The organism is Amycolatopsis endophytica, from assembly GCF_013410405.1.
GTDB lineage: Bacteria > Actinomycetota > Actinomycetes > Mycobacteriales > Pseudonocardiaceae > Amycolatopsis_E > Amycolatopsis_E endophytica.
In genome coordinates, this window is sequence record NZ_JACCFK010000001.1 from 4,462,711 (window position 1) to 4,519,173 (window position 56,463).

The window sequence follows — 56,463 nt, forward strand, 5'->3', positions numbered from 1 at the left end:
GCGATCCTGCACGTGCCACCCTGAGCCGCCGCCGGACCGCGGTGATGGCGATTCGCGCTTGGGCGGAGCGACGACTGTCCGCGAGCTCGCGGTGGACCGGCGGCCGGGTCGGGTGGCGCTCCTGAGGTCGGGAGCGCCTTTCGCAGTCGGCAGGCATCCGCCGGTAGCCGTGCGTCCTCCGGCACCCGGGCTGCTCCGGTGACCGGGCTGCTCCGGTAACCGGGGTGATGCGGAACCGGGTTGGTGCGGCAACCGGGTGCTCCGGTGGCCGGGCATCCTCTGGCAGTCGCGGCCATCGCCCGGCCGCGACTGCCGCTCGACGGTGACTGCCGCCTCGCGGCGACCATCGCCATCGCCATCGCCACCGGTCGCCCACCGGCCACCGCTTATGCAGACCGGCCGTGCGGAAGCACCAATGAGCACGGTTTCCGCGTCCCGGCCCACACCGGCCGGAGCCGCGTGAAGCGGGCTTGTCCTGCCATGACAGGATCGGTGGGTGGTATTGCGCTGGATAACCGCTGGTGAATCGCATGGGCCGGCCCTCGCGGCCGTCCTCGAAGGGATGGTGGCCGGGGTCGAGGTCACCACCGCCGAGGTGGGCGAGCAGCTCGCCCGCAGGCGGCTCGGGTTCGGCCGGAGTCCCCGCATGGGCTTCGAGACCGACCACATCGAGTTCCTCGGCGGCATCCGCCACGGCGTCACGCAGGGCGGTCCGGTCGCGGTGCAGATCGAGAACGCCGAGTGGCCCAAGTGGGAGAAGGTGATGGCCGCCGACCCGGTCGACCCGGCCGAGCTCGAGGGCCTGGCCCGCAACGAGCCGCTCACCCGCCCCCGTCCCGGCCACGCGGACCTGCCGGGCATGCAGAAGTACGGCTTCGCCGAGGCGCGGCCGGTCCTGGAGCGCGCCAGCGCCCGCGAGACCGCCTCGCGCACGGCACTGGGCACCGTCGCCCGCGCGTTCCTGCGCCAGCTGCTGGGCGCGGAGATCGTCAGCCACGTCGTCTCCATTGGCGGGGCCGTCGCGCCGGACGGGCCGTTGCCCGGACCCGCGGACCTCGCGGCCGTCGACGAAAGCCCGGTGCGCGCGTTCGGGCAGGAGGCCACCGACGCGATGGTCGCCGAGGTCGACGCGGTCCGCCAGGCCGGTGACACGGTCGGCGGCGTCATCGAGGTCATCGCCTACGGGCTGCCGCCCGGGCTCGGCTCCCACGTGCACTGGGACCGCCGCCTCGACGCGCGGCTGGCCGGTGCGCTGATGGGCGTCCAGGCGATGAAGGGAGTCGAGGTCGGCGACGGCTTCACCACCGCGCGGCGATGGGGCAGCCAGGCCCACGACGAGATCGACCGCGGCACCGGACCGGCCGGCGTCACCCGCCGCTCCAACCGGGCAGGCGGCCTGGAAGGAGGCATCACCAACGGCGAGCCCGTCCGCGTGCGCGTCGCGATGAAACCGATCTCCACCGTCCCGCGTGCCCTGTCCACTGTGGACGTCGTCACCGGTGAGCCCGCCGTCGCGATCCACCAGCGCTCCGACGTGTGCGCCGTCCCGCGCGCCGGGGTCGTCCTGGAGTCCGTCGTGGCGCTCGTCCTCGCCGACGCGGCGCTCGAGAAGTTCGGCGGTGACTCGCTCGCCGAGAGCAAGCGCAACGCCGAGTCCTACCTCGCGGCACTGGAGGAACGGTGGGCCAACCTCCCTGCATCGTGATCGCCGGGCCACCCGGATCCGGCAAGAGCACGGTCGGGCCGCTGCTCGCCGAACACCTGGGCGTGCCGTTCCGCGACAGCGACGACGACATCGTCGCCCGCGCCGGACGCGTCATCGCCGACATCTTCGCCGAGGACGGCGAGCCCGCCTTCCGCGCGCTCGAAGAAGAAGTCATCGCCGAGGCGCTGGCCGAACACCACGGCGTGCTTTCCGTCGGCGGCGGCGCGGTCCTCACCGAGGGCACCCAGAAGCGCCTCGACGGCCACCCGGTCGTCTTCCTCAACGTCGGCTTCGCCGCTGGCGTCCACCGCGTCGGCCTGTCGACCGCGCGCCCGCTGCTCGCCGGAGTCAACCCGCGCGCCACCTACCGTGCGCTGCTCGAAGCACGGCTCCCGGTGTACCGGTCGATCGCCACCATCGAGGTCACCACCGACCACCGTGCCCCGGCCGAGATCGTCGAAGCCATCGCCCGCGAACTAGCACTGGAGGAAACGCAGTGACCGATCCGGCCCGGATCGAGGTCCGCACCGCCCGGCCGTACCAGGTCGTCGTCGGTCGCGGCCTGCTCGGCGAACTCACCGAGGCGGTCAAGGGCGCCTCCGGCGTGGCGATCATCCACCAGCCCACCCTCACCGCCACCGCCGAAGCCGTCCGCGACGAACTGACCGCCGCCGGCCTCGACACCCACCGCGTCGAGATCCCCGACGCCGAGGACGGCAAAGCCCTGTCGGTCGCCGGGTTCTGCTGGGAAGTGCTCGGCCGCATCGGACTGGACCGCCAGGGCGTGGTCGTCGGACTCGGCGGGGGAGCGGTCACCGACCTCGCCGGCTTCGTCGCCGCCACCTGGATGCGCGGCGTCCGCCTCGTCAACGTGCCCAGCACCCTGCTGGGCATGGTCGACGCCGCCGTCGGCGGCAAGACCGGCATCAACACCGACGCGGGCAAGAACCTCGTCGGCGTCTTCCACGAACCCAGCGCCGTCCTGGTCGACCTCGCGACCCTGGAAACCCTGCCGCGCAACGAACTCGTCGCGGGCATGGCCGAAGTCGTCAAAACCGGGTTCATCGCCGACCCGCGCATCCTCGAACTCATCGAGGCCGACCCCGGGGCGGCGACCGACCCCGAGGGCGAGGTCATCGGCGAACTGGTCCGTCGCTCCATCCAGGTCAAGGCCGACGTCGTGGCCGCCGACCTGCGCGAATCCGACCTGCGCGAGATCCTCAACTACGGCCACACCCTCGGCCACGCCATCGAACGCCGCGAGCGCTACCGCTGGCGCCACGGCGCCGCCGTCAGCGTCGGCCTGGTGTTCGCCGCCGAACTGGCCCGCCTGGCCGGACGGCTCGACGACGCCACCGCCGAACGCCACACCCGCATTCTCCAGATGCTGGGCCTGCCCACCCAGTACGACCCGGACGCGCTGCCGCAGCTGATCGAGTCCATGCGCAAGGACAAGAAAACCCGCTCCGGCGTGCTGCGGTTCGTCGTGCTCGACGGCCTCGCCAAACCGGGCCGTCTGGAAGGCCCCGACCCGGCCCTGCTCGCCGCGGCATACTCGGCGGTGGCCGGGCCGCGCCAGACCGACGGCGGGAGCGTGCTGCTGTGAAGGTGTTCGTGCTCAACGGCCCCAACCTCGGCCGCCTCGGCAAGCGCGAGCCCGCGGTCTACGGCTCCACCACCCACGCCGACCTCGCGCAGCTGTGCGTCCGGACCGGCGGCGAGCTGGGCATCGAGGTCGAAGTGCGGCAAACCGACCACGAAGGCGACATGGTCGGCTGGCTGCACGAAGCCGCCGACGCCGGGCTCGCGGTCGTGCTCAACGCGGGCGCGTGGACGCACTACTCGATCGCGGTGCGCGACGCCGCCGCCCAGCTCACCGCGCCACTCATCGAGCTGCACATCTCCAACGTGCACAAACGCGAGGCGTTCCGGCACCACAGCGTGCTCTCCGACATCGCCACAGCCGTGATCGCCGGGCTCGGCGTCGACGGCTACCCGCTGGCCCTGCGCTGGCTGGCCACCAACGCGGGATGACCGTCCCGGACCTCGGAACCGACCGCCTGCGCCTGCGTGGCCTGCACGCCGCCGACACCGAAGCGGTCGTCCGGGTCTTCGCCGACCCCGCGATGAGCCGGTACTTCGAAGCCGATTTCAGCGACCCGGACCAGTGCCGCGCTTCGATCGCACGGCGTCTCACCTACACCGGGCCCGACGGCACCGGCCACTGGGTGATCGAACGCGACGGCACGGTCATCGGGCTCGCGCACCTGCGGCCCTCCGCCGAGCTTCCCGGTGATCTCATGGAAATCGGGTACTTCCTCGACCGGGCTCACGGCGGGCAGGGACTGGCCACCGAGGCGGCCGCCGCGCTGCTGCGCCACGGATTCACCGCACTGGGCCTGCCCGCGGTGTGGGCGCTCATCCACGAGTCCAATGTGGCCAGTCAGAACCTGGCCCGCCGACTCGGTTTCACCGACGTCGGCGGCGGCGAGCACTACGGCGCGCCCCATCGCGTGTTCGTCGCACTGCCCGGGACCGCGGGCCAGTGGCACCACGTCGAGGTGTGGGTGCCGGACCTGGCCCGCGCGGAGGCGAGCTTCGGCTGGCTGCTGGGCGAACTCGGCTGGCGCGAACACCAGCGCTGGCCCGGCGGCGTCAGCTGGAAACTCGGCACGGGCTACCTCGTGGTCGAGCAGTCCCCGGCGCTCACCGGCGACCACCACGACCGCTGCGCGCCCGGGCTCAACCACCTGGCACTGCACGCCGGCCCAGCGGATCGCCTCGACGCGCTCGTCACGGCGGCGCGCGACCACGGGTGGCGGGCCCTGTTCGAAGACCGCTACCCGCACGCCGGCGGCGCTGATCATTACGCCGCGTATCTGGAGAACGCCGACGGCTTCGAGGTCGAACTCGTCGCCGAATCACCGCGGGTCACTCGACCGGGTTAGTCACTCTCTACACTGGGCTGGCTGTTGCTGAGGGAAGGACCGACGGTGGCGATGCGTGAGGTGCTCGGCGGGATGCTGGCCGCGGTGCTGGCCGTCACCGCGCTGGCCGGGTGCACCGGCAGCGTCCCGCCCCAGGCCGAGGGCTCCCAGGGCGGCGTGATCGGTGGCGCCCCGCCGGAAACCACCACGACCTCGCCCGGCGCGGTCCAGTTGCAGACCGGCTCGCCGCGGGAAAGCCCCGGCGTCGTCGCGGCGGGCGGCCCCGGCGCGCCCTACAACTACGGCCCGACGCTGATGTCCGACGGCGCCACGACCCGGATGTGGTGGTGCAGCCAGGACCCGGCCGCGCTGCCACCGGGCGACGACATCCTCTACGCCCAGGCCGGCTCCCCGGACGGCCCGTTCACCGGTCCCGGCGGTGGGGTGCCGCCCGCGGCACTGTCCGGCAACCCCGGACAGTTCGACGGGGTGCACGCGTGCGACCCGTCGGTGATCCGCGTCGACGGGACCTACTACCTGTACTACACGGGTGCCGCGGGCGATCACGCGCTCGGCAACTCGATCGGCCTCGCGACCAGCACCGACGGCATCACCTGGCAGCGCGTCAACGGCGGCAGGCCGATCGTCGACCCGGCACACGACACCCACCGCGACAACCTCTACGGCGCCGGGCAGCCCGCCGTCGTGTACCTCGACGGCTGGTTCTACCTGATGTTCACCGACACCACCGGCCTCGGCGCGGGCTGGAACGGTGCCGGGCAGTTCGTGCTCCGCTCGACCGACCCCACCTTCGCGAGCGGCGTGGAAGCGCTGGGAGAGGCCGGATTCGCGGCGGTCGCAAGCACCGTCACCCCGCGCACGAAGTCGCTGGTCGACGCGTTCAGCGCCGACCTGATGTGGATCGACGCCCTCGACGCGTGGGCCATCGCGCACGAGACCGCGGACGGCACCACGGTCACCTTCTGGGACCGCGACTTCGTCCGCTCCCCGTACCGGCCGCTGCTGATCCCGGGGGCGTGGCGGGAGGGGCCGGGCCTGGTCCGGCAGCCGGACGGGCACGCCCCGGTGTCGGCGACCGATCCGTGCGGGCGCGTGCCGCTGGACGTCGTGCGCGCGACCGTGACCGGTGAAGCCAACGCGCCGACCGACCTGCGGCGGTTCGGACTGGACATCGTCGGCGTCGACGCCTGCGCCGATCCGCAGCGGGCGCTGACCATCCTCGACGGGTTCGCGGTGCCCTCGCCGGTGCGGACGATGGACCTGGTCGTCTCCGGGCAGGTGGTGCGCGTCGACCGCCGCTCGGTGGCGCGGGAACTCGCCGACCACGTGCTCGACCGCCGCCCGGACGTGATGGACCGGTTCCCGGTCGCGGCGCGGCTGGAGTCCGGGACGCGTGCGCTCGCGGCCGACGGCCTTGGCCTCGGTTTCCTGCTGGACGACGGCCGGCTCTACCCGGTGCGCGAGCCCGGCGCGGTCACCGCCAACGGCTCCTCGACGGAGGACGTGACACCGGCGCGGTGGCGTGGCTTCCCGGCGGGTCCGGCGCTGGGCTGAGATTCCTCAGTCCCCGGCGGCGCGGTGACGGGGCGTGGGCCGCGGGCGCGCGCTGGGACGCGGACGCCGGGGCGCCGTCCGGTCGTCCTCGGGCTCTTCGGGTCCGCCGGGGCGCTTGAGCCGCCCGCCGACGAACAGGCCGAGCCCGGCCGGGACCAGAACCAGCAGCGCGGTGAACGCGGCGCCACCGGACACCGCGGGCCACAGCTCGGTCGCGCCGGTCCGGTCGACGAACAGGGCGCGCCCGATCACGTACAGCACCCCCGACACCGGCCCGGCGACCAGCGCCGCGATGAACCACGTGCGGCCCGCCTCCTCGCGGCGCGTCCACGCGTCCAGCGCGCTCCACAGCGCCGCGGCGCCCACCAGCAGCGCGATCACCGCGATCCGGGTCGTCGTCAGGCCCGTCGGGTCATAGACCGTCGCCTTGGCGAGCGCGATCTCCGCGATCGCGTGCAGCACCGCCATGCCGAGCCCGCGAACCAGCCAGGACCGAAACACCATTCACCCATCCTCACACCGCACTAAGCTGCCACTGTGCCCGACCTCCACGCCGCCCGGCGCGACGCCCTGCGCTCCCTGCTCAACGAGTCCGGCGTCGACGCGTTGCTCGTCACCGACCTGCTCAACGTCCGCTACCTGACCGGTTTCACCGGGTCCAACGCCGCGCTGCTGGTCCACGGCGGGGGAGAGGACCGCACGCTCTTCTGCACCGACGGCCGCTACACCACCCAGGCCGGGGCCGAGGTGCCCGACCTGGAGCGCGTGATCGACCGCGAATCCGCCCCCGCGCTACTGGACCGGGCGAGCACGCAGGCCGCCGCGCACCGGCGCACCGGCTTCGAGAGCCAGCACGTCAGCGTGGAGGCCCACGATCTGCTCGCCCGCCACGCCGGGGGCGTCGAGCTGATCCGCGCGCCCGGTCTGGTCGAACAGCTGCGGCTGGTCAAGGACGAAAGCGAGATCGAGGCACTGCGCATGGCCTGCGCGGCCGCCGACCGCGCGCTGGCGGGCCTGCTGGAGCACGGCGGCATCCGGCCGGGCCGCACCGAGCTCGACGTCGCCCGTGATCTGGAGAACCGGATGCTCGACCACGGCTCGTCGGGGCCGTCGTTCGAGTCGATCGTCGCGTCCGGGCCGAACTCGGCGATCCCGCACCACCGTCCCACCGGTCGCGTCCTGCGGGCCGGTGACCTCGTCAAGCTCGACTTCGGCGCGACCGTCGACGGCTACCACTCCGATATGACCCGCACCGTCGTGCTCGGCCGTCCCGCGGACTGGCAGGAGGACCTGTACGAGCTGGTCCGGCGCTCGCAGCAGGGCGGGCTGGACGCCGCGCTGGACGGGCGGGAACTGGCCGAGGTGGACCGGGCCGCGCGGAGCGTGATCGAGGACGGCGGGCACGGCGAGGAGTTCTCGCACGGCCTCGGCCACGGCGTCGGGCTGGAGGTCCACGAGGCACCGAGGCTCGCGGGAAACGTCGCCGGTACACTGTCCGCTGGCATGACGGTCACCGTGGAACCTGGCGTCTACCTCGCCGGCCGCGGTGGCGTGCGCATCGAGGACACGCTGGTCGTGCGGGACGCCGCTCCCGAACTCCTCACCCTGAGCAGCAAGGAACTCGTGGTCGTCTGACGCGGCCCGATCGGAAACAGGAGAACTGGACAACCCGTGGCCACCACCAACGACCTCAAGAACGGCCTGGTGCTGAACCTCGACGGACAGCTCTGGTCCGTCGTGAACTTCCAGCACGTCAAGCCGGGCAAGGGTGGCGCCTTCGTGCGCACCACGCTCAAGCACGTGCTGACCGGCAAGGTGGTGGACAAGACCTTCAACGCGGGCACCAAGGTCGACACCGCGACGGTGGACCGCCGCACCATGACCTACCTGTACAACGACGGGTCGGACTTCGTCTTCATGGACGGCGAGACCTACGACCAGATCACGGTGCCGCGGGAGATCGTCGGCGACGGCGCGAACTACCTGCTGGAGAACACCGAGGTCCAGGTCGCGATCCACGAGGAGGTGCCGCTCTACGTCGAGCTGCCCACCTCGGTCGAGCTGGTCGTCCAGCACACCGACCCGGGCCTGCAGGGTGACCGCTCCACCGGCGGCACCAAGCCGGCCACGCTGGAGACCGGCGCCGAGATCCAGGTGCCGCTGTTCCTGAGCACCGGTGCCAAGGTCAAGGTCGACACCCGCGACGGCCGTTACCTGGGCAGGGCCTAGGTTGTCCGACTCCCCAGCTCCCCGGCGCGGCGGTCAGCCCGGCCGTCGTGCTCTCCGCAGGCGCGCCGTCGAGATCCTGTACGAGGCCGCCCAGCGTTCACTCGATCCGGTGACGTTGCTGGCGGACCGGGTGGGCTCGACCGACGCCGACCCGGTCGGCGACTACACGATCTCGCTCGTCGAGGGCGTGACGGCGAACCGCGAGCGCATCGACGAGCTGCTGGCCGAGCACGCGCACGGCTGGTCCGTGGACCGCATGCCGCCGGTCGACCTGTCCGTGCTGCGGGTGGGTGTCTACGAGCTGCTGTGGGCGGCCGACGTGCCGGACCCGGTGGCGATCGACGAGGCGGTCGGCCTGGCCCGCGAGCTGTCCACCGATGATTCGCCGCGGTTCGTCAACGGCGTGCTGGGCCGGATCGGCACGATCGCGGACCGCATCCGCGCGGTTCTCTAGAGCACAGCAGAAAGGCCCGGCGCGCGGAGACCGCGCCGGGCTTTTCGCTGCTCAGAGGTCTTTAGTCCTCCTTGGCGGGACGCGCTTCGGGAGGCAGAACGCCCCAGTCGATGAGCTGCTCGGTCAGCTCGCCGGGGGTCATGTCGTAGATGATGGCCAGCGACCGCAGGTCCTCGGTGCGGATGGAGAGCACCTTGCCGTTGTAGTCGCCGCGCTGGCTCTGGATGGTGGCGGCGTAGCGGGCGAGCGGGCCGACCTTCTCGGCGGGCAGCTGCTGGAGCCGCTCCAGGTTGATGACGATCTTGGTGGCGGGTTCGGCGCCGGACGGTACCCGGCCCTCGGGCAGCAGTTCGACCACCGGCACGCCGTAGAAGTCGGCCAGCTCGGCCAGCTTCTGCACGGTCACGGCACGGTCGCCACGTTCGTAGGAACCGACCACGACGGCCTTCCACCGTCCCCCGGACTTCTGCTCGACCCCGTGCAGGGACAGGCCCTGCTGCTGGCGGATCCCGCGGAGCTTCGCCCCGAGCGCCTTGGCGTAATCGCCCATCTGGTGGTTCTCCGTTTCCTCGCCCAGTCGGTCTCATGGGCCGCCGGGGAACTGCCGAGTTGAACACTCAGAGTAATGGTTACGCATTGTCGTCACCAGGTCAAGAACATGATGCCTCTCGCACCACCCGGACGGCTGAACGGCATCGCCTGTTAGCATCGGGGAGGTTTCCTCGGCAAGCAGGAGATCGACGTCCTTTAAGGACCCGTCCGGTGAGGCGGGGAAGGAGTCCGCTGTGGCGTCACGCCCTCGTGACGCGGCAGCACCAGGTGGCGAGCGTGAGCTGCTCTCCGCCGGTGATGTCGCGCGCACCATCGCCCGGATGGCCCACCAGGTCATCGAGAAGACCGCCCTCGGCGGCGGCCCGGGCGCACCACCCGTTCTCCTGGGCATCCCGACCCGGGGCACCTCGCTGGCCACGCGGCTGGCCGAGCGCGTCGCCGAGTTCTCCGGCGTCGAACCGCCCACCGGGGCCCTGGACATCACCCTCTACCGCGACGACCTGCGCCGCCGTCCCACGCGGCCGCTCGCGGACACCTCCCTGCCCGACACCGGTATCGACGACCGTGTCGTCATCCTGGTCGACGACGTGCTGTTCTCCGGCCGGACCGTGCGCGCGGCGCTGGACGCCCTGCGCGACCACGGCCGTCCGCGCGCCGTGCAGCTGGCCGTCCTGGTCGACCGCGGGCACCGCGAGTTCCCGATCCGGGCCGATTACGTGGGCAAGAACATCCCGACCGCCCGCGCCGAGGACGTCGCCGTCCTGCTGTCCGAAGTGGATGGGCGCGACGCGGTGCTGCTGCGCGAGGGGGAAGCGAAGGCATGAAGCACCTGCTGGCCACCGAAGGCCTCGACCCCGACCTGGCGACCGCGGTGCTGGACACCGCCGACGGTCTCAAGCGCACGCTGCTCGGCCGCGAGGTCCGCAAGCTGCCGACGTTGCGCGGCCGCACCGTCATCACCATGTTCTACGAGAACTCCACCCGGACCAGGGTCTCCTTCGAGATCGCCGGGAAGTGGATGAGCGCCGACGTGGTGAACGTCTCCGCCGGCGGCAGCTCGGTCGGCAAGGGGGAGTCGCTGCGGGACACCGCGCTGACCCTGTCCGCCGCGGGCGCCGACTGCGTCATCGTCCGCCACCCGGCCTCGGGCGCGGCGCAGCGCCTGGCCGGCTGGCTGGAGGGCACCGGCACCTCGGTCGTCAACGCGGGCGACGGTATGCACGAGCACCCCACGCAGGCGCTGCTCGACGCGGCCACCCTGCGGGAACGGCTCGGCGGCATCAAGGACCGGCGGGTCGCCATCGTCGGCGACGTGCTGCACAGCCGGGTCGCTCGCTCCAACATCCACCTGCTGTCCGCGCTCGGCGCCGAAGTGGTGCTGATCGCCCCGCCGACGCTGCTGCCCGCCGGGGCCGGTGCGCTGCCGGTGACCGTGTCGCACGACCTGGACGCCGAACTGCCCGCCCTGGACGCCGTGATGATGTTGCGGGTGCAGGCCGAGCGGATGCACGGCGGGTTCTTCCCGTCGGCCCGCGAGTACTCGATCGCCTACGGCCTGAACGAGGCGCGGACGCGGCTGCTGCCCGAACACGCGGTGGTGCTGCACCCCGGCCCGATGCTGCGCGGCATGGAGATCTCCTCCGCGGTCGCCGACGCGCCGTCCGCGGCGATCACCGAACAGGTCCGCAACGGGGTGCACGTGCGGATGGCCGTCCTGTACCACCTGCTGGCCGGAGAGGAAGACGCGAAGTGAACCAGGTACTGATCAAGGGCGCCCGGCTCTACGGCGAGGGCGACCCGGTGGACGTCCTGGTCACCGGCGGCACCATCGCCGAGGTCGGCGAGGTCGACGTGCCCGAGGGCGCCGAAGTCATCGAGGCGGCGGGCCAGGTGCTGCTGCCCGGCTTCGTCGACCTGCACACCCACCTGCGTGAACCGGGCCGCGAGGACACCGAGACGATCGAGACCGGCTCGGCCGCCGCCGCGGTCGGCGGGTACACCGCCGTCTTCGCGATGGCCAACACCGACCCGGTCGCCGACAACTCGGTGATCGTCGAGCACGTGTGGCGCCGGGGCCGCGAGACCGGCCTGGTCGACGTGCACCCGGTCGGCGCCGTGACCGTCGGCCTCAAGGGCGAGCGGCTGGCCGAGCTGGGCACCATGGCGAAGTCGGCGGCGGGCGTGCGGGTGTTCTCCGACGACGGCCACTGCGTGCACGATCCGCTCATCATGCGCCGCGCGCTGGAGTACTCGACCGCGCTGGACGTGGTGATCGCGCAGCACGCCGAGGAGCCGCGGCTGACCGTCGGCGCGCAGGCCCACGAGGGCGAGCAGGCATCGCGGCTGGGCTACGCGGGATGGCCCGCCTCGGCCGAGGAGTCGATCGTCGCGCGCGACTGCATCCTCGCCCGGCACGCCGGTGCGCGCCTGCACGTGTGCCACGTCTCGACCGCCGGGACCGCCGATGTGCTGCGCTGGGCGAAGGATCGAGGCACCCGCGTCTCCGCCGAGGTCACCCCGCACCACCTGCTGCTCACCGACGAGCGCCTGGACACCTACGACCCGGTGAACAAGGTCAACCCGCCGCTGCGGGGAGGCACCGACGTGGAGAAGCTGCGCGCCGCGCTGGCCGAGGGCGTCATCGACTGCGTCGCCACCGACCACGCCCCGCACGCGCCGCAGGACAAGGACTGCGAGTGGGCGGCGGCCCGGCCCGGCATGCTCGGCCTGCAGACCGCGCTGTCCGTCGTCGCCGCGACCATGGTCGAAACCGGACTCCTGGACTGGCGCGGCGTGGCGAAGGTCATGAGCGAGCGCCCCGCCGAGATCGCCGGGCTGCCCGACCAGGGACGGCCGCTCGCCGTGGGCGAACCCGCCAACCTCGCGCTGGTCGACCCGGGCGCACAATGGACCGTGCGGGGGGCGGAGCTGGCCAGCCTCGCCGCCAACACCCCGTACGAGGGAATGCGGTTGCCCGCCGTGGTGACCGCGACGCTGCTGCGCGGGCGCGTGACGGCCCGCGAAGGGAAGATCTGCTGATGGACCGGTTGCTGCTCACCCTGCTGGTGTTCGCCTGCTTCCTGCTCGGCCTGTGGGCCATGCGACGAAGCTGGCGGCGGCGCGCCCGGTCGCAGAGCGCCGTGCTGCCGCCGTTCCCGCGGACCCCGGAAGAGCCCGGCGCCGAGGTGCTGCCGGAGACCAAGGGCCTGTACGTGAGCACCACCACGGCAGGCGACTGGCAGGACCGGATCGTCACGCGCGGGGTCGGCCTGCGCGGACGGGCGGTGCTGCGGCTCTACCCGTCCGGCGTCGAGATCGACCGGGCGGGCGCGCCCGGGTTCTTCATCCCCCGTGAGTCCATTGTGGAGGTCAAACGCGCGAGCGGGATCGCCGGGAAGGTGATGGGTACCGACAGCCTCATCGTCATCACCTGGCGTCTCGGCGAGAAGGAGCTGGACACCGGCTTCCGCGGCGACGACCTCGACGTCTATCCACAGTGGATCAAAAGCTTGTCGGAACGAGAGATCAAGGGAGGAGCCCAGTGACCGTGGGCACCAGGACACCGGCCGCATTGGTGCTGGAGGACGGGCGGGTGTTCCGCGGATCGGCCTACGGCGCCCAGGGTCGCACGCTGGGCGAGGCCGTGTTCTGTACCGGCATGACCGGCTACCAGGAGACGCTGACCGATCCGTCCTACCACCGTCAGATCGTGGTGCAGACCGCGCCGCAGATCGGCAACACCGGCTGGAACGACGAGGACGACGAGTCCGCCCGCATCTGGGTGTCCGGCTACGTCGTGCGCGACCCGGCCCGTACCCCGTCGAACTGGCGGTCCCGCCGCACCCTGGACGACGAGCTGGCACGCCAGGGCGTCGTCGGCATCAGCGGCGTCGACACCCGCACCCTGACCCGCCACCTGCGTGAGCAGGGCGCGATGCGCGCCGGGGTGTTCTCCGGCGACGCGCTGGACACCGACGAGGCGATGGTCGGGCAGGTGCTCGCGAGCCCGCCGATGAAGGGTGCCGACCTGGCGGGCGAGGTCACCACGGCCAAGCCGTACGTCGTGGCGCCCGAGGGTGAGCGCCGCTTCCGCGTCGCCGCGCTGGACCTGGGCATCAAATCCAACACCCCGCGCCAGATGAGCCGCCGCGGCATCGAGCTGCACGTGCTGCCCTCGACGAGCTCGGTGGAGGAGCTGCTGGCGGTCGAACCGGACGGGGTGTTCCTGTCCAACGGCCCCGGTGACCCGGCCACGCAGGACCACGCGGTCGCGCTGACCGAGGAGGCGCTGCGCCGCGAGATCCCGCTGTTCGGCATCTGCTTCGGCAACCAGGTCCTCGGCCGCGCGCTGGGGCTGGGCACCTACAAGATGCGCTACGGCCACCGGGGCATCAACATCCCGGTGATCGACGTGGAGACCCGGCGGGTGGCGATCACCGCGCAGAACCACGGCTTCGCCCTCGAAGGCGAGCCCGGTCAGCGGTTCGAGTCGCCCTTCGGGGCCGCCCGGATCAGCCACTACTGCCCGAACGACGACACCGTCGAGGGCGTGCGCTGCGCCGACGTGCCCGCGTTTTCGGTGCAGTACCACCCCGAGGCGGCCGCCGGACCGCACGATGCGGCGCCGCTGTTCGACGAGTTCGTGACCCTGATGGAGAAGAAGAGCCGCTGATGCCGAAACGTACAGACATCGAGCACGTGCTCGTCATCGGTTCCGGCCCGATCGTGATCGGCCAGGCCGCCGAGTTCGACTACTCGGGTACCCAGGCCTGCCGGGTGCTGCGCGCGGAGGGCCTGCGGGTCAGCCTCGTGAACTCCAACCCGGCCACGATCATGACCGATCCGGAGTTCGCCGACTCGACCTACATCGAGCCGGTCACGCCGGACTTCGTCGAGAAGGTCATCGCGCACGAACAAGCACAGGGCCGCCCGGTCGACACGCTTCTGGCCACGCTCGGCGGGCAGACCGCGTTGAACACGGCCGTCGCCCTGCACGAGCGCGGCGTGCTGGAGAAGTACGGCGTCGAGCTGATCGGCGCCGACATCGACGCGATCCAGCGCGGCGAGGACCGGCAGAAGTTCAAGGACATCGTCCGCACCATCGGCGGCGAGGTGCCGCGCAGCAAGGTGTGCCACTCGATGGACGAGGTCCGCGAGACGGTCGCCGACCTGGGCCTGCCGGTCGTCATCCGGCCCTCGTTCACGATGGGCGGTCTCGGCTCGGGCATGGCGCACACCGACGAGGAGCTGGAGCGGCTGGCCTCGATCGGGCTGTCCGAGTCGCCGGTCACCGAGGTGCTCATCGAGGAGAGCGTGCTCGGGTGGAAGGAGTACGAGCTCGAGCTGATGCGCGACCGCCACGACAACGTGGTGGTCATCTGCTCCATCGAGAACGTCGACGCGATGGGCGTGCACACCGGTGACTCGGTGACCGTCGCCCCCGCGATGACCCTGACCGACCGCGAGTACCAGCACATGCGCGACGTCGGCATCGCGGTGCTGCGCGAGGTCGGCGTCGACACCGGCGGCTGCAACATCCAGTTCGCGATCAACCCGCGGGACGGCCGCATGGTCGTCATCGAGATGAACCCGCGCGTGTCCCGTTCCAGTGCGCTCGCGTCGAAGGCCACCGGCTTCCCGATCGCCAAGATCGCCGCGAAGCTGGCCATCGGGTACTCGCTCGACGAGATCCGCAACGACATCACCGGTGAGACGCCGGCCTCGTTCGAGCCGACGCTGGACTACGTCGTGGTCAAGGTGCCGCGCTTCGCGTTCGAGAAGTTCCCCGGCGCCGACCCGATGCTGACCACCACGATGAAGAGCGTCGGCGAGGCGATGGCACTGGGCCGCAGCTTCCCGGAGGCGCTGGGCAAGGCGCTGCGCTCGATCGACACCAAGGCGTCCGGGTTCTGGACCACCCCGGATCCCGAGGGCGCCACGCTGGAGAACACCCTGGAAGCGCTGCGCACCCCGCACGACGGCCGCCTCTACGCGGTCGAGCGGGCCCTGCGCCTGGGCGCGACCGTCCAGCAGGTGCACGAGGCCAGCGGCATCGACCCGTGGTTCATCGACCAGATCGCGCTGATCGGCGAGGTCGGGGCCGAGGTGCGCGACGCCGCCGTGCTGGACGCGCCGCTGCTGCGCGAGGCCAAGCGCGTCGGCCTGTCCGACCAGCAGATCGCCGCGCTGCGGCCGGAGCTGGCCGGTGAGGACGGTGTGCGGGCCCTGCGCCACCGCCTGTCGGTGCGCCCGGTGTTCAAGACGGTGGACACCTGCGCCGCCGAGTTCGCCGCGAAGACGCCGTACCACTACTCGGCCTACGAGTCCGACCCCGCGGCGGAATCCGAGGTCACGCCGCAGCCGGACAAGCCCAAGGTGCTGATCCTGGGCTCCGGCCCGAACCGCATCGGCCAGGGCATCGAGTTCGACTACTCGTGCGTGCACGCCGCCCTGGCGCTGCGTGAAGCCGGGTTCGAGGCCGTCATGGTCAACTGCAACCCGGAGACGGTGTCGACCGACTACGACACCTCCGACCGCCTCTACTTCGAGCCGTTGACGTTCGAGGACGTGCTGGAGGTCGTCTACTCCGAGCAGGGCTCGGGCACCGTGGCCGGCGTGATCGTGCAGCTCGGCGGTCAGACCCCGCTCAAGCTGGCGCAGCGCCTGGCCGACGCGGGCGTGCCGATCGTGGGCACCTCGCCGGAGGCGATCAACCTGGCCGAGGACCGCGGCGCGTTCGGTGACGTGCTGATGGGCGCGAACCTGCCCGCCCCGAAGTACGGCACCGCCACCTCGTTCGAGGGCGCCAAGCGGATCGCCGACGAGATCGGCTACCCGGTGCTGGTGCGGCCCTCCTACGTGCTCGGCGGGCGCGGTATGGAGATCGTCTACGACGAGGACTCGCTGGGCGGCTACATCCAGCGCGCCACCGAGGTCACGCCCGAGCACCCGGTGCTGGTCGACCGCTTCCTCGACGACGCGATCGAGATCGACGTGGACGCCCTGTTCGACGGCGAGGAGCTCTACCTCGGCGGCGTCATGGAGCACATCGAGGAGGCCGGTATCCACTCCGGCGACTCCTCGTGCGCGTTGCCGCCGATCACGCTCGGCCGCCAGGACGTCGAGGCGGTGCGCGCCTCGACCGAGGCGATCGCCCGTGGCGTCGGCGTGCGTGGCCTGCTCAACGTGCAGTACGCGCTCAAGGACGACGTGCTCTACGTCCTGGAGGCCAACCCGCGCGCCAGCCGCACCGTGCCGTTCGTGTCGAAGGCGACCGGTGTGCAGCTGGCCAAGGCGGCGTCGCTGGTCATGACCGGATCCACGATCAAGGACCTGCGCGGCCGCGGTGTCCTGCCCGCCGAGGGCGACGGCGGCCACCTGCCCGCCGACGCGCCGGTCGCGGTCAAGGAGGCGGTTCTGCCCTTCCACCGCTTCCGCACGCCGGAGGGCAAGGGCGTCGACTCGCTGCTCGGGCCGGAGATGAAGTCCACCGGCGAGGTGATGGGCGTGGACACCTCGTTCGGTGAGGCGTTCGCGAAGTCCCAGGCCGGGGCCTACGGGTCGCTGCCGACCTCGGGCAAGGTGTTCGTCTCGGTCGCCAACCGCGACAAGCGGGCGCTGGTGTTCCCGGTCAAGCGGCTGGCCGACCTCGGGTTCGAGATCCTCGCGACCTCCGGTACCGCCGAGGTGCTGCGCCGCAACGGCATCGCCAGCACGGTCGTGCGCAAGTACTCCGAGGGGAGCGCGCCGGACGAGCCGAACGTGGTCGAGGTGATCGCCGCCGGGGGAGTGGACATGGTGATCAACACCCCGTACGGCAACAGCGGGCCGCGCGTCGACGGCTACGAGATCCGCACCGCGGCGGTGTCGCGGGACATCCCGTGCATCACCACGGTGCAGGGCGCCGCGGCGGCCGTGCACGGCATCGAAGCGCTCATCCGGGGCGACATCGGCGTCCGGTCGCTGCAGGACCTGCAGGCGGCGCTGCGGGCCCGGTCGTGACCGGCTTCGGCGCCCGTCTGGTGGAGGCGATCGCCGCGCGCGGGAATCTGTGCGCGGGGATCGACCCCCACCCCGGGCTGCTCGACGCGTGGGGCCTGGACCGCGACCCCGGCGGGCTGGAGAAGTTCGCCCTCGCGGCGGTTGACGTGCTGGCCCAGGAGGTGTCCGTCGTCAAGCCCCAGTCGGCCTTCTTCGAGGCTTTCGGGGCCCCCGGCGTGGCCGTGCTGGGCCGGGTGATCGAGCAGGCCCGCGACCGCGGCGCGCTCGTCCTGCTGGACGTCAAACGGGGCGACATCGGGTCGACGATGGCTGCCTACGCGGCCGCCTACCTCGGTGACCAGGCGCCGCTGCGGGCCGACGCGGTCACCGTCTCGCCCTACCTCGGGTTCGGCTCGCTGGCGCCCGCGCTGGGCGCTGGTGAGGGCCTGTTCGTGCTCGCCCGCACCTCCAATCCGGAGGCGGCTGGACTGCAGAACGCGTTGCTGGACAACGGAAAGACCGTCGCCCAGTCGATTGTGGACGAAGCGGCGCGGTGCAACGCCGGTGCCGCCTCGCTCGGCGACGTCGGCGTGGTCGTGGGGGCCACCGTTCAGCCCGGCGAGCTCGACCTCGCCGGGCTGAACGGTCCCGTCCTGGCCCCCGGTTTCGGGGCGCAGGGAGCGACCGTGGACGATCTCCGCCGCTTGTTCGGGCCGGACCTGCCCGGGGTGCTGCCCGCGTCGTCCAGGGACCTTCTCAGGCACGGTCCGGACCCGGTGGCGCTGCGTGACGCGGTGCGCCGGACCCAGGCGATCCTGACCGGATGACGCCAATATCAGGTCCCTGTCCCGGAACCGAGCGACCACCCCCCGCATTGTGGCCGGTGGCAAGGGGTGGGTACCGTCGCGTCACCCACCCAGAATTTTGAGTACTACGGAGGAAAACGTGGCACTTCCCCAGCTGACCGAGGAACAGCGCAAGGCGGCGCTGGAGAAGGCCGCTGCCGCTCGTCGTGCCCGCGCGGAGCTGAAGGAGCGCCTCAAGCGAGGCGGCACCACGCTCACCGACGTGCTGAAGCAGGCCGACGAGGACGAGGTTCTCGGCAAGATGAAGGTCTCCGCCCTGCTCGAAGCCCTCCCCGGCGTCGGCAAGGTGCGCGCCCAGCAGACCATGGAGCGCCTGGAGATCGCACCGAGCCGGCGGCTGCGCGGCCTTGGTGACCGGCAGCGCAAGGCGCTGCTGGCCGAGTTCAGCGGCGAGTGAGCGACACCGGCAGCGACCGCGTCACCGGGGCCGGCGGGCATGCCGGCCCGGCGTCGCACCGTGAGCCGGCTCAGGGTCAGGCGCGAAGTGGGGCCCGGAGCCGGCTCACGGTCGTCTCCGGCCCGTCCGGCGTCGGCAAGTCCAGCGTGGTCGGCGCGCTGCGCGGGATGGACCCGGACGTCTTCTACAGCGTCTCGGTGACCACCCGCCACCCCCGCCCCGGCGAGGTCGACGGCGTGCATTACCACTTCATCGACCGCGCGGTGTTCGACAAGATGGTCGCCGCGGGCGAACTGCTCGAACACGCCGAGTTCACCGGCAACTGCTACGGCACCCCGCGGGAACCGGTCGAGCGGGCGCTGGCCGAGGGCAGGCCCGCCGTGCTGGAGATCGAGCTGCAGGGGGCGCGGCAGGTCCGCGCCGCCATGCCGGAGGCCCGGCTGGTCATGCTCATGCCCCCGTCCTGGGACGAGCTGGTCGGCAGGCTCACCGGGCGCGGCACCGAGGAGGAGGCCGCGGTGAGCGCCCGCCTCGCGGAGGCGGAGCGCGAACTCGCGGCGGCGGGTGAATTCGACGTGCGGCTGGTGAACGCCGACGTCGGGGAAGCCGCGCGGCAGTTGTTAGACTTGCTGCGGGGAGACCACCGACTTCACGAACAGAACTCAGGAGCTTGAGCGCGTGACCGCATCGACCGGGATTTACGGCGAGGAACTCGAAGGCATCACCAACCCGCCGATCGACGACCTGCTGGCCAAGGTCAGCTCGAAGTACGCGCTGGTGATCTACGCCGCGAAGCGTGCTCGTCAGATCAACGACTACTACGCCCAGCTCGGCGAGGGCCTGCTCGAGTACGTCGGCCCGCTCGTGGAGCCGGGTCCGCGTGAGAAGCCGCTGTCGATCTCGCTGCGCGAGATCCACGCCGGCCTGCTCGAGCACACCGAGGGTGAGTAAACCTCGCGTCGTCCTCGGGGTAGGCGGCGGCATCGCCGCCTACAAGGCCTGTGAGGTGCTGCGCGGGCTGACCGAGTCCGGTCACGACGTCCGCGTGGTGCCCACCGAGGCCGCGCTGAACTTCGTCGGCGCGGCCACCTTCGAGGCGTTGTCCGGTCACCCGGTGCACACGGGCGTGTTCACCGAGGTCGACCAGGTGCAGCACGTCCGCATCGGCAAGGAAGCGGACCTCGTGCTGGTCGTCCCGGCGACCGCGGACCTGCTGGCCCGTGCGGCCCAGGGCCGCGCCGACGACCTGCTCACCGGCACGCTGCTCACCGCGCGCTGCCCGGTCGCGTTCTTCCCGGCGATGCACACCGAGATGTGGGAACACCCGGCGACCCGGGACAACGTGGCGCTGCTGCGGTCCAGGGGCGCCGTGGTCACCGAACCCGCCGCGGGACGGCTGACCGGCGCCGACACCGGCAAGGGACGGCTCACCGACCCGGCCGAGATCGTCGACCTGGCCAGGCTGCTGCTCGCCGCGCCGCGCGCGCTGCCCCGCGACCTCGAAGGCAAACGCGTCGTCGTCTCCGCCGGTGGCACGCGCGAACCGCTGGACCCGGTGCGTTACCTGGGCAACCGCTCGTCCGGCAAGCAGGGGTACGCCCTGGCCCGGGTCGCCGCGCAGCGCGGCGCCGAGGTCACGCTCGTGGCCGGGCACACCGTCGAGCTTCCCGATCCGGCGGGCGCCGAACTGCGCCGCGTGTCGACCGCCGGGGAGATGCGGGAGGCGGTCCGCGAGGCCGCCAAGGAGGCGGACATCGTCGTGATGGCCGCCGCTGTCGCTGATTTTCGCCCCGCGAGCCGGTCCGGTCACAAAATCAAAAAAACCGATGACACCCCCGATCCCGTCATCACACTGTCCCGGAATCCGGACATTCTCGCGGAACTGGTCACGAATCGATCGCCGGGACAGGTCATCATCGGTTTTGCCGCGGAAACCGGGGACGAGCACGGTAGCGTACTCGATCACGGCCGTGCGAAACTGCGGCGCAAAGGCTGTGACCTGCTGGTTCTCAACGCCGTCGGGGATGGCCGGGCGTTCGAGGTCGAGGACAACGCGGGCTGGTTGCTGGCCGCCGACGGCAGCGAGCGGCCTATCCCGCTGGGGTCGAAATCGCAACTGGCGGCCGCGGTGTGGGACGCCGTCGGGGAATTCATCGGGCACTGACCGGTGCGCCTGGGCCGGCGCTCCGGAGGGACAGAAGAGTTGATGGGATGTGAGCGTGGTGACCGCGTCTAATCGCAGGTTGTTCACTTCGGAGTCGGTGACCGAAGGGCACCCGGACAAGATCTGTGACGCCATCAGCGACTCGATCCTGGACGCCCTGCTGGCGAAGGACCCGCGTTCGCGCGTCGCGGTCGAGACGATGATCACGACCGGCCAGGTGCACGTGGCCGGTGAGGTGACCACCGAGGCCTACGCCGACATCCCGACGATCGTGCGCGAGCGGATCCTCGAGATCGGCTACGACTCCTCCGCCAAGGGGTTCGACGGCAACTCCTGCGGCGTCAACGTCGCGATCGGCGCGCAGTCCCCGGACATCGCGCAGGGCGTGGACACCGCCTACGAGTCGCGCGTGGAGAACGCGATCGACGAGATCGACCGGCAGGGCGCGGGCGACCAGGGCCTGATGTTCGGGTACGCGTGCTCGGACACGCCGGAGCTGATGCCGCTGCCGATCGCGCTGGCCCACCGCCTGTCCCGCCGGCTCGCCAGGGTGCGCAAAGACGGCGTGCTGCCCTACCTGCGCCCGGACGGCAAGACCCAGGTCACCATCGAGTACGCGGGCGACCAGCCGGTGCGGCTGGACACCGTCGTGGTGTCCACGCAGCACGCCGAGGGCATCGACCTGGACAGCATGCTCGGCGTCGACGTCCGCGAGCAGGTCGTGCTGCCCGAGCTGAACGAGCTCGACCTCGACCACGGCGACGTGCGGCTGCTGGTCAACCCGACCGGCCGCTTCGTCATCGGCGGCCCGATGGGTGACGCCGGGCTGACCGGCCGCAAGATCATCGTGGACACCTACGGCGGCATGGCCCGTCACGGTGGTGGCGCGTTCTCCGGCAAGGACCCGTCGAAGGTGGACCGCTCCGCGGCCTACGCGATGCGCTGGGTCGCCAAGAACGTCGTCGCCGCGGGGCTGGCCGGGCGGGTCGAGGTGCAGGTCGCGTACGCGATCGGCAAGGCGTCGCCGGTCGGCCTGTTCGTCGAGACCTTCGGCACCGAGACGGTCGACCCGGCCAAGATCCAGACCGCGATCAGCGAGGTGTTCGACCTGCGCCCGGCCGCGATCATCCGCGACCTGGACCTGCTGCACCCGATCTACGCCGCCACCGCCGCGTACGGCCACTTCGGCCGTACCGACGTGAAGCTGCCCTGGGAGAACACCGACCGCTCCGACGCGTTGCGGTCGCTCGCGGGCGCCTGAGTACTTCCGGAACGTGTCGGAGGGGTCTGGTAGAGAACTAGGCGTGACCTCTTCCGACGCGCTCTGGGACCTGCCCGCGCCCGCGCCGCCCAAGCGCGCCGCGGCGAAGCGTCCCGCGTCCCGCAAGGGGCAGCCGAAGCCGGCGGAACACGACCCGGTCGCGCGGATCGTGGTCGACGTTCCGCTGGCGCACCTGGACCGCACGTTCGACTACCAGGTACCGGACAAGCTCGACGCCGACGCGGTGCCCGGCTGCCGGGTGCGGGTGCGGTTCGCGGGGCAGCTCGTCGACGGGTTCCTGATCGAGCGCGCCTCGACCACCGACCACAAGGGGCGGCTGGCGTTCCTGGAACGCGTCACCTCGCCGGAGCCGGTGCTGTCCCCGGAGCTGCACGACGTCGCCCGGCGGGTGGCCGACCGGTACGGCGGCACCCTGATGGACGTGCTGCGGCTGGCGATCCCGCCCCGGCACGCCAAGGCCGAGTCCGAGCCACCGCGCGAGCCGGCGAAGGTCACCGAAGCGCCGTCGTCGCAGGCGTGGCAGCGCTACCAGTTCGGCGAGTCCTTCACCGGAGCGCTCCGGGCGGGCAAGCAGGCGCACGCGGTGTGGCAGGCGCTGCCGGGGGAGGACTGGCCCGCGCGGCTGGCCGAACTGGCGGGGCTGGCCGCGGCTTCCGGGCGGGGTGCGGTGCTGGTGGTGCCCGACCACCGCGACCTGACCCGGGTGCACGAGGCGTGCGTGCGCGTGGCCGGTGCGGGCGCGGTCGTCGCGTTGTCCGCCGACACCGGCCCGGCGGAGCGGTACCGGCGGTGGCTCGCGGTGTCCCGTGGTTCGGTGCCGATCGTGGTCGGCACGCGCGCGGCGATGTTCGCGCCGGTCGCCGACCCCGGGTTGTTCGTGGTGTGGGACGACGGGGACGACCTGCACGTCGACCCGCACATGCCCTACCCGCAGGTGCGGGACGTGCTGGCGTTGCGGGCGCACGCGCAGGGCGCGTCGTTCGTGGCGGGCGGGTTCGCGCGCACGGCCGAGGCGCAGCTGCTGGTCGAGACGCGGTGGGCGCATCCGGTGGCGGGCTCGCGGGACGAGCTGCGGAAGGCCGCGCCGCGGGTGACGCCGGTCGGCGAGGACTTCGACGTGGCGCGCGACGAGGCCGCCCGCGTGGCGCGGCTGCCGTCGGTGGCGTTCGAGGCGGCGCGGCAGGCGTTCACGGCCGGGGCTCCCGTGCTGGTGCAGGTGCCACGGCGCGGTTACGTGCCCGCGCTGGCCTGCGCGCAGTGCCGGGCGCCCGCGCACTGCCGCCGGTGCGCCGGGCCGCTCGGGTTGCCTGGCGGGGCGGGAGCCGACGTGGCGCACGCGCCGAACTGCCGGTGGTGTGGCACCCCGGAGGCGCATTTCCGGTGCCCGGCCTGTGGTTCGGCGCGGTTGCGGGCGGTCGTGGTCGGGGCGAAACGGACCGCGGAGGAGATGGGCCGGGCGTTCCCGGGTGTGCCGGTGCGCACGTCGGGGGCTCGCGAAGTGCTGGCTTCCGTTCCGGCGCGGCCGGCGCTGGTGGTGTCGACGCCCGGGGCCGAGCCGGTCGCCGAGGGCGGGTACGGCGCGGCGCTGCTGCTGGACGGCTGGGCATTGCTGGGGCGGCAGGACCTGCGGGCGGCGGAGGAGACGTTGCGGCGGTGGATGACGGCGGCGGCGCTGGTGCGGCCGTCGTCGGCGGGCGGACGGGTGATCGTCGGCGCGGAGGCGCCGTTGGCCCCGGTGCAGGCGCTGGTGCGGTGGGATCCGGCCTGGCACGCCGAGCGGGAACTGTCCGAGCGCCGCGAGCTGGGTTTCCCGCCGGTCGTGCGGATGGCGAGCGTCGAGGGCACCCCGGAGGCGGTGGCGGCGTTGCTGGCGGAGGCCGGGTTGCCCGGATCGGCCGAGATCCTGGGGCCGGTTCCGCTGACCGAGCCCGACGAGGAGGGCCGTTCCGAACGGGAGCGCGTCCTGATCCGCGTGCCCCGCGGCGAGGCCCGTGCGCTGGCCGCCTGCCTTGGCGCCGCGCAGGCCACGCGGGCCGCGCGCAAGGAGACCGCGACGGTGCGGATCCAGCTCGACCCGCTGGCGCTGATCTAACGCGTCAGCGTGTAGAGCGCGACGGCGAACAGCGCGACCCCGGACAGCACACCGGACACCAGCCCGATCATCGCGGCGCCCGCCCCGGCGAACGCGAGCACGAACCCGGCCACGCCGAGCGCCGTCATCACGCCGCCCAGCGTCAGGAACCTTGCGAGCCGGAATGCCCGCCCCATCGCGAGGAAGTGCACGCCGACGACCACGGCGATCCACGCGACGCCGGCCTCGCCGTGGCCCAGCACGCCGTTGATCACGAACAGCCCGCCGAAGAGCGCCACCACCTCCGCCAGGACGATCCACCGGAACTGGCTGCGGTCGAAGAACGTGGTGCCCGCGCCGCCCTCCGGCTTCCCCCGCCGCGCCAGCAGCACGAACAGCCCTGCCGCCACCACGGCCCCTGCCACCCGGATGGCCACCGGCCACGGCGAGGCCAGCCCGCCGCTGTTGACGAGCACGAACACGAGCCCGAACACGATGGCGACGATCGAGCCGATCGCCTCTCCGGCGCTGATCCTGGATGCGGTGGTCACGGTGATCATCCTGCCCTGCCCGGGTTGAGCGGCGGGGCGGAACGGGGCAAACCGCGGGAAATGCGGGCTCCGCGTGCGGCGGTTCGTCGGGGCCGTCAAGCGGCGGGTCGCCGAACCTCAGGCCCCGCGGCCGGTCGTGATCACGACCTTCCCGCGCACCCGCCCGTCCTTGACGTACTGCAGCGCATCGGCGACCTTCTCCAGCGGAAAGGTCGTGTCGACCGCCGCGTTGAGCCTGCCCTCGGCGTGCAGGGCGAACATCTCCGCCATCGTCGACCGCATCAGCTCCGGCATGCGGTCCCGGTAGTCGCTGCTCTGCAGTCCGATCACGCTGATGCTCTTCACCAGCACGTGGCCCGGTTTGATCGGGTTCTGCCCGCCGGAGGCGAACCCGACGATCACGATCCGGCCCTCCCACGCCGTGCACCGGATGATCTGGCTGAGGAAGTCGCCACCGAGCATGTCCAGTGCGACGTCCACCCCCCGGCCACCGGTGAGGGCGCGCACGTCGTCGCGCAGAGTCCGCGGACCCGACGTGAGCACGTGGTCGGCGCCCTGGGCGCGGGCCAGTTCCGCCTTGGACTCGTCCTGGGCCAGCGCGATCACCGTGGCACCGTAGGCTTTGGCGACCTGGACACCTGCCGAGCCGACCCCGCCTCCCGCGCCGGTGACCAGCACGGTCTCCCCGGCCCGCATCTGGCCTCGCCGCAGCAGCCCGAAGTAGGCGGTGCTGTACACGAGCCCGAACGCGGCGGCCTCCTCGTAGGAGATCGTGCCGGGCAGCTGCATGACCAGCTCCTCGGGCACGAGCAGCTGCTCGGCATAGCCGCCGTACTCGACCAGCGCCAGCACCCGGTCACCGGCGCCCAGCCGCGTCACACCCTCGCCGACCGCCAGAACCCGGCCCGCGGCCTCCTTGCCCGGGCTGAACGGACGCGGCGGCAGGTTCTGGTAAGTCCCCTCCACCACGAGGATGTCGGGAAAGTTGACGCTCACCGCGGCCACCTCGACGACGACCTCACCGGGACCGGGAACGAGGTCCGCGATTTCCTCGACGACCAGTGCCGACGGCGGTCCGAACTCCTTCACGAGCGCAGCGCGCATGGGATCAGTTCTCCTCTCGGGACAGCGTGTTCAGGAAGCGGCGAGCTCACGCGGCGCGGCCTTCCGGATCTTGCCGCTCTGCGTCACCGGCAACGCGGACCGGACGCCGGGCAGGTCGAACACGGCGGCCGCGCGGTGGGCCGCGCCGTCGGACAGCCCGGTCACCGGCGGTCGCCCGGCGAGGTCCACAGTGGATCCACCTCGGGGGGCAGGGGCGGCAATGCGGGATAGCCGAGCCGTCCCGGCTGGGCACGCACCGCCGGGTCGAGCGGGCTGCGCAGGGTGCCGACGTCGAAACCGGGTCCGGTGAGCCGTTCCGGCCGGTCCGGTTCGACCAGCCCGCTGTCGACGGCTTCGTCGAACGTCGCGACCACGGCCGTGCAGACGTCCTCACCGTCGAACACCTTGCGCCAGTGCCCGGCCGGGTGCGCGCCGATGCGCTCGGCGACCGCCGCGATCACCGCGTCCTCCTGTCCGTCGTCGTCGACGAGGTGCTCCGGCAGGTCGATCAGCTGGGCGAGGCGTTCCCAGAACTTCTGCTCGAGTGCGGCGACCGCGAGGTGCCGTCCGTCCGAAGTGGCGTAGATCTGGTAACGAGGGCTGCCGCCGGTGAGCTGCTCGGCGCCGGGGCGCGGCCACCCCCCGCCGCCCTGGTGCGCCGCGAAGTAGCCGTAGGCGAGCACCTGGAGGTTGTGCGCCATCGAAATGTCGAGGTGGCAGCCCGTCCCGGTGAGGTCACGCCGCCGCAGCGCGAGCAGGATGTTCACCACGGCCGGGTAGCTGCCCGCCGCGATGTCGGCCAGGACCGAAACGGGCAGCTGGGGAGTCCCGGAGGCGTCGGTGACCACACCGAGCAGACCGGTCTCGGCCAGGTAGTTCAGGTCGTGCCCGGCCCGCCCCGCATGCGGTCCCTCCTGGCCGTATCCGGTGATCGAGCAGTACACGACGCCGGGATTGCGGGAGCGAACGTGCCCGTAGCCGAGACCGAGCCGGGCGGCGACCCCGGGCCGGAACTGTTCCACGACGACGTCCGCACCCGCGGCGAGGTCGAGCACCCGGTCGCGGTCGGCGGGGTTTTTCAGATCCGCGGCGAAGGCCCGTTTGCCGCGGTTGAGCACGGCGTAGTTCGCGCTCGCGTCACCGAGTTTCGGGTGGTAGGAACGCATTTCGTCGCCGCGGCCGGGACGTTCGATCTTGATCACGTCGGCGCCCGCCTCGGCGAGCATGAGGGTCCCCAGCGGGCCGGGCAGCAGAGTGGACAGGTCCAGGACACGCACTCCGGACAACGGTGGCGCGGTGGTGTTCGAGCTCATCTGCCGCCTTTCACGGGACCTGGGACGAGACCAGCTCGCGCAGTTTGAACTTCTGGATCTTGCCGCTCTGGGTGACCGGGAGCTCGTCCAGCAGCACCAGCCGCTCCGGCAGGTAGTGTTTCGACAGCCCACGGGCCAGCAGGTACTCGCACAGGCCCGGCAGGTCGAGCACCGCGTCGTCGCGGATCACCAGCACCGCGGCCGCGCGCTCGCCCAGCCGGTCGTCCGGGTAGGCGACAACGGCGGCGTTGAGCACGTCGGGATGGTCGAACAGCAGCGTCTCCACATCGGTGACCGGGATGTTCTCCCCGCCCCGGATGATGATGTCCTTGCTCCGGCCGCGCAGCGAGACCCAGCCGTTGGAGTCGATGCTCGCGGTGTCACCCGTCCGGAACCACATCCCGGGCAGGAACGCGTTGTCCGTCGCATCGGGACGGTCGTAGTAGCCCAGCACCATTCCGGGGCCCTTCATCAGCAGCTCTCCGGTCACCCCGGGCGGCACGTCCCGGCCCAGTTCGTCGACGACCCGGGCCGCGGACCCGGCGACGAGCGACCCGTCGGTGCACTGGATGTCGTCCGGCTCCGCCGGCGTGCAGGAGACGGTGATCCCGCACTCGGTCATGCCCCACGCGGGCGCGATGTAGGCGCCGAACGCCTTGCCGGCCCGCGCGGGCAGCGTGCGCGGCACCGAAGAGCCCGCGATCACCAGGCACCGCAACGGGCACGTGGGATCGCCGGCGAGGTCGGTGCGCATCATGTCCTGCAGGAACGTGGGCGCGCCGAAGAAGGTGGTGATCCCTTCCTCGCGGATCACCCGCGTGCCCCAGTCCGGATCCCACCGGTCGACGTGGACGCCGGTGCCGGCGAGGTACGTCGTGAACAGCACGCCCCACATCCAGCCCGTGTGGTGGCCCACCGGGGAGGCGACGAGCTGCACCATCGGATCACCGAGCGTCTCGGGTCCGAGGTGGTCGGCCAGCGCCCTCGCGTCGTAGAGCAGGGTGTCGTGGGTGTGCATGGCGCCCTTGGGCTCACCCGTCGTGCCCGAGGTGAAGCCCAGGTAGCAGATCGCGCTCGGGTCGGGATCGGAGAACTCCCGTGGTGGCACGTCGTCCAGCGCGGACCAGGCGATCTCGCCGGCGCGCAGGTCCGCGGGCCCGTCGCCGAGCACGATGACGGTTTCCAGGTGCGGTAGTTCCGCGCGCAGGTTCCGCGACAACCCCAGGTGGTCCGTGCCGCGCCATGAGCGCGGGATCACCAGCACCTTCGCCTTGCTGCGGCGGAGGATCGCGGCGGCCTGCCGCTCGCCGTAGGACACCGGGATCCCGGCGTAGACCGCGCCGGCCTCGTTGATGCCGAACAGCAGCGCCGCGTACTCGATCCAGTTCGGCAACATCAACGCCACGGCGTCACCCCGCCCGACGCCGACCGCGGCCAGTGCCGAGGCGGCGTGGTGCGCGGCGGCGTCGAACTCGCGGTAGTTCTGCCGGACGACCGGCGCGCCGGTGCGGTGGCCGACGAGTGCGGGGCGGTCCGGGTACCGGGCGGCCGTCTCGGAGAGCACCGAGCGGATGGTGCGGTTCTGCCACCAGCCCGCGGCGCGGAACGCGTCGGCCTCGGCGTCGGTGAGGGGAGTGTGCTGACCGCCGAGCGACTCGGCGAGTGGAGTGCCCATGCTCATCCTTTCGCGGAACCGGCCAGGTCGAGCGCGCCGTCCCGGCGGGTGGCCGCGGTGTCGCACGCGGCCCGCAGCGACACCGCGTCGCGCAGCAGGCGTTCGACCGGGTACTCGGTGAGGTAGCCGTAGCCACCGTGGGACTGCACCGCCCTGGCGGCGGCGTCGATGGCGGTCTCGCAGGCGGACTCGAGCACCGCGGCGGCCTGCCACGGTGCTGCCTCCGCGCTCTGCACCACCTGGCGCAGCTGGACGGCGGCGGCTCCGGACGAATCGAACAGCGCGTCGCGCACCGCCGGCAGGGCGGTGAGCGCGCCGCCGAACTGCTTGCGGACGGCGCTGTAGCCGAGCGCGGCCTCCGCGGCGGCGTCGGCGATCCCCGCGGCGACCGCGGCGGCACCGAGCCGGAGCCGCACGCGGGCGCCGTCCACGTCCCCACCGAGCGTGGTCCCGTCACCGTCGAACCGGACGATCCTGGTCAGCGCCCCGTCCAGGCCGGTGTGCCGGACAGCGGTGTAGTGCAGGGACTCCGGCCCGTACAGCCGTGCACCTTCCGCACCGAGGACGACGACGTGCGGCGCCTCTCCCGCCGCGTCCACCCGGTGCCCGCCGGTCACGGCGATCGCGACGTCACCGGCGTGGACGCGGGCGAGCAGGCCGGGGTGGCCCTCGAGCAACTCGGCCGCGGCGTGCGCCTGCACGGCCGCCCACGCCAGTGCGGCCCAGCGGCGCGCGAGCCGCGCGACCGCGACCGCCGCCAGTGCCTGGTCACCGCCCCCGCCGCCGAGGCGTTCGGGGACCGCGAGCGTCCACACACCGAGATCGGCCAGCCGTGCCCGCAGGTGCGCCACCTCGTCCGGCCGCGCGTCGGAGAGCTGGATGTCCACATCGGACATCAGCGCGTCGAGCATCGCGACGAGATCGGACTGGTCCCCGGTCAGGGCCGGGGTGTTGCGGCTCATTTCCAGAACCTGTCCGGATCGGGCCGGCGCCGCTCACCGAACGAGGCACTCACCTCGTGCGCTTCCTGCGTGGTGAGGTAGACGCTGAGCAGCTGGTCGTGGGCCATCCGGGCCTGGCCGGACACGCCGTTGTGCTTGCCGGAGAACGCGGCCTTGAGCCCGCCCAGCGCCATCGGGCTGCGGGTGGTCAGCTCGCGCGCGACCTCGGTGGCGCGCTCGCGCAGATCCGCGGCGGGCACGACCTCGTTGGCCAGGCCCATCTCGAGCGCTTCCTGCGCGGAGTACTTGCGGTTGAGGTACCACATCTCCTTGGCGCGCTTGCGGCCGATGGTGTCTTCCAGGTACCAGCTGCCATATCCGGCGTCGAAGCTGCCGACCATCGGCCCGACCTGGCGGAACACGGCGGTGTCGGCCGCGATGGTCAGGTCGCACACGGTGTGCAGCACGTTGCCGCCGCCGACGGCGAACCCGTTGACCGCCGCGATGATCGGCTTCGCGATGGTGTCGATCGCCTGGTAGACGTCGATGATCGGCAGGACCTGCGACTGGTCGAGCGAGGTGGCCTCGTCGTGCTCGCCGCCGATGCAGAAGAACTTCTCGCCCGCCCCGGTGAGGATCGCCGCCCGCAGGGCCGGGTCGAGCCGGAACCGCTGCAGCGCGTCGGACAGTTCGAGGCAGGTCTCGTGCCGGAACTTGTTGCCGGCCTCCGGCCGGTTGAGCGTGATCGTGAGGACCGGGCCGTCGCGGTCGACGGCGATGTCGCGGTAGCTCGTCACTGGGTGTCTTCCTTTCCGGTGCGGAATCCCTGCCCGTTCTTGGCGCCGAGGCGGCCGGCGGCCACCATCTGCCGCAGGAGCGGGGGTGGCGCGAAGTGTGGGTCGAGCGTGCCCTCGTACGCACTGCGCGCCGCGTGTTCGTGCACGTCGAGCCCGATCAGATCGAGCAGTTCGAGCGGGCCGAGGCGGTAGCCGAGACCGAGCTTGATCGCGGTGTCGATGTCCTCGGCGGAGGCCAGCTCGTTGTCGTACTCGGCGATCACGTCGTTGAGGTAGGGGATCAGCAGGTGGTTGACCAGGAATCCGGGCCGGTCCCTGACCACTACGGGGTCCTTGCCGATCGATTCGGTGAACGCGACCAGCGCCGCCACGACGTCCGGCCCGCTCTGCAGCGCGCGGACGACCTCGACGACCTTCATCAGTGGCGCGGGGTTGAAGAAGTGGAGGCCCGCGAAGCGCCGCGGGTTGCGGACCGCTCCCGCGAGGTCGGTCACCGACAGCGCCGAGGTGTTGGTGACGATCGGCGTGTCCGCGCCGACGACCGCGGAGACCCGGGCGAGCAGGTCCCGCTTGACGTCCGCGCGTTCGGTGACGGCCTCGATCACCAGGTCGGCGGCGGCCAGTTCGGCGACATCGGTGACGGTCGCGACCCGCGCCAGGATCTCGTCGCGCCGCGGCTCGGTCAGTTTGCCGCGCCGGACACCGCCGTCCAGGAAGGACCTCAGGTGGGCCAGACCCGCCTCGATGCGCTCCTGATCGGTCTCCAGAACGGTGACGGAACGGCCGGACTGCGCCACGACCTGGACGATCCCGGCACCCATCGTGCCGAATCCCAGTACGGCCACGGTGTGGATCTCGGACATGGGTCTCTCCTCAGGAACCGAACAGGCGGGTGTCGTCGTAGGTGTAGAAGCCGCGCCCGGTCTTGCGGCCCAGGTCCCCGGCGGCGACCATGCGGTCGACCATCGGGGGCGGGAAGAACTTCGGGTCGCGCAGCTGCTCGTAGAGGCGGGTGGCGACCTGCTGGTGGATGTCCATCCCGACGACGTCGAGCAGCTTGAACGGGCCCATCGGGTGCCCGAGCGCTCCGGTGACGGCGGCGTCGATCGACTCCTTGGTGCCCAGGCCGTTCTCCAGCGCCTGGATGCAGCTGTTCTCCCACGGGATGAGGAACCGGTTCACGATGAAGCCGGGCCGGTCCTTGGTGACCACGGTGGTCTTGCCGACCGAGGCGAGGAACTCGATCGTGGCCCGGTGCGCCCAGCTCGCGGTGTGCCTGCCGTCGGCCACCTCGACGAGCTTCATCAGCGGCGCCGGGTTGCAGTAGTGCGTGCCCACCACGCGCTCCGGCCGCGACGATCCCGCGGCGATGCCGGTCACCGACAGCGTCGAGGTGTTGGTGTGGAACAGCGTGTCCTTGCCGACGATGCCGTCCAGCTCACCGAAGAGGTCCTTCTTGACCGCCATGTTCTCGTAGATCGCCTCGATCACCACTCCGGCGCCGGCGAGGTCCTTGAGGTCCGTGGTGCCCTCGATGCGCGCCGACGCGGTGGCCGCCGCCTCCTCGGTGAGCTTGCCCAGCTCGGCGCTCTTGGCGAGGAACCCGCGCACGGCGTCCACCCCGCGGGCGACGCGGCCGTCGTCGAGGTCGTGGATGAGGGTCCGGTAACCGCCGCGTACCGCCACGGTGGCGATGCCGGATCCCATGGTCCCGGCACCGAGCACCGCGACGGTGCGTTCCTGCGAAGTCACGTCGTTGTCTCCGTTTCGTGTGTTCCGCGGCTCAGCGGACCGTCTGCCCGCCGTCGAGCACGATGTGCTCGCCGGTCATGAAGTCCGATTCCGGCCCGGCGAGCAGCAGCAGCCACGGGGTGATCTCGCGGGGTTCGCCCATGCGCCGCGCCGGGATCGCCCGCACCACCTTCTCGGTGGTCTCGGCGTCGGCCCGCATCTCCGCGTTCAGATCGGTGGCGAAATAGCCAGGGGCGATGGCGTTGACCTGGATCCCGGACCGGGCCCATTCCATGGCCATGGACCGGGTGAAGGCGAGCACCCCCGCCTTCGAGGCCGAGTACGCGGCGTGGTTGGCCACGCCTTGCAGCGCGAAGTTCGACGCGATGTTGATGACCTTGCCCGACTTCTGCGCGACGAAGTGCCGCCCCACCGCGCGGGTCGCCAGGTACACGCCCCGGAGGTTGGTGGCGAGCACGCGGTCCCACTCGTCCGGTTCCTGCTCCAGCAACGGTGTGGTGGCCACGATCCCGGAGTTGTTGACCAGGATGTCGACCCGCCCGAACCGCTGCACCGTCGCCTCGGTCATCCGCTCGACCGCGGAGGCGTCGGTGATGTCGGTGGGACAGGCCAGTGCCTCGCGACCGGCCGCCTCCTGTTCGGCCACGAACCTGTCCAGTTCGGTGGCCGTGCGGGCCGCGACGGTCACCCGGGCGCCGGCGCCGGCCAGTGCCCGCGCCATCTCGCGGCCGAGGCCGCGGCCCGCTCCGGTGACGATGGCGACTTTGCCGTTCAGCGAACTCATGCCCGCTCCTTTCGTGCGGTGTCGCGGGCGATGAGCATCCGCTGCACCTCGTTGGTGCCGTCGTAGATCTGGGTGACCTTCGCGTCGCGCAGGCACCGCTCGACACCGACATCGGTCAGGTCGCCGTACGGGCCGAGGATGCGCATCGCCTCGCGAGCCGTGTCGAAACCGAGGTCGGTGCAGGTCTGTTTCATGATGCCGATCCGGCCCGCGTTCGGACTGCTGGACCGGTCGACCTCGCGTGCCACGCCGAACAGCAACAGCCTGCCCTGCAACAGTTTTCCCCGCAGGGTGGCCAGCGCGAACGCCGCCTCGTCCGGCAGTTTCGGTCCGTGCGCGCGCGTGAGCACCCGCAGCGCGCGGCCGTAGGCGGCGCGGGCCAGTCCGACACCCTGGGCGGCCGCGCTGATCCGTGACTTGATCACGGAGTTCATCACGACCTGCCAGCCACCGCCCTCGTCACCGAGACGGTGGTCGGCGGGGATGGGCACCCCGTCGAAGAACAGCTCGGCCGTGCTCGAACCGTGCATGCCCATCTTCGACAGCGGGGTGCCACGGCCGAGCCCCTCCCACTGTCCGTTGAGGACGAACGCGGTCACGCCCCGGCGCCCCAGGGCACGGTCCACGGTGGCGAAGCAGATGATGACGTCGGCCCTGTCGCCGGTGGTGATGAACGTCTTCGACCCGGACAGCGAATAGCCGCCCGGCACCGGCGCGGCGACCGACCGCAGGCTCGCGACGTCGCTGCCCGCCCCCGGCTCGGTGATGCCCAGCGCGCCGTAGGCGGCGCCGGTGAGCAACCCCGGGATGTAGCGCTCGGCCAGTTCGGGCGAGCCGGTGATCAGGATCGGGTACGCGGCGTGCATCTGCGTCATGTAGACCAGGCTCGTGGCCGCGCAGCCCGCCGTGATCTCCTCCATCGCCGCGGCGTAGGCGACGTTGGTGTCCGCGGTGCCGCCGAGGTGCCGGGGGAAGATGAGGCCCGCCAGCCCCGCGGTGGCGAGTGCCTGATAGCTGTCGTGCACGAACTGGTGCGTGCGGTCCGCCGCGGCCGCGCGCGGCGCGACCTCGTGCGCGACGACGTCCCGCACCTGCGCGCGCACCGCGAGCTCACGGTCGTCGAGCAGGGCGTCGGCGGCGGACTCGTCCAGGCTCTCGTGGTGGGCGAGATAGGCCTTCGGGTCGGTGTCGATGTCCAGGGGTGTGGCGTTCATGCCGGGTCCTCGAATTCCGGGGCGCGCTTGCCCTGGAAGGCGGCCACGCCCTCGGCCGCCTCGCGGCTGCCGATCGCCAGTGCGGCGAGCCCCGTCTCCAGGTCCAGCCCCGCCTCCAGGGCCATGTCGAGGCCACGGTCCACGGCCCCCAGGATGGCCCGTACGGCGCGGGGGCCCCGCGCGGCGATCGTCCGCGCGATCCGTAGCGCCTCCGGCAGCAGGTCCTCCGGCTCGGTGGGCGCCATGACGGCAAGGCCGAGCTGGTGGGCGCGTTCGGCGTCGATGCGGCTGCCCGTCAGCATGACGTGGCGGGCTACCGCGGGCCCGGCGACCCGGGCGAGCCGCTGCGTGCCGCCGTAGCCCGGGATGAGGCCGAGCCCGGACTCCGGCAGACCGAATGCGGCCTTCCGGGAGACGACGGCGAACGAGCAGGCGAGCACCAGCTCGAAACCGCCGCCCAGCGCCAGCCCGTTCACCGCGGCGACCACCGGGACCCGGCTGCGCTCGATACCCCGGATCACCGCCTGGCCGGCCCGCATGACCGGGACGGCGGATTCCGCGTCGAGTGGCGCCAGCTCGTCCAGATCGGCACCGGCGCTGAAGGCTTTCTCCCCGGTTCCGGTCACCACGATCGCCCGGATCCGGCCGTCCCGGCCCAGTGCCGCGATCTCGTCGCCGAGCCGTCGCAGCAGCGCGGCGTTGAGCGCGTTGTGCACGTCGGGGCGGTTGATCCGCACGGTGGCCACCGCGTCGTCCCGCTCCACGACCACGAACTCGTCACTCACCGACCTTCACCCCTTCCTGCACCGCACCGTCCGCGAGCAGAGCGTCGATGTCGGAGTCGGTGAACCCGCACTCCGCCAGCACCTCCCGGGTGTGCGCACCCAGGACCGGGCACGGCGAGTTGCGCGGCTCCGGGATCGAGGCGAAGCGGAAGGGGCTGTGCACGCTGTGCATCGCGCCGTCGGTTCCCGGAACCGGCAGGAGGCTTCCGCGGGCCACGACCTGCGGGTCGGTGACCACCTCCGAGAGGGTCTGCACGAGCGAGCACGGGATTCCGGTCTCCCCCAGGATCTTCTGCCATTCGGCGGCGGTGCGCTCACCGAGCTTGCCGGTGACCGCCGCGATCAGCCGCTCGCGGTGCGCACGCCGGCCCGCGTTGTCGGCCAGCGCGGGATCTTCGCCCAGCTCGGGAAGACCGACGACGTCGCAGAACCGGCGCCACATCTGGTCGTTGCCGATGGCGATCGCCAGGTCCCGGTCGGCGGTCGGGAACGACTGGTACACCGCGAGCACCGAATCGGTCCCGCCGCTGGGCGCCGGTTCCGCCTCACCCGCGAGGTAGGCGGCGATCCGCGGCGCCATCACCGCGAGGTCGGAGTCCAGCAGGGACACGTCGATCAGCTCGCCGGCACCGTGTTCGCGCTGGCGCACCACCGCGGCGCTCACCGCCAGCGCGGCGCACATCCCGGTGATCACATCGGACAGTGCCGAGGAGACCCGCTGGGGTGCGCCACCCTTCGCGCCGGTCACCGACATGATCCCGGAACGGGCCTGTGCGGCGAGGTCGTAGCCGGGCAGCGCGTGGTCGGGCCCGTCGAGCCCGAAGCCCGACATTGCGCAGTAGATCAGCGCGGGGAACTCGGCGTGCAGTGTCTCGTGGTCGATTCCGAGGGACTTCAGCTTGCCCGGGTTGAGGTTCTCCATGAACACGTCGGCCGAACCGATGAGCCGCCGCAGTGTCGCCAGCCCTCGCGGGTCGCGGAGGTTGATCACCACGGACCGCTTGTTCCGGTTGGCGGAGGCGAACCACGCCGAGGTGTCCTGGACGAACGGCGGGCCCCAGGTGCGGGCGTCGTCACCGGCGCCGGGGCGTTCGACCTTGATCACGTCCGCGCCCAGGTCCGCCAGGTACATCGAAGCGGTCGGGCCGGCGTAGGAGGTGGTCATGTCGATGACCTTCAGGCCCGCGAGCGGCCCTGGGGCGGCGTTCCGCCGATCCTGGTCGTTCATTCGCACGTCCTCATAATGTTGGACATTTACAGTCGAGTCAAGGGGTCAGGCCGTGGCCGTCGATTCCCGGCCGGCCGCGACCTCGCCGCCGCGGTCCGCGATGTCGTCCCGATAGGACTCGCGGGCGGCGAACACCGCGACGAACGTCATCACTCCGCCCGCCACGATGTAGAGCGACAGTGGCCAGGCGCTGTCCGCCCACGAGAAGAGCGCGGCCGAGACGAAGGGGACCGGACCGCTCATGATCATCCCGCCGACCTGGTAACCGATCGCGGAACCGCTGTAGCGCAGCCGGGTTTCGAACAGCTCGGGCACGAAGCTCGCCAGCGTGGCGTAGGTGAGCGAGTGGGCGACCGGCAGTGCGATCACCATCGCGAGCACGATCGCGATGGTGCTCCCGGTGTCGATGAGCCAGAAGAACGGGAAGCCGATCACGGCGGTGATCACGCATCCGGCCAGCAGCACCGGCCTGCGCCCGAACCGGTCGGCGAGCACGGCGGTGACGGGAATCGTGAAGATCTGGATGAACGAGGCGATGCACACCGCGAGCAGAACGCTACCTCGCGTGACACCGGCCTGCTGCGAACCGTAACTCAGGGCGAACACGGTGGCCATGTAGAACGGGATGTTCGCGGCGGCCATCGAAAAGATCGCGATGACGATGCCCTTCCACGACTTGCGGATCACCTCCGCGGCCGGGAACTTCGCCTGGCGCCCCTTGTCCTGCACCGACTTGAAGGCGGGCGACTCGTCGACCTTCAGCCGGATGTAGAGGCCCACCAGCACCAGCACCACGCTGGCGAGGAACGGCAGCCGCCAGCCCCACGACACCAGCGCTTCCGCGGGCAGTTGTTCCACCAGGTAGAACATCGCGGTGGCCAGGACGAGACCGGCCGGCACCCCGCACTGCGGCCAGCTCGCGTAGAACGCCCGCTTGCCCGGTGGTGCGTGCTCGACCGCCATGAGCACCGCGCCGCTCCACTCGCCGCCGATCGCGACCCCCTGGACCAGCCGCGACAGCACGAGCAGCAGTGGGGCCCAGATCCCGATCTGGGAGTAGGTGGGAAGCACGCCGACCATCGCCGTGCCCACGCCCATCAGCACCAGGCTCAGCACGAGCATGGTCTTGCGGCCGAGCCGGTCGCCGAAGTGGCCGAAGACGACACCACCCAGCGGCCTCGCGGCGAACGCGACACCGAAGGTGGCGAACGAGGCGAGCGTGCCCGCCAGCGGGTCGAGCGCCGGGAAGAAGATCTTGCCGAAGATCAGGGCCGACGCGGTCCCGAAGATGAAGAAGTCGAAGAACTCGATGACGGTGCCGATGAAGCTCGCGAACGCGATCTTGCCGATGGACACCGTGGGGGCCGGGGACTGAAGAGCCATGGTGTGTCTCCTGAGTAGGTCGCCCATGCGCCGGAGACGACGCGTCGTTGCGATGACAGCCACCGTAAGGCAGAAGGTCCAGCTGTTCAAGGTCCAACATTTGGCAACAAAGCATCAGAAGCTCGCGGTATTCGCGCAGGTCGAACCACCCGGCGCGCGTACACGCCGGGCCGACGGTGCCGAACTCAGCGCCGCGCGTGCTGGGCGAGGTGCCTGCGCAGGTAGGTGAGGTGCTTGACGATCGCGGCTTCGGCGGCGTCGGCGTCGCGGGCCTCGATGGCGGCGACGATGACCTTGTGCTGGCGCACCGTCGCCCGCCCGACCTCCGGCGAGAGGTCGAGGTAGTGCACCGGCTCGGTCTCGTGGTGCAGTGCGGACACGAACGACGCGAGCACCCGGTTTCCCGACGCCTGGGCGATGAGCGTGTGGAACTGCTCGTCGAGTTTGGGTACCTCGGGGTCGTCCACCGACGCCGCCTTCTGCCTGCGCACGATGTCGTGCAGCCGCTCCACGTCCTCGTCACCACGGTTGGCGGCCGCGAGCCGGACCGCGGGGATCTCGAGGTGCTGCCGCATCTCCGCGACCTCGGCGAAATCGATGCTGCCCAGGGTGAGCAGGTTGTGCACGCTGTCGATCACCGCGGTGCCCAGCGAATGGTGGTCGAGCAGCTGTACGAAGTTGCCGCCGCGCGAACCCGGCTGCTTGTAGATCATGCCCTGGGTGGTGAGCGACCGCAGCGCCTCGCGCACCGTCGTCCGGCTCACGTTGAACTGCCGGGCCAGCTCGGCCTCCGGCGGCAGCAGGTCTCCCGTCTTGAGCTCACCGGACAGGATCGCGACCCGGAGCCGCTCCTCGACCTGCTCGCGCGGACGAAGAACCTTCTGGCCGATCACCCGGCTCCGCTGGGATTCCCGCAGATCCACCCTTGCCCCACCTGCCTGCTGATCCGATGCCGAACGGCATTCGAACGACGATTGTCGGACATTCTCACGTTATCACCTCGACCGGCCGAGGACGAGCGTGCTCTCGCGGCCACGCCGGCCCGTCCGCGCATGGTCGTCTTCTCGATGCGATCGCCGTCGGCGCGGCTGCTGCGCAGGCCGCCGACGCTCTCGTCGCCGTTCGCCGTGGCTCCCGCGACGGTGAGGGCGCCACGCGCCGAACGGGCTCCTGGCCGCTTGAGGCCGCGATCCGTGCGCGGCCGGTGGCGGCGCGCGGGTTCGCCCGTCCGGACCTCGCCGCGACCCGCGAAACCCGGCCCGGCAGGGCACCCGCGCGGTGTACCGCGGCCCGACGGCGTGCTCGGGGACGAGCCGACCGAATTCTCCCGTGTCGGCCGTCGCGGGCGGCGGGGGCGGGTGTGTGGTCCGGCCGGGCGGGGTGGTGTGGCCGGTCACTAGACTGGGCGCGATGTCCGCCCACGCCACGCCCGCCGCCGAGGTGCGTTGATGCGCCTCGTGTTCGCCGGTACCCCCGAACCCGCCGTGCCCTCGTTGCGGGCGCTTCTCGACTCGCCCCGGCACGAGGTCGTCGCCGTCGTGACGCGGCCCGACGCGCCAGCCGGGCGCGGGCGCAAGCTGCTCCGCTCGCCGGTGGGCGCGCTCGCCGACGAGCACGGTATCGAGGTGCTCACCCCGGCCAAGGCCGGGGACCCGGACTTCCTCGCCAGGCTCACCGAACTCGCCCCCGACGCCTGCCCGGTCGTCGCCTACGGGGCGCTCCTGCCGCAGCGCGCGCTGGACATCCCGCGGCACGGCTGGATCAACCTGCACTTCTCGCTGCTGCCCGCGTGGCGCGGCGCCGCGCCGGTGCAGGCCGCGATCCGCGCGGGCGACGAGATCACCGGCGCCTCCACGTTCCGCATCGTCAAGGAGCTCGACGCGGGCCCGGTCTTCGGTGTGGTCACCGAGAAGATCGCCGCCGACGACACCGCGGGCGTGCTCCTGGACCGGCTCGCCGTCTCCGGTGCCCGCCTGCTCGCGTCCACTGTGAACGGCATCGAGGACGGTGAAGTGCGGGCCGTGCCGCAGCCGGCCGACGGCGTCAGCTACGCCCCCAAGGTCACGGTCGACGACGCCCGCGTGACGTTCACCGACCCGGCCGCCGCCGTCGACCGGCTCATCCGCTCGGTCACCCCGGATCCCGGTGCGTGGACCGAGTTCCGTGGCGAACGGTTCAAGCTCGGCCCCGTCACGGTCGTCGACGAGCCCGCGCTGGAACCGGGGGAGCTGCGTGTCGAGCGCAAGCGCGTCCTGGCGGGCACCGCGACGAAACCGGTGCGGCTGGGTGAGGTCCAGGCGCAGGGCAAGAAACGCATGGCGGCCACCGACTGGGCCCGCGGCACCCGCATCGAGCAAGGAGAACGTCTTTCATGAACGAGCGCAGGCCCTCGCGGCCCCAGCGCGGCCGCCCGGCGCCCCGCAAACAGGGGCCCCGCCGCCCGCCGGCCGAGGACCCGGCGCGCCGCGTCGCGCTGGACGTGCTGCGCGCCGTCCGCCAGCGCGACGCCTACGCCAACCTGGTGCTGCCCGACCTGCTCCGCAGGCAGCGGCTGTCCGGCCGCGACGCCGCGCTGGCCACCGAGCTGGCCTACGGCGCGTCCCGCGCGCAGGGCATGCTCGACGCGATCATCGCCGCCTGCCTGGACCGTCCGCTGGACAAGGTCGACGGTCCGGTCCTGGACTGCCTGCGCCTGGGCGCCTACCAGCTGCTGCGCACCCGCATCCCGCAGCACGCCGCGGTCACCTCGACCGTCGACCTGGCCCGCGCGGACGCCGGTTCGCACGTCGCCGGGTTCGTCAACGCCGTTCTGCGCAAGATCTCCGAGCAGGACGAGGACGCGTGGATGGCGGAGCTGACGCCGGACCGCGACTCCGACCCGATCGGGCACCTGGCGATGCGCACCGCCCACCCGCGCTGGGTGGCCCGCGCGTTCGCCGAGGCGCTGGGTGACAAGGGCAGCGACCTCGAGGCCGCCCTGGAGGCCGACGACGCCCGCCCCGCCGTCCACCTGGCCGCCCGCCCCGGTGAGATCAGCGCCGACGAGCTGGCCGCCATCACCGGTGGCGACGTCGCCCCGTACTCGCCCTACGGCGTGCACCTGCCGACCGGTGCGGGCGACCCCGGTGACTCCGAACCCATCCGCGAGCGCCTGGCGGTGGTGCAGGACGAGGGCAGCCAGCTGTGCGCGGTCGCGCTGACCCGGGCGCCCCTGGCGGGTCCCGACGAGCGATGGCTCGACCTGTGCGCGGGCCCCGGTGGCAAGGCCGGGATGCTCGGCGCGCTCGCCGCGACGCAGGGCGCGCACGTCGACGCCGTCGAGCAGGCCCCGCACCGGGCGAAGCTCGTCGAGCGGGCGACCGAGGGCCTGCCGGTGACGGTGCACGTCGCCGACGGCCGCGAGTCCGGCCTGGCACCCGGCTTCGACCGCGTGCTCGTCGACGCGCCGTGCAGCGGTCTGGGCGCGCTGCGGCGGCGCCCGGAGGCCCGCTGGCGGCGCAAGCCCTCCGACGTCCCGGATCTGAGCAAGCTGCAGGGCGAACTGCTCACCGCGGCACTCGATCTCACCCGTTCCGGTGGTGTCGTGGCCTACGTCGTCTGCTCGCCGCACCTGGCCGAGACCGAGGGTGTCGTCGGCGACGTCGCCCGCCGGTCGAAGGCTCAGGTACTGGACGCCCGTGAGTTCTTCCCTGGCGTGCCGCAGCTGGGCGACGGTCCGTACGTGCAGCTGTGGCCGCACCGGCACGGCACGGACGCGATGTTCTGCGCCGTGCTGCGCAAGCCGTGACCGTCCTTGGCCTGGTCGGCAGCTCGTGCGGCGGTCTGGACACGCGCTTCCGCGCCGAACTGGCCGCCCCGGCCGCCGGGCGTGGTCATCGGCTCGCCATCACGCTCACGCCGGCCGCGCACCGCTGGCTGGACGCGGCGGGGGAGCTGGACGGGCTGGCCGCGCTGACCGATCTGCCGGTGCGGTCGGTGTCCCGGCTGCCCGGTGAGCCTCGGCCGCACCCGGACCCGGCGGTCTTCCTGTTCGCGCCGGCCTCGGCCAACTCGGTCGCCAAGCTCGCGCTCGGCATCGCCGACAACCAGGCCCTGACCGTGCTGGGCGACGTGCTCGGCGATCCCGCGGCCACGATCGTGGTGGGCTACCAGGTCCAGGACACCCGGTTCCGGCATCCGGCGTGGCGGCGCCACCTGGACACCCTCGCCGAGGCCGGGGTGCGGATTCGGCGGCTGGAGTACGGCGAGCCCTGGTCGGACATCCTCGACCTGCTGCCGGGGCCCACACCGTGAGTGGGCCCGAGGGCGCGGGGACACAGGATCTACACTCCGTAACCGTGGCCCACCGACCTCTCATCGCGCCGAGCATCCTGTCCGCGGACTTCGCCCGTCTGGGGGAGGAAGTCCACGCCATCAGCGGCACCGCCGGTGGCGGCGCCACCCGGGCCGACTGGGTGCACGTGGACGTGATGGACAACCACTTCGTGCCCAATCTGACCCTGGGCCTGCCGGTGGTGCAGTCCCTGCGCAAGGCCACCGATCTGCCGCTGGACTGCCACCTGATGATCGAGGACCCGGACCGCTGGGCGATCGGCTACGCCGAGGCCGGTGCCTACAACGTGACCGTGCACGTCGAGGCCGCCGCCGACCCGGTGATGCTGGCGAAGAACCTGCGGGCCGCGGGGGCGAAGGCGGGCCTGTCGGTCAAGCCGGGCACGCCGCTGGAGGACCACCTCGACACCCTCAAGCACTACGACACCCTGCTGGTGATGTCGGTCGAGCCCGGTTTCGGCGGCCAGTCGTTCATCCCGGACGTGCTGGAGAAGGTCCGCACCGCGCGTCGCCTCGTCGACACCGGGCACCTCAAGCTCGTCGTCGAGATCGACGGCGGCATCAACGCCGACACGATCGAGCAGGCGGCCGAGGCCGGCGTGGACTGCTTCGTCGCCGGATCCGCCGTCTACGGCGCCGAAGACCCCGGCAAGGCCGTCGCGGCCCTGCGTGACCGTGCCGCCCGCGCGGCACACTGACAACGGCAAGGAGACGGCCATGTTCACCGGAATCGTCGAGGAACTGGGCGAAATCACCGCGGTCGAGCAGGTGCCCAACGCCGCGCGGCTCACGGCGCGGGGGCCCATCGTGACCTCGGACGCCAAGCACGGCGATTCGATCGCGGTCAGCGGCGTGTGCCTGACCGTGGTGGACGTGTTCGGCTCCGACTTCACCGTCGACGTGGTGCACGAGACGCTGCTGCGGTCCCGGCTGGCCAAGATCGCCGTCGGCGACCGGGTGAACCTGGAGCGGGCCACCGCGGTCGGGGACCGGCTCGGCGGGCACATCATGCAGGGCCACGTCGACGGCACGGGCGTGTTCCTCAACCGTGACGAGTCCGGGCTGACCCGCTTCGCGCTGCCCGGGGGCCTGTCCCGCTACATCGTGGAGAAGGGCTCGATCGCCGTCGACGGCATCTCCCTCACCGTGACGGGTGTGACGAACGACGAGTTCTCCGTGGCGCTGATTCCGACGACACTGGAACTGACCACCCTCGGCCGCGCCGAGCCGGGCGATCTGGTGAACCTCGAGGTGGACGTGCTCGCCAAGTACGTGGAAAAGCTCGCGGCGCCGCACCTGCCCGGCCGCGCGGAGGACAATGGGGCCCGGGCGGGTTCACAGGAGGACGCATGAGTGCAGGGACGCCGTGTGGCGCCGGGGTGCCGGCCGACACCGTCGGCATCGAGAAAGCGATCGCCGACATCGCGGCCGGGCGGCCGGTGGTCGTCGTGGACGACGAGGACCGCGAGAACGAGGGCGACCTGATCTTCGCGGCCGAGAAGGCCACGCCCGAACTGCTGGCCTTCATGGTGCGCTACACCTCGGGATACGTGTGCGTGGCGCTCACAGAGGAGGACTGCAACCGGCTCGACCTGCCGCCGATGTACCACACGAACCAGGACCAGCGCGGCACCGCGTACACGGTCACGGTGGACGCGGCCGAGGGCATCACGACCGGTATCTCCGCCGCCGACCGCGCCCACACCACGAGGCTGCTGGCCGACCCGAAGTCGCAGGCCGGTGACTTCCGCAGGCCCGGGCACGTCGTGCCGCTGCGAGCGAAGGAGGGCGGCGTGCTGCGCCGTCCCGGGCACACCGAGGCATCGGTCGATCTGGCCCGGATGGCCGGCCTGCACCCCGCCGGTGTGCTGTGCGAGATCGTCTCCCAGAAGGACGAGGGAGACATGGCGCGCCGCGACGAGCTGGAGGTGTTCGCCTCCGACCACGACCTGCAGATCATCACGATCGCCGACCTGATCGCCTACCGCCGCCGCCACGAGAAGCAGGTCGAGCGGGTCGCCGAGGCGCGCATCCCGCTCAACGCCGGGGTCTTCCGGGCGGTCGGGTACGACAGCCTGCTCGACGGCATCGAGCACGTCGCGTTCGTCTACGGCGACATCGGCGACGGTGAGGACATCCTGGTGCGGGTGCACTCGGAGTGCCTGACCGGTGACGTGTTCGGCTCGCTGCGCTGCGACTGCGGGCCGCAGCTGGAGGCGGCGCTGCAGATCGTCGCCGACGAGGGCCGCGGCGTCGTGCTCTACATCCGCGGCCACGAGGGCCGCGGCATCGGACTGCTGCACAAACTGCAGGCCTACCAGCTGCAGGACCTGGGCGCGGACACGGTGGACGCGAACCTGGCGCTCGGCGTGCCCGCGGACGCGCGCGACTACGGCACCGGCGCGCAGATCCTGTGCGATCTGGGCGTGCGTTCGATGCGGCTGCTGACCAACAACCCGGCCAAGCGGATCGGGCTGGAGGGCTACGGGCTGCAGATCACCGGGCGGGTGCCGCTGCCGATCTCGCCGAACCCGGAGAACCTGCGGTACCTGCGCACCAAGCGGGACCGGATGGGGCACGACCTGTCCAACCTCGAGGAGTTCGACCAGGTCGGGGCCGATCTGGACGCACGGAACGGGAACGGGGCGGCGCAGTGAGTGGTGAAGGTCGTCCGGACGTCGAGCTCGATCTGAGCGAGTGCGAGAACCTGCGGCTGGGCATCGTGGCGACGCGGTGGCACGCGAAGATCACCGACGCGCTGCTGGACAGCGCGCTCACCGCGGCGCGTGACGCGAAGCTGTCCGAGGAGCCGACGGTGGTGCGCGTCGCGGGCGCGGTGGAGCTGCCGGTGGCGGCGCAGGCGCTGGCCCGCACGCACGACGCGGTGGTCGCGCTCGGTGTGGTGATCCGGGGCGGCACCCCGCATTTCGAGTACGTGTGCGACGCGGTCACGGCCGGCCTGACCCGGGTCGCGCTGGACGAGAGCACGCCGGTCGGCAACGGCGTGCTGACCTGCGACACCGAGCAGCAGGCGCTGGACCGCGCCGGCCTGCCAGGGTCGGCGGAGGACAAGGGCCGCGAGGCCACACAGGCCGCGCTGGACGCGGCGCACGTGCTGCGCTCGCTGCGGCAGCCGTGGACGGATCGGAAGTTCGTGTGAGCGCCGCCGTGGCGGAGAAGACGGAGCCGGTGGTGATCCGGCCGCACCGGGCGACCTGGATGTCGTCGATCCTGGCGGTGTTCCTGCTCGCGGTGTTCGTGGCCGTGGCGATCCTGCTGCGTGGCTCGGACACCGGCGTGATCTTCCAGCGGTCGGACCAGATCGCGATGGTGTTCATCGGCGTGCTCCTGGCCGCCGCGACGATGCTGTTCGCGACTCCGCGCGTCCGGGCGGACGCGGACGGTGTGCAGGTGCGCAACGTCCTCGTGGGGCGCCGGTTCAGCTGGCTGGACGTGCTGTCGGTGAGCTTCCCGGACGGCGCCTCGTTCGCCCGGCTGGAGCTCCCGGAGGACGAGTACTACGCGATGCTCGCGATCCAGGCCGTGGACCGTGACCGCGCCGTCGAAGCGGTCCGCGCCCTGCGCCGCCTGCACAAAGCGGCCTGGGCCGCGCAGGATTGAGCCCGACCGGGCGCGAGTTCCGCAGTCGGGGCGTGAACTCTCCGTGCGGGGCCGGCCCCGCACAGGTCAGACCGTCAGGTCGACCACCACGGGGGCGTGGTCGGAGGTGCCCTTGCCCTTGCGGGCCTCCCGGTCCACGTAGGCGTCGCTCACCGAGCCGGTGAACTTCGCCGACCCGTACACCAGGTCGATGCGCATCCCGTTGTTCTTCGGGAACGCCAGCTGCCGGTAGTCCCAGTACGTGTAGGGCGTGTCGTACTTGAGGGCACGCGGCAGCACCTCGTCCAGGCCCGCGTCGCGCAGCGCCGCCAGCGCGGCGCGTTCCGCCTCCGTCACGTGGGTCATGCCGTCGAACAGCGTGATGTCCCAGACGTCGGAGTCGGTCGGCGCGATGTTGAAGTCGCCCAGCACCGCGAACGGCCGGTCGTCGGCCGTCTCCGCCACGACCGTGGCGCGCAGCGCGTCCAGCCACCGCAGCTTGTACTCGTAGTGCGGGTGCGCCACCTCCCGCCCGTTGGGCACGTACACCGACCACACCCGCACGCCGCCGCAGGTCGCGCCGATCGCGCGCGGCTCGGAGGCGTCGTCGAACGTCGGCTCGCCGTCCAGGCCGCGCCGGACGTCCGCCAGGCCGGCCCTGGACAGGATCGCGACCCCGTTCCACCGGCCCGTGCCGTAGGCGGCGACCTCGTAGCCCGCGTCGGCGACCTCGGCGGGGAACGCCTCCGTCGCGCATTTCAGCTCCTGCAGGCACACCACGTCCGGCGCGGCGGTCTCCAGCCAGGACAGCAGCTTCGGCAGCCGCGCGGTGACGGAGTTGACGTTCCAGGTGGCGATGCGCATGATCCCGAGAATCGCATACCCCCGCGCACCCGCCGCATCCGGCGGGAGGGGTGCGTCGGAGTGTCACACCCGAGCCATAGGCTGGAGGGCGTGGCTGATCCGTCCACCTACCGTCCCTCGCCGGGGAGCATCCCGGACGAGCCCGGCGTGTACAAGTTCCGCGACGCGACCAGGCGGGTCATCTACGTCGGCAAGGCCAAGAGCCTGCGCAGCAGGCTGAACTCCTACTTCGCCGACCTGTCCGGGCTGCATCCGCGCACCCGGCAGATGGTGACCACCGCGGCGGGCGTCGAGTGGACCGTCGTGACCACCGAGGTCGAGGCTCTCCAGCTGGAGTACAACTGGATCAAGGAGTTCGACCCGCGGTTCAACGTCCGCTACCGCGACGACAAGTCCTACCCGGTGCTGGCGGTCACGCTGCACGAGGAGTTCCCGCGGCTGCACGTCTACCGCGGCCCGCGCAAGAAGGGCGTGCGGTACTTCGGCCCGTACGCGCACGCCTGGGCGATCCGCGAGACGCTGGACCTGCTGCTGCGGGTGTTCCCGGCGCGCACGTGCTCCAGCGGCGTGTTCCGGCGGCACGGCCAGATCGGGCGGCCGTGCCTGCTCGGCTACATCGACAAGTGCTCCGCGCCCTGTGTGGGCCGGGTGAGCGCCGACGAGCACCGCCGGATCGTGGAGGACTTCTGCGACTTCCTCTCCGGCCGGACCGACGCGATGGTCCGCAAGCTCGAACGCGACATGGCCGAGGCCGCCGAATCGCTGGAGTTCGAGAAGGCCGCGCGGCTGCGCGACGACATCGGCGCGCTGCGGCGCGCGATGGAGAAGCAGGCCGTGGTGCTCGGCGACGGCACGGACGCCGACCTCGTCGCCTTCGCCCATGACGAGCTGGAGGCCGCCGTCCAGGTCTTCCACGTGCGCGGCGGCCGGGTCCGCGGTCAGCGGGGCTGGGTGGTCGACAAGGCCGACGAGATGGGCGTGCCCGAGCTGGTCGAGCAGTTCCTCACCCAGTTCTACGGCGAGCAGGTCGAGCTGGCCGAGCAGGGCACCGACCTGGGCACGCCGGTGCCGCGCGAGGTGCTGGTGCCGGAGCTGCCCGCCGACCCCGAGGCGATGACCGAGTGGCTGTCCGGCCTGCGCGGCTCCCGCGTGCAGCTGCGGGTGCCGCAGCGCGGCGACAAGCGGGCGCTGGCCGAGACCGTGGAGCGCAACGCGCAGGAGGCGTTCCAGCAGCACAAGCTGCGCCGCGCGGGCGACCTGACCGCGCGCTCGGCCGCGCTGGCCGAGCTGCAGGAGCACCTGGGCCTGGACAGCGCGCCGTTGCGCATCGAATGCGTCGACATCAGCCACACGCAGGGCACCGACGTGGTGGCCTCGCTCGTGGTGTTCGAGGACGGCATCGCCCGCAAGTCGGAGTACCGCCGGTTCGCGTTGCGGGAGGCCGCCACCGAAGGCGATGTCGCCTCGATCGCCGAGGTGGTGCGGCGCCGGTTCGCCCGCTACCAGACCGAAACGCAGGAGGGCCTGGCGGGCGACAAACCGGGCATCGACCCGGAGACGGGGCGGCCGCGCAAGTTCGCCTACCCGCCGAACCTGCTGGTGGTCGACGGCGCGGGCCCGCAGGCGACCGCGGCGGCGGACGTGCTGGCCGAGATGGGCATCACCGACATCGCCGTGGTGGGCCTGGCGAAGCGGCTGGAGGAGGTATGGCTGCCCGGCGATCCCGATCCCGCGATCCTGCCCCGCACCTCCGAGGCCCTGTACCTGTTGCAGCGGGTGCGGGACGAGGCGCACCGCTTCGCCATCGCCTACCACCGGCAGAAGCGGGCCAAGCGCGTGCAGGTGTCCGCTTTGGACGGTGTGCCGGGGCTGGGGCAGGCGCGGCGGGCCGCGCTGATCAAGCACTTCGGTTCGGTGAAACGGCTGAAGGAAGCAGGGGTGGACGAGATCGCCGAGGTGCCGGGCGTGGGGAAACGCACCGCCGAGGCGATTTTCGCCGCGTTGGCGTCACCAGGGGAGTCGGAGAAGAAGTGACGGGAGAGACGATGGCCGAGGATCGCGGCACCGGCATGGAGGTGGCGGTGGTGACCGGTCTGTCCGGGGCCGGCCGCAGCACCGCCGCGAAGTGCCTGGAGGATCTGGGCTGGTTCGTGGTGGACAACCTGCCGCCCGAGCTGATCGCCACCATGGTCGAGCTGGGGGCGCAGGCCCGTGGCGCGATCACGAAGGTCGCGGTGGTGATGGACGTGCGCTCACGCGCGTTCACCGACGACCTGTCGTCGATCATCAAGGACCTCGACGCCCGGGGGTACAAGCCGCGGGTGCTGTTCCTGGAGGCCACCGACGCGGTGCTGGTGCGCCGGTTCGAGCAGGTGCGCCGCGGCCACCCGCTGCAGGGCGACGGGCGGCTCATCGACGGCATCACCGCGGAGCGCGCGATGCTCGCGCCGCTGCGCGAGGAGGCGGACCTGGTGCTGGAGACCTCCGCACTGTCGGTGCACGACCTGCGCGCCAAGATCGAGGACGCGTTCGGCACCGAATCGGCCACGCAGACCCGGGTCACCGTGCTGTCCTTCGGCTACAAGTACGGCCTGCCGATGGACGCCGATCTCGTCATGGACGTGCGGTTCCTGCCGAACCCGTTCTGGATCCCGGAGTTGCGCGACCACACCGGCCTGGACGCGGAGGTGCGCAACTACGTGCTGTCGCAGGAGGGCGCCGAGGAGTTCCTCGACCGCTACCACCAGCTGCTGCGCCTGATCGGTGCCGGCTACCGGCGGGAGGGCAAGCGGTACCTGACGCTGGCCGTGGGCTGCACGGGGGGCAAGCACCGGAGTGTCGCCATCTCCGAGGAGCTGTCCAGGCTGTTGTCCAATGAGGACGGTATGGCGGTGAAGGTGATCCACCGGGACCTGGGACGCGAGTGACGGGCAGAGGACCGCTGCGCGCGGTCGCGCTGGGCGGCGGGCACGGGCTGCACGCGACGCTGAGGGCGTTGCGGCGCCTGACCACGGACGTCACCGCGGTGGTCACGGTCGCCGACGACGGTGGTTCGTCCGGGCGGTTGCGCCGTGAGCTGGGGTCGCTGCCGCCGGGGGATCTGCGGCAGGCGCTGTCCGCGCTCGCGATCGCCGAGACGGGTGAGTCGCTGTGGGCGGAGGTGTTCCAGCACCGTTTCGGTGGCAACGGCGCGCTCGCCGGGCACGCGGTCGGCAACCTGCTGCTGGCCGGGTTGTTCGAGGTGATGGGCGATCCGGTGGCGGCGCTGGACGAGGCGCGGCGGTTGCTGGGCGTGTCCGGCCGGGTGCTGCCGATGTCGCCGGAGCCGCTGGAGATCGAGGCGGAGGTGTCCGGGCTCGACGACGACGGGTCGCTGCGCCGGATCCGCGGTCAGGTCGCGGTGGCGAGCACACCCGGCCGGGTCGAGCGGATCACGTTGCGCACGCCGCAACGGCCGGGCGGGGAGCCCTCGGCGTGCGAGGAGGCGGTGCGTGCGGTGCTGGACGCCGAGGTGGTGTTCCTGGGCCCGGGTTCGTGGTTCACGAGCGTCCTGCCGCACCTGCTGGTGCCCGCGTTGCACGACGCGTTGCTGCGTACCACGGCGACGAAGATCGTGGTACTGAACCTGGTCCCGCAGCCGGGTGAGACGGCGGGGTTCTCACCCGAACGGCACTTGGACGTACTCTTCCAGCACGCGCCGGCGCTGCGGGCGGATGTGGTGATCGCGGACCGGGACTCGGTTCCGGCTCCGGTCTGTCTGCGGGAGGCGGCGGGACGGCTGGGGGCCACGGCGCTCCTGGCCGATGTCGCGGATCCGGATCGCGAGGGAGTGCACGATCCGGATGCGCTGGCGAGCTGTGTGCGGGAAGCTCTCGGTCTGCGCGAGACCGAGGGCCGGAAAGGGTAGGGAGGGGCCATGGCGATGACCGCCGCCGTGAAGGACGAGCTCAGCAGGCTGCAGCTCACGAAGATCGGGCCGCGCCGGTCCGAAGTCGCGTCGATGCTGCGCTTCGCCGGTGGCCTGCACATCGTGGGGGGACGGGTGGTGGTGGAGGCCGAGCTCGACACGGGTTCGGTCGCGCGACGGCTACGCAAGGAGATCCACGAGCTGTACGGCCACCATTCGGATGTGCACGTGCTGTCCGCGGGCGGCCTGCGGAAGACGACCCGGTACATCGTCCGGGTGGTTCAGGACGGGGAGAGCCTGGCGCGGCAGACGGGTTTGATCGACCAGCGCGGCCGCCCGGTGCGTGGCCTGCCCGCCGCGGTGGTGTCCGGCGGGATCGCCGACGCCGAGGCCGCGTGGCGTGGCGCGTTCCTGGCGCACGGTTCCCTGACGGAGCCCGGCCGTTCGAGTTCGCTGGAGGTCACCTGCCCCGGCCCGGAAGCGGCACTCGCGCTGGTCGGTGCCGCCCGCCGGATGGGCATCCAGGCGAAGTCCCGCGAGGTGCGGGGAGCCGACCGGGTCGTGGTCCGGGACGGCGACGCGATCGGTGCCCTGCTGACGCGCCTGGGTGCGCACGCGAGCGTCCTGCAGTGGGAGGAACGCCGGATGCGCCGCGAGGTGCGCGCGACGGCCAACCGGCTCGCCAACTTCGACGACGCCAACCTGCGCCGTTCCGCCAGGGCAGCCGTCGCCGCGGCCGCCAGGGTCGGCCGGGCGCTGGACATCCTCGCCGACACGGCACCGGAACACCTCCTGGCGGCGGGTCGTCTGCGGTTGGACAACCGCCAGGCCAGCCTGGAGGAACTCGGCCAGCTCGCCGACCCCCCGATGACGAAGGACGCGGTCGCCGGCCGAATCCGAAGGTTGCTGGCGATGGCCGACAAGCGGGCGAAAGAGTTGAACATCCCGGACACCGAAAGCGCCGTCACCCCGGACATGCTCGAAGAGGAAAGCGTTTAGCGGCGAGCGCCAGCGAGCTGCCCTGCCCCAAAATGAGCTGGGTGGTCATCCCGTCGCCTGAGGCCGTCAGATCACAGTGATAGGCCTCAATCAGGCGACGGGATGACCACCCAGCGACCACCCACCCAAGGTGAGCCGGACTGCGGAAGCCCTGTCATCCCGGAGCCAGCCCGTCCGGCGAGGACTCTTTTGATCTTTGAACCCGCGCCGCCTTCGGCAGGCGAAAAGAGAGGCGCTGCGCGCTAAAAACCCTGGCCTGGGCTTTCCCCCGATGCGCGAGTGTCTAACGGTCGAGACGCCGCGTCAAGCCGGGAAAGCGGCTGTGTATCGGGGGCGGGGGAGGTGCGGGTGAGGTGGTGGTTCCGTTTCGTGCCAGGCCGCCGGTCCAGGGACAGGGATCACCCCAGCAACGGTTCCACTTCTGCCGTTTTCTGGGTCACCTCTTGCTCCGCGCTCTCCGGCTTGGTGCCGCTCGGCCGGTGGCTCAGTACCACCACGACGTACCGGTCGTCTGGTCCGACGAGGCCGCTCGTGTGCGCGTCCACGCCGCCCCGTCCGGCTGCCCATCCCTGCTTGATCGCCCAGGATCGGCCGGGGAGTGCGCTGGGGATGCCGAAGTGCTGGTTCGTTCCGTCGGCCGCTGTTTCAGGTGCGTCGCGGAGCGGGTCGAGGATCAGGTCGCGCTGGGATGCGGGCAGGGCGAGCACGGCCCGGTAGATCTTCACCACGTCCGACGCCGACAGGAGCGTGTCGCCCCAGCGCCCCGGATCCACCGGGGGCTCGGTGTCACTCAGGTTCAGCGACGAGACCGTGCGGCGGACGATCCCGGTGGCGCCGCCCGAGGTCCACAGGGCGTCGGCGATCGTGTCGTCGCTGTAGGCCAGCATGCGGGTCACGCGCGCGCTCGGGTGCTGCGGGGTGACGTGCCCGCGCTGCACCAGGTCGATCGCGATGAGCAGCTTCACCAGGGACGCCGAGCGGAAACGGGCGTCCGGCTCGTCCGCACGCAGGGTTTTTCCCGTGGTGCGGTCGAACACGACGACGCTCGTCGCGGAGCTTTCCGCCGCCACCGGGCCCGGGCCGGACCGCAACGCGAACGCGGTGCCCAGCGCCGCGGCGGCCACCACGACGGCGGCGACGAGGACGATGATCAGGCCACGGTGACGCGGCCGGCTCTGCACGGACATGGTGATCACCTTCGACCGGTCATGTCCGGGTCCGGTCGTCGTCGTGTCATGGTTTCGCAACAGAGTCGCCCCGGTTGGTGAACCACCGCCATAATCGTCCGCGTGCCGACTGTGCTGTTGATCGAAGACGACCCGGCCGTCCGGGAAGGACTGTGCCTGGGCCTGAGCAGGCACGGCCACGACGTCGAACCGGCCGAAGACGGGGAACGCGGGCTCAGCCTGCTCGCCACCCGCCGCCCAGACCTGGTCCTCCTCGACCTCATGCTACCCGGAATCGACGGGTTCGAGGTGTGCCGCCGCATCCGCGCGACCGGCCCGGTGCCGATCATCATGCTCACCGCGCGCGGCGACGACATCGACGTGGTCGGCGGACTGGAAGCCGGCGCCGACGACTACGTCGTCAAACCGGTGCAGCCCCGCGTCCTCGACGCCCGCATCAAAGCGGTGCTGCGACGCGGCGGCACCGCGGGCCACGACCGCGAACACCACGGTGCACTGGTGATCGACCGCGCCGCGTGCGAGGTCGCCAAGAACGGCGAACCGGTCCACCTGACGCCGACCGAACTGCGGCTGCTGCTGGAACTTTCCCGCGTGCCCGGCCGCGTGTTCAGCCGCCAGCAGCTGCTGGAACTGGTGTGGGAACACGACTACCTCGGCGACTCGCGGCTCGTCGACGCGTGCGTGCAGCGCCTGCGCGCCAAACTGGAGGACACGCCCGCCGCGCCGGTCTACGTCCGCACCGTGCGTGGCTTCGGCTACCGGTTCGGTCCACTGTGATCAGACGGATCCCGCTGCGGCTGCGGGGGATCCGCGCCAGGCTGGTGATGATCATCAGCCTGGTCGCGGTCGTCGCGATCGTCGGCGCCACCGGGGTCAACTACGTCGCCGCCCGGCGCACCGTGCTCGCCGCGAAACAGGACCAGGAGATGACGCGCCTGCGTGACGCGGTCGACACCCTCGCGCCCGACCTGATGATGCCGCCCGACCGTGCGACTCTCGAGGAGATCGTGCGACTGGTTCCCGGAGCCGGTGGCGTGTTCTACGGAACGCTCCGCGCCGGCAACGGTTTTCCCGTTTCGGAGGTGCCCGCGGAGCTGGTCGCGCGGGTGCGCGCGGACCACCTGATGGTGTTCCAGCGGGTCACGACGCGCTGGGGCGAACCGGTGCTGTTCGTCGGCATGCCGGTGATGGCGCTGGACACGAATTTCCGGCAGGTCCCCACCGGGATCGAGGTGTATGCCCGCTACTCGCTGGTGGCCGAGCAGCAGCAGATCGCCGAGTTCGCGTTCAACGGCTGGCGCACCGCGGCCGTCGCGGTGCCGCTGGCGGTGATCCTGGCGTGGCTCGCCGCGGGCGCGGTGCTGCGGCCGGTGCGCCGCCTGCGGGACGGCGCGCGCAGTCTGGCGCGTGGCGAGTTGTCCACCCGCCTGCCCGACCGCGGTGGTGACGAACTCGCCGATCTGGCGCGCACGTTCAACGACACGGCCGCCAGCCTGGAGAAGTCGGTGGGGGAGCTGCGCCGCATGGAGGCCGACGCCCGCCGCTTCGTCGCCGACGTCTCCCACGAGCTGCGCACTCCGCTGACAGCGATGACGGCGGTGACCGAGGTGCTCGACGAGGAAGGCGCGCACCTGCCCGGCGACACGGGCACGGCCAGCAGACTGGTCAGCGCGGAAACCCGCAAACTGGCGCGGCTCGTGGACGACCTCATCGAGATCTCCCGGTTCGACAACGGACGCGCGCGCATGGACCGCCGCGAGGCCGACCTCGGCGAACTGATCGCGGCAACCCTGCGGAACCGGCACTGGGACGACCAGGTCGAGACCGACCTGCCCGCCGGGATCGTCGCGCAGGTGGACGCACGGCGCTTCGACGTCGTCGTGGCCAACCTCGTCGGCAACGCGTTGCGCCACGGAGCCCCGCCCGTGCGGGTGCGTCTGTCCGGAACGGACGGTGAGATCGTCGTGGAGGTCACCGACCGCGGGCCCGGGCTGCCCGAGGACGTGCTGCCCCACGTGTTCGCCCGCTTCTACAAGGCCGACACCGCGCGGTCGCGGTCGGAGGGCAGCGGGCTCGGGCTGTCCATCGCGGAGAAGAACGCCGGCCTGCACGGCGGCACGATCGAGGCGGGCAACCGGCCGGGCGGCGGTGCCCGGTTCGTGTTGCGGCTGCCGAGGGCGGAGGTGCGGTCGTGAGGTGGTTGTGGCTGCTGGTCGTGCTGGTCGTGGCCGGATGCGGGGTGCGGCCCACGGATCCGGTGGCGGCGGGCAACCCGCCGCTGGGAGCGGCGGCCGGGCCGATCCTGTTCTTCGTGCGCGACGGGAAGCTGGAGCCGGTGATGCGCGAGTCCGGGCGGCTCGGCACCGTGTCCGGCGCCGTCGTCGACCTGCTGTCCGGTCCGACGCAGGCCGAGATCGCCGCGGGCTACACCACCGAGCTGCTGAACGCGGCGGTCAGCACGTCGGTGAGCGCGCTGCGGGAGGGCTTCGTGACCGTGTCGCTCAGCCCGGCACCGGTCTACCTCTCCGAGACGGCGGTGGACCAGATCGTGTGCACGGTGATCGCCGTGCAGGCCCAGCTGGGCGCGAGCGCGGGCGGCATCGGGGTCCGGATCGACGGCCGCGGCTGGCCCGGCGGCGGGATCCAGCCGACCGGCAGCGCGTGGCGCTGCCCGGTGATCAGCTGAGTGATGTGCAGGGCGTGTTACGGCTGCCGGGTGCGGCGCGGCCAGCCGTAACCTGCCGGTTTCCTGCGGGACCGGCCGGTGAAACCCGTCTCCCGAACCATCGGTTCTGCCCACTACCGGTTCGGGAAAGGGGATGCGCATGGTGTGCGCCGATGTCGGTGCCTGGCTGTCCCGGCGCGGCAGCCGGGCGGGCGACTGGCCGGTGACCGACCTGGTCGCCGCCAAGGGGGACACGACCGTCAGCGTGGTGATCCCGGCCAGGGACGAGGAGGCGACGGTCGGCGACATCGTGCGCGCGATCCGCCGCGATCTGGTGCAGCGGCACCAGCTGGTCGACGAGGTGCTGGTGGTCGACTCGCGTTCGCGGGACGCGACCGCGCGGGTGGCCGCGGAAGCGGGAGCGGCCGTGGTCGCGCAGGACGCGGTGCTGCCCGCGCTGCCCGGCCTGCACGGCAAGGGGGAGGCGCTGTGGAAGGGGCTGGCGGCGTCCCGGGGCGATCTCGTCGTGTTCGTCGACGGCGACCTGTACGACTTCACCGGCGACTACGTGACGGGCCTGCTCGGCCCGCTGCTGACCGATCCGGCGATCGCCTACGTCAAGGGCTTCTACCACCGGCCGCTGACCGGTCCGGCAGGCACCGACGCCGACGGCGGGGGCCGCGTGACCGAACTGGTCGCGCGCCCGCTGCTGAACCTGTACTGGCCCGAGCTGGCCGGTTTCGTGCAGCCGTTGGCCGGCGAGTACGCCGGGCGGCGCGAGGTGCTGGAGCGGGTACCGTTCGTGGCGAACTACGGGGTCGAGGTCGGCCACCTGATCGACATCCTGGAATCCCGCGGCCTCGACGCGCTCGCCCAGGTCGACCTCGGCAAGCGCACCCACCGGCACCAGGACACGCAGGCGCTGGGGCGGATGGCGGGCCAGATCATGCTGACCGTGTTCGACCGCCTGGAACGCTACGGGCGCCTGGTGTCGGCCGAACCCCCGGCGACGCTGCTCGCGCAGTTCCGCCGCGGCGAGTCCGGCCACGGGATCGACCGCGAACTGGTGGTCACCGACCTGGCGTGCGAGCAGCGACCACCGCTGGCGTCACTGCGCACCACCGACGGCTCCCGCGACACCGCCTGACCGCACGTTCACGTGCGCGGTGGGGGATCAGTC

The 56,463-nt window shown here is 71.8% G+C and carries 59 protein-coding genes (2 of these 59 cut by a window edge); 39 read left to right on the plus strand and 20 right to left on the minus strand.

Translation table 11 applies throughout. The features are described 5' to 3' along the window. The 7 genes from HNR02_RS22015 to HNR02_RS22045 form a co-directional block, all read left to right on the plus strand. Nucleotides 1-24, plus strand: partial view of a prepilin peptidase gene (locus tag HNR02_RS22015; protein ID WP_179775020.1) — the final stretch only. The gene continues 552 nt to the left of window position 1, outside the view; 24 of the gene's 576 nt are visible here — the last part of the coding sequence; its start codon lies beyond the left edge, outside the window; it ends in the stop codon at nucleotides 22-24. Between the two features lie 472 nt (nucleotides 25-496). Then, nucleotides 497-1,705 carry a chorismate synthase gene (gene aroC, locus HNR02_RS22020; RefSeq protein ID WP_312861089.1) on the plus strand — a complete coding sequence of 403 codons (1,209 nt, stop codon included), beginning with the start codon at nucleotides 497-499 and terminating at the stop codon, nucleotides 1,703-1,705. Then, nucleotides 1,702-2,205, plus strand: a complete 504-nt coding sequence (locus HNR02_RS22025) for a shikimate kinase (protein WP_179776058.1) — start codon at nucleotides 1,702-1,704, stop codon at nucleotides 2,203-2,205. The genes aroC and HNR02_RS22025 overlap by 4 nt, the downstream gene beginning before the upstream one ends. Further along, entirely contained in the window at nucleotides 2,202-3,311 is a 1,110-nt protein-coding gene (gene aroB / locus HNR02_RS22030; RefSeq protein WP_179775022.1) for a 3-dehydroquinate synthase, read from the plus strand. Before HNR02_RS22025 ends, aroB begins: the two co-directional genes overlap by 4 nt. After that, the gene (gene aroQ, locus HNR02_RS22035; RefSeq protein WP_179775023.1) at nucleotides 3,308-3,739 is read left to right on the plus strand and encodes a type II 3-dehydroquinate dehydratase; all 432 of its coding nucleotides are present in this window, start codon (nucleotides 3,308-3,310) and stop codon (nucleotides 3,737-3,739) included. The genes aroB and aroQ overlap by 4 nt, the downstream gene beginning before the upstream one ends. Further along, nucleotides 3,736-4,653, plus strand: a complete 918-nt coding sequence (locus HNR02_RS22040) for a GNAT family N-acetyltransferase (RefSeq protein ID WP_179775024.1) — start codon at nucleotides 3,736-3,738, stop codon at nucleotides 4,651-4,653. Before aroQ ends, HNR02_RS22040 begins: the two co-directional genes overlap by 4 nt. Before the next feature lie 51 nt (nucleotides 4,654-4,704). Then, nucleotides 4,705-6,207 (plus strand): glycoside hydrolase family protein, encoded by a 1,503-nt coding sequence (locus tag HNR02_RS22045; protein WP_246339148.1) that lies wholly within the window; start codon nucleotides 4,705-4,707, stop codon nucleotides 6,205-6,207. 6 nt (nucleotides 6,208-6,213) lie between these two features. Here the strand turns inward: HNR02_RS22045 and HNR02_RS22050 are convergent, their stop codons facing one another. Then, nucleotides 6,214-6,711 carry a B-4DMT family transporter gene (locus HNR02_RS22050; protein ID WP_179775025.1) on the minus strand — a complete coding sequence of 166 codons (498 nt, stop codon included), beginning with the start codon at nucleotides 6,709-6,711 and terminating at the stop codon, nucleotides 6,214-6,216. A 33-nt stretch (nucleotides 6,712-6,744) separates the two neighbouring features. Between HNR02_RS22050 and HNR02_RS22055 the strand changes: the two genes are divergently transcribed. Genes HNR02_RS22055 through nusB form a run of 3 tightly spaced genes read left to right on the plus strand, consistent with a single transcriptional unit; the run spans nucleotide 6,745 to nucleotide 8,890 of the window. Then, nucleotides 6,745-7,842 (plus strand): M24 family metallopeptidase, encoded by a 1,098-nt coding sequence (locus tag HNR02_RS22055; RefSeq protein WP_179775026.1) that lies wholly within the window; start codon nucleotides 6,745-6,747, stop codon nucleotides 7,840-7,842. Nucleotides 7,843-7,878: 36 nt separating this feature from the next. Beyond that, nucleotides 7,879-8,436 (plus strand): elongation factor P, encoded by a 558-nt coding sequence (efp, locus tag HNR02_RS22060; RefSeq protein ID WP_179775027.1) that lies wholly within the window; start codon nucleotides 7,879-7,881, stop codon nucleotides 8,434-8,436. A 1-nt stretch (nucleotide 8,437) separates the two neighbouring features. Then, complete coding sequence (gene nusB, locus HNR02_RS22065) at nucleotides 8,438-8,890, plus strand: transcription antitermination factor NusB (RefSeq protein WP_179775028.1); 453 nt, start codon at nucleotides 8,438-8,440, stop codon at nucleotides 8,888-8,890. 61 nt (nucleotides 8,891-8,951) lie between these two features. Here nusB and bldD read toward each other — a convergent pair whose 3' ends face one another. Next, entirely contained in the window at nucleotides 8,952-9,440 is a 489-nt protein-coding gene (gene bldD / locus HNR02_RS22070) for a transcriptional regulator BldD (protein WP_020422358.1), read from the minus strand. Nucleotides 9,441-9,675: 235 nt separating this feature from the next. Here bldD and pyrR point away from each other — a divergent pair, with 235 nt between their 5' ends. The 13 genes from pyrR to HNR02_RS22135 all read left to right on the plus strand — a co-directional run bounded on the left by pyrR (nucleotide 9,676) and on the right by HNR02_RS22135 (nucleotide 24,223). Further along, complete coding sequence (pyrR, locus tag HNR02_RS22075; protein ID WP_179775029.1) at nucleotides 9,676-10,266, plus strand: bifunctional pyr operon transcriptional regulator/uracil phosphoribosyltransferase PyrR; 591 nt, start codon at nucleotides 9,676-9,678, stop codon at nucleotides 10,264-10,266. Further along, nucleotides 10,263-11,195 carry an aspartate carbamoyltransferase catalytic subunit gene (locus HNR02_RS22080; protein WP_179775030.1) on the plus strand — a complete coding sequence of 311 codons (933 nt, stop codon included), beginning with the start codon at nucleotides 10,263-10,265 and terminating at the stop codon, nucleotides 11,193-11,195. Before pyrR ends, HNR02_RS22080 begins: the two co-directional genes overlap by 4 nt. Further along, nucleotides 11,192-12,481, plus strand: coding sequence for a dihydroorotase (locus HNR02_RS22085; protein WP_179775031.1), 1,290 nt, complete (start codon nucleotides 11,192-11,194; stop codon nucleotides 12,479-12,481). The genes HNR02_RS22080 and HNR02_RS22085 overlap by 4 nt, the downstream gene beginning before the upstream one ends. After that, nucleotides 12,481-12,987, plus strand: a complete 507-nt coding sequence (locus tag HNR02_RS22090) for a PH-like domain-containing protein (protein ID WP_179775032.1) — start codon at nucleotides 12,481-12,483, stop codon at nucleotides 12,985-12,987. The genes HNR02_RS22085 and HNR02_RS22090 overlap by 1 nt, the downstream gene beginning before the upstream one ends. After that, complete coding sequence (gene carA, locus HNR02_RS22095; protein ID WP_179775033.1) at nucleotides 12,984-14,114, plus strand: glutamine-hydrolyzing carbamoyl-phosphate synthase small subunit; 1,131 nt, start codon at nucleotides 12,984-12,986, stop codon at nucleotides 14,112-14,114. Before HNR02_RS22090 ends, carA begins: the two co-directional genes overlap by 4 nt. Next, nucleotides 14,114-17,443 carry a carbamoyl-phosphate synthase large subunit gene (carB, locus tag HNR02_RS22100; protein WP_179775034.1) on the plus strand — a complete coding sequence of 1,110 codons (3,330 nt, stop codon included), beginning with the start codon at nucleotides 14,114-14,116 and terminating at the stop codon, nucleotides 17,441-17,443. Before carA ends, carB begins: the two co-directional genes overlap by 1 nt. Continuing rightward, nucleotides 17,440-18,249, plus strand: coding sequence for an orotidine-5'-phosphate decarboxylase (gene pyrF, locus HNR02_RS22105; RefSeq protein ID WP_179775035.1), 810 nt, complete (start codon nucleotides 17,440-17,442; stop codon nucleotides 18,247-18,249). The genes carB and pyrF overlap by 4 nt, the downstream gene beginning before the upstream one ends. A 118-nt stretch (nucleotides 18,250-18,367) precedes the next feature. Next, nucleotides 18,368-18,685, plus strand: coding sequence for an integration host factor, actinobacterial type (gene mihF, locus HNR02_RS22110; RefSeq protein ID WP_017983071.1), 318 nt, complete (start codon nucleotides 18,368-18,370; stop codon nucleotides 18,683-18,685). Next, nucleotides 18,682-19,359 carry a guanylate kinase gene (gene gmk, locus HNR02_RS22115; protein ID WP_179775036.1) on the plus strand — a complete coding sequence of 226 codons (678 nt, stop codon included), beginning with the start codon at nucleotides 18,682-18,684 and terminating at the stop codon, nucleotides 19,357-19,359. Before mihF ends, gmk begins: the two co-directional genes overlap by 4 nt. A gap of 4 nt (nucleotides 19,360-19,363) precedes the next feature. Continuing rightward, nucleotides 19,364-19,636 (plus strand): DNA-directed RNA polymerase subunit omega, encoded by a 273-nt coding sequence (gene rpoZ / locus HNR02_RS22120; protein WP_179775037.1) that lies wholly within the window; start codon nucleotides 19,364-19,366, stop codon nucleotides 19,634-19,636. Beyond that, a complete protein-coding gene (gene coaBC, locus HNR02_RS22125) occupies nucleotides 19,629-20,849 on the plus strand; it encodes a bifunctional phosphopantothenoylcysteine decarboxylase/phosphopantothenate--cysteine ligase CoaBC (protein WP_179775038.1) in 1,221 nt (406 codons plus the stop codon). The genes rpoZ and coaBC overlap by 8 nt, the downstream gene beginning before the upstream one ends. Before the next feature lie 58 nt (nucleotides 20,850-20,907). Next, a complete protein-coding gene (gene metK / locus HNR02_RS22130) occupies nucleotides 20,908-22,110 on the plus strand; it encodes a methionine adenosyltransferase (protein WP_179775039.1) in 1,203 nt (400 codons plus the stop codon). Between the two features lie 43 nt (nucleotides 22,111-22,153). Then, a complete protein-coding gene (locus HNR02_RS22135; protein ID WP_179775040.1) occupies nucleotides 22,154-24,223 on the plus strand; it encodes a primosomal protein N' in 2,070 nt (689 codons plus the stop codon). Here the strand turns inward: HNR02_RS22135 and HNR02_RS22140 are convergent. From HNR02_RS22140 to HNR02_RS22205, 15 genes are all read right to left on the minus strand, one after another. Beyond that, a complete protein-coding gene (locus HNR02_RS22140; protein WP_179775041.1) occupies nucleotides 24,220-24,753 on the minus strand; it encodes a hypothetical protein in 534 nt (177 codons plus the stop codon). The genes HNR02_RS22135 and HNR02_RS22140 overlap by 4 nt on opposite strands. A gap of 117 nt (nucleotides 24,754-24,870) precedes the next feature. Then, complete coding sequence (locus HNR02_RS22145) at nucleotides 24,871-25,857, minus strand: NADPH:quinone oxidoreductase family protein (RefSeq protein WP_179775042.1); 987 nt, start codon at nucleotides 25,855-25,857, stop codon at nucleotides 24,871-24,873. Nucleotides 25,858-25,887: 30 nt separating this feature from the next. After that, nucleotides 25,888-26,022 (minus strand): hypothetical protein, encoded by a 135-nt coding sequence (locus tag HNR02_RS36185; RefSeq protein WP_281377258.1) that lies wholly within the window; start codon nucleotides 26,020-26,022, stop codon nucleotides 25,888-25,890. After that, nucleotides 26,019-27,170, minus strand: a complete 1,152-nt coding sequence (locus tag HNR02_RS22150; RefSeq protein WP_179775043.1) for a CaiB/BaiF CoA transferase family protein — start codon at nucleotides 27,168-27,170, stop codon at nucleotides 26,019-26,021. Before HNR02_RS22150 ends, HNR02_RS36185 begins: the two co-directional genes overlap by 4 nt. A 10-nt stretch (nucleotides 27,171-27,180) precedes the next feature. After that, a complete protein-coding gene (locus HNR02_RS22155; RefSeq protein WP_246338616.1) occupies nucleotides 27,181-28,845 on the minus strand; it encodes an AMP-binding protein in 1,665 nt (554 codons plus the stop codon). A 2-nt stretch (nucleotides 28,846-28,847) separates the two neighbouring features. Further along, on the minus strand, nucleotides 28,848-29,807 hold the full coding sequence (locus HNR02_RS22160) for an acyl-CoA dehydrogenase family protein (protein WP_179775045.1): 960 nt from the start codon (nucleotides 29,805-29,807) through the stop codon (nucleotides 28,848-28,850). Next, nucleotides 29,804-30,583, minus strand: a complete 780-nt coding sequence (locus HNR02_RS22165) for an enoyl-CoA hydratase-related protein (RefSeq protein WP_179775046.1) — start codon at nucleotides 30,581-30,583, stop codon at nucleotides 29,804-29,806. The genes HNR02_RS22160 and HNR02_RS22165 overlap by 4 nt, the downstream gene beginning before the upstream one ends. Further along, nucleotides 30,580-31,446, minus strand: coding sequence for a 3-hydroxyacyl-CoA dehydrogenase family protein (locus HNR02_RS22170; protein ID WP_179775047.1), 867 nt, complete (start codon nucleotides 31,444-31,446; stop codon nucleotides 30,580-30,582). The genes HNR02_RS22165 and HNR02_RS22170 overlap by 4 nt, the downstream gene beginning before the upstream one ends. A 10-nt stretch (nucleotides 31,447-31,456) precedes the next feature. After that, on the minus strand, nucleotides 31,457-32,335 hold the full coding sequence (locus HNR02_RS22175) for a 3-hydroxyacyl-CoA dehydrogenase family protein (protein ID WP_179775048.1): 879 nt from the start codon (nucleotides 32,333-32,335) through the stop codon (nucleotides 31,457-31,459). Between the two features lie 31 nt (nucleotides 32,336-32,366). After that, nucleotides 32,367-33,119, minus strand: coding sequence for an SDR family NAD(P)-dependent oxidoreductase (locus HNR02_RS22180; RefSeq protein ID WP_179775049.1), 753 nt, complete (start codon nucleotides 33,117-33,119; stop codon nucleotides 32,367-32,369). Beyond that, nucleotides 33,116-34,333: an acyl-CoA dehydrogenase family protein gene (locus HNR02_RS22185; RefSeq protein WP_179775050.1), complete on the minus strand. Its 1,218-nt coding sequence runs from the start codon at nucleotides 34,331-34,333 to the stop codon at nucleotides 33,116-33,118. The genes HNR02_RS22180 and HNR02_RS22185 overlap by 4 nt, the downstream gene beginning before the upstream one ends. Then, entirely contained in the window at nucleotides 34,330-35,118 is a 789-nt protein-coding gene (locus HNR02_RS22190; RefSeq protein ID WP_179775051.1) for an enoyl-CoA hydratase/isomerase family protein, read from the minus strand. Before HNR02_RS22190 ends, HNR02_RS22185 begins: the two co-directional genes overlap by 4 nt. Next, a complete protein-coding gene (locus HNR02_RS22195; RefSeq protein WP_179775052.1) occupies nucleotides 35,111-36,346 on the minus strand; it encodes a CaiB/BaiF CoA transferase family protein in 1,236 nt (411 codons plus the stop codon). The genes HNR02_RS22190 and HNR02_RS22195 overlap by 8 nt, the downstream gene beginning before the upstream one ends. Nucleotides 36,347-36,391: 45 nt before the next feature. After that, on the minus strand, nucleotides 36,392-37,729 hold the full coding sequence (locus tag HNR02_RS22200; protein WP_179775053.1) for an MFS transporter: 1,338 nt from the start codon (nucleotides 37,727-37,729) through the stop codon (nucleotides 36,392-36,394). Nucleotides 37,730-37,914: 185 nt separating this feature from the next. Beyond that, on the minus strand, nucleotides 37,915-38,652 hold the full coding sequence (locus tag HNR02_RS22205) for a FadR/GntR family transcriptional regulator (RefSeq protein WP_179775054.1): 738 nt from the start codon (nucleotides 38,650-38,652) through the stop codon (nucleotides 37,915-37,917). A 525-nt stretch (nucleotides 38,653-39,177) separates the two neighbouring features. Here HNR02_RS22205 and fmt point away from each other — a divergent pair. From fmt to HNR02_RS22245, 8 genes are read left to right on the plus strand one after another with little or no spacing between them, the layout of a single operon-like run. Then, nucleotides 39,178-40,104 carry a methionyl-tRNA formyltransferase gene (gene fmt / locus HNR02_RS22210; RefSeq protein ID WP_179775055.1) on the plus strand — a complete coding sequence of 309 codons (927 nt, stop codon included), beginning with the start codon at nucleotides 39,178-39,180 and terminating at the stop codon, nucleotides 40,102-40,104. Continuing rightward, on the plus strand, nucleotides 40,101-41,516 hold the full coding sequence (locus HNR02_RS22215; RefSeq protein WP_179775056.1) for an RsmB/NOP family class I SAM-dependent RNA methyltransferase: 1,416 nt from the start codon (nucleotides 40,101-40,103) through the stop codon (nucleotides 41,514-41,516). Before fmt ends, HNR02_RS22215 begins: the two co-directional genes overlap by 4 nt. Then, a complete protein-coding gene (locus HNR02_RS22220; RefSeq protein ID WP_179775057.1) occupies nucleotides 41,513-42,022 on the plus strand; it encodes a flavoprotein in 510 nt (169 codons plus the stop codon). Before HNR02_RS22215 ends, HNR02_RS22220 begins: the two co-directional genes overlap by 4 nt. A 44-nt stretch (nucleotides 42,023-42,066) precedes the next feature. Then, nucleotides 42,067-42,759 carry a ribulose-phosphate 3-epimerase gene (gene rpe, locus HNR02_RS22225; protein WP_179775058.1) on the plus strand — a complete coding sequence of 231 codons (693 nt, stop codon included), beginning with the start codon at nucleotides 42,067-42,069 and terminating at the stop codon, nucleotides 42,757-42,759. Between the two features lie 19 nt (nucleotides 42,760-42,778). Then, nucleotides 42,779-43,414, plus strand: coding sequence for a riboflavin synthase (locus HNR02_RS22230; protein ID WP_179775059.1), 636 nt, complete (start codon nucleotides 42,779-42,781; stop codon nucleotides 43,412-43,414). Next, entirely contained in the window at nucleotides 43,411-44,718 is a 1,308-nt protein-coding gene (locus tag HNR02_RS22235; RefSeq protein WP_179775060.1) for a bifunctional 3,4-dihydroxy-2-butanone-4-phosphate synthase/GTP cyclohydrolase II, read from the plus strand. Before HNR02_RS22230 ends, HNR02_RS22235 begins: the two co-directional genes overlap by 4 nt. Continuing rightward, nucleotides 44,715-45,221: a 6,7-dimethyl-8-ribityllumazine synthase gene (ribH, locus tag HNR02_RS22240; protein ID WP_179775061.1), complete on the plus strand. Its 507-nt coding sequence runs from the start codon at nucleotides 44,715-44,717 to the stop codon at nucleotides 45,219-45,221. Before HNR02_RS22235 ends, ribH begins: the two co-directional genes overlap by 4 nt. A gap of 59 nt (nucleotides 45,222-45,280) precedes the next feature. Beyond that, complete coding sequence (locus HNR02_RS22245) at nucleotides 45,281-45,682, plus strand: PH domain-containing protein (RefSeq protein WP_218914148.1); 402 nt, start codon at nucleotides 45,281-45,283, stop codon at nucleotides 45,680-45,682. Between the two features lie 66 nt (nucleotides 45,683-45,748). On the opposite strand, the gene HNR02_RS22250 is transcribed toward HNR02_RS22245, so the two are convergent. Next, a complete protein-coding gene (locus tag HNR02_RS22250) occupies nucleotides 45,749-46,525 on the minus strand; it encodes an exodeoxyribonuclease III (protein WP_179775062.1) in 777 nt (258 codons plus the stop codon). 90 nt (nucleotides 46,526-46,615) lie between these two features. Here HNR02_RS22250 and uvrC point away from each other — a divergent pair, with 90 nt between their 5' ends. Genes uvrC through whiA form a run of 4 tightly spaced genes read left to right on the plus strand, consistent with a single transcriptional unit; the run spans nucleotide 46,616 to nucleotide 51,431 of the window. Continuing rightward, nucleotides 46,616-48,559, plus strand: coding sequence for an excinuclease ABC subunit UvrC (uvrC, locus tag HNR02_RS22255; RefSeq protein ID WP_179775063.1), 1,944 nt, complete (start codon nucleotides 46,616-46,618; stop codon nucleotides 48,557-48,559). A gap of 35 nt (nucleotides 48,560-48,594) precedes the next feature. After that, complete coding sequence (rapZ, locus tag HNR02_RS22260) at nucleotides 48,595-49,452, plus strand: RNase adapter RapZ (RefSeq protein ID WP_376772932.1); 858 nt, start codon at nucleotides 48,595-48,597, stop codon at nucleotides 49,450-49,452. Between the two features lie 14 nt (nucleotides 49,453-49,466). Then, nucleotides 49,467-50,432, plus strand: coding sequence for a gluconeogenesis factor YvcK family protein (locus HNR02_RS22265; protein WP_179776061.1), 966 nt, complete (start codon nucleotides 49,467-49,469; stop codon nucleotides 50,430-50,432). Nucleotides 50,433-50,441: 9 nt separating this feature from the next. Beyond that, nucleotides 50,442-51,431, plus strand: a complete 990-nt coding sequence (whiA, locus tag HNR02_RS22270) for a DNA-binding protein WhiA (RefSeq protein ID WP_179775065.1) — start codon at nucleotides 50,442-50,444, stop codon at nucleotides 51,429-51,431. Between the two features lie 398 nt (nucleotides 51,432-51,829). Here whiA and HNR02_RS22275 read toward each other — a convergent pair whose 3' ends face one another. After that, nucleotides 51,830-52,618 (minus strand): serine hydrolase, encoded by a 789-nt coding sequence (locus HNR02_RS22275; RefSeq protein WP_179775066.1) that lies wholly within the window; start codon nucleotides 52,616-52,618, stop codon nucleotides 51,830-51,832. A gap of 102 nt (nucleotides 52,619-52,720) precedes the next feature. Between HNR02_RS22275 and HNR02_RS22280 the strand changes: the two genes are divergently transcribed. The 4 genes from HNR02_RS22280 (at nucleotide 52,721) to HNR02_RS22295 (ending at nucleotide 56,430) form a co-directional block, all read left to right on the plus strand. Next, nucleotides 52,721-53,395: a response regulator gene (locus HNR02_RS22280; RefSeq protein ID WP_179775067.1), complete on the plus strand. Its 675-nt coding sequence runs from the start codon at nucleotides 52,721-52,723 to the stop codon at nucleotides 53,393-53,395. Further along, a complete protein-coding gene (locus HNR02_RS22285; RefSeq protein ID WP_312861091.1) occupies nucleotides 53,392-54,813 on the plus strand; it encodes an ATP-binding protein in 1,422 nt (473 codons plus the stop codon). Before HNR02_RS22280 ends, HNR02_RS22285 begins: the two co-directional genes overlap by 4 nt. Next, nucleotides 54,810-55,304: a hypothetical protein gene (locus tag HNR02_RS22290; RefSeq protein WP_179775068.1), complete on the plus strand. Its 495-nt coding sequence runs from the start codon at nucleotides 54,810-54,812 to the stop codon at nucleotides 55,302-55,304. Before HNR02_RS22285 ends, HNR02_RS22290 begins: the two co-directional genes overlap by 4 nt. Before the next feature lie 139 nt (nucleotides 55,305-55,443). Then, complete coding sequence (locus HNR02_RS22295) at nucleotides 55,444-56,430, plus strand: glucosyl-3-phosphoglycerate synthase (protein WP_376772908.1); 987 nt, start codon at nucleotides 55,444-55,446, stop codon at nucleotides 56,428-56,430. 27 nt (nucleotides 56,431-56,457) lie between these two features. Here HNR02_RS22295 and HNR02_RS22300 read toward each other — a convergent pair whose 3' ends face one another. Continuing rightward, a protein-coding gene (locus tag HNR02_RS22300) for a PPOX class F420-dependent oxidoreductase (protein WP_179775070.1) crosses the window boundary here: on the minus strand, nucleotides 56,458-56,463 show its end. 432 nt of this gene lie beyond the right edge of the window; 6 of the gene's 438 nt are visible here — the last part of the coding sequence; the start codon falls outside the window, past its right edge; it ends in the stop codon at nucleotides 56,458-56,460.

Bases quoted from the DNA above. Each gene is read 5' to 3' on its own strand.
- HNR02_RS22040 (WP_179775024.1), top strand. From the start codon at position 3,736: ATGACCGTCCCGGACCTCGGAACCGACCGCCTGCGCCTGCGTGGCCTG.
- HNR02_RS22045 (WP_246339148.1), top strand. From the start codon at position 4,705: ATGCGTGAGGTGCTCGGCGGGATGCTGGCCGCGGTGCTGGCCGTCACC.
- HNR02_RS22050 (WP_179775025.1), bottom strand. From the start codon at position 6,711: ATGGTGTTTCGGTCCTGGCTGGTTCGCGGGCTCGGCATGGCGGTGCTG.
- bldD (WP_020422358.1), bottom strand. From the start codon at position 9,440: ATGGGCGATTACGCCAAGGCGCTCGGGGCGAAGCTCCGCGGGATCCGC.
- HNR02_RS22080 (WP_179775030.1), top strand. From the start codon at position 10,263: ATGAAGCACCTGCTGGCCACCGAAGGCCTCGACCCCGACCTGGCGACC.
- HNR02_RS22090 (WP_179775032.1), top strand. From the start codon at position 12,481: ATGGACCGGTTGCTGCTCACCCTGCTGGTGTTCGCCTGCTTCCTGCTC.
- carB (WP_179775034.1), top strand. From the start codon at position 14,114: ATGCCGAAACGTACAGACATCGAGCACGTGCTCGTCATCGGTTCCGGC.
- HNR02_RS22145 (WP_179775042.1), bottom strand. From the start codon at position 25,857: ATGCGCGCTGCGCTCGTGAAGGAGTTCGGACCGCCGTCGGCACTGGTC.
- HNR02_RS22150 (WP_179775043.1), bottom strand. From the start codon at position 27,170: ATGAGCTCGAACACCACCGCGCCACCGTTGTCCGGAGTGCGTGTCCTG.
- HNR02_RS22155 (WP_246338616.1), bottom strand. From the start codon at position 28,845: ATGGGCACTCCACTCGCCGAGTCGCTCGGCGGTCAGCACACTCCCCTC.
- HNR02_RS22160 (WP_179775045.1), bottom strand. From the start codon at position 29,807: ATGAGCCGCAACACCCCGGCCCTGACCGGGGACCAGTCCGATCTCGTC.
- HNR02_RS22170 (WP_179775047.1), bottom strand. From the start codon at position 31,446: ATGTCCGAGATCCACACCGTGGCCGTACTGGGATTCGGCACGATGGGT.
- HNR02_RS22180 (WP_179775049.1), bottom strand. From the start codon at position 33,119: ATGAGTTCGCTGAACGGCAAAGTCGCCATCGTCACCGGAGCGGGCCGC.
- HNR02_RS22185 (WP_179775050.1), bottom strand. From the start codon at position 34,333: ATGAACGCCACACCCCTGGACATCGACACCGACCCGAAGGCCTATCTC.
- HNR02_RS22195 (WP_179775052.1), bottom strand. From the start codon at position 36,346: ATGAACGACCAGGATCGGCGGAACGCCGCCCCAGGGCCGCTCGCGGGC.
- HNR02_RS22200 (WP_179775053.1), bottom strand. From the start codon at position 37,729: ATGGCTCTTCAGTCCCCGGCCCCCACGGTGTCCATCGGCAAGATCGCG.
- fmt (WP_179775055.1), top strand. From the start codon at position 39,178: ATGCGCCTCGTGTTCGCCGGTACCCCCGAACCCGCCGTGCCCTCGTTG.
- HNR02_RS22215 (WP_179775056.1), top strand. From the start codon at position 40,101: ATGAACGAGCGCAGGCCCTCGCGGCCCCAGCGCGGCCGCCCGGCGCCC.
- HNR02_RS22230 (WP_179775059.1), top strand. From the start codon at position 42,779: ATGTTCACCGGAATCGTCGAGGAACTGGGCGAAATCACCGCGGTCGAG.
- HNR02_RS22235 (WP_179775060.1), top strand. From the start codon at position 43,411: ATGAGTGCAGGGACGCCGTGTGGCGCCGGGGTGCCGGCCGACACCGTC.
- HNR02_RS22245 (WP_218914148.1), top strand. From the start codon at position 45,281: ATGTCGTCGATCCTGGCGGTGTTCCTGCTCGCGGTGTTCGTGGCCGTG.
- HNR02_RS22250 (WP_179775062.1), bottom strand. From the start codon at position 46,525: ATGCGCATCGCCACCTGGAACGTCAACTCCGTCACCGCGCGGCTGCCG.
- rapZ (WP_376772932.1), top strand. From the start codon at position 48,595: ATGGAGGTGGCGGTGGTGACCGGTCTGTCCGGGGCCGGCCGCAGCACC.
- whiA (WP_179775065.1), top strand. From the start codon at position 50,442: ATGGCGATGACCGCCGCCGTGAAGGACGAGCTCAGCAGGCTGCAGCTC.
- HNR02_RS22275 (WP_179775066.1), bottom strand. From the start codon at position 52,618: ATGTCCGTGCAGAGCCGGCCGCGTCACCGTGGCCTGATCATCGTCCTC.
- HNR02_RS22295 (WP_376772908.1), top strand. From the start codon at position 55,444: ATGGTGTGCGCCGATGTCGGTGCCTGGCTGTCCCGGCGCGGCAGCCGG.